At 44.1% G+C, this 57,671-nt stretch carries 58 protein-coding genes, 1 riboswitch and 1 other annotated feature (1 of these 60 running past the window's edge); of the genes, 14 read left to right on the forward strand and 44 right to left on the reverse strand.

What is annotated here, in order from left to right; genetic code table 11:
- Positions 1–116: 116 nt before the first annotated feature.
- From ytxJ to KP77_RS11765, 10 genes are all read right to left on the reverse strand, one after another.
- The gene (gene ytxJ, locus KP77_RS11720) at positions 117–440 is read right to left on the reverse strand and encodes a bacillithiol system redox-active protein YtxJ (protein WP_041122935.1); all 324 of its coding nucleotides are present in this window, start codon (positions 438–440) and stop codon (positions 117–119) included.
- 24 nt (positions 441–464) lie between these two features.
- On the reverse strand, positions 465–878 hold the full coding sequence (locus tag KP77_RS11725; RefSeq protein ID WP_052474132.1) for a YtxH domain-containing protein: 414 nt from the start codon (positions 876–878) through the stop codon (positions 465–467).
- A gap of 21 nt (positions 879–899) precedes the next feature.
- Complete coding sequence (locus KP77_RS11730; protein ID WP_041122936.1) at positions 900–1,388, reverse strand: DUF948 domain-containing protein; 489 nt, start codon at positions 1,386–1,388, stop codon at positions 900–902.
- Between the two features lie 150 nt (positions 1,389–1,538).
- Positions 1,539–2,846: a UDP-N-acetylmuramate--L-alanine ligase gene (murC, locus tag KP77_RS11735; RefSeq protein WP_041122937.1), complete on the reverse strand. Its 1,308-nt coding sequence runs from the start codon at positions 2,844–2,846 to the stop codon at positions 1,539–1,541.
- 116 nt (positions 2,847–2,962) lie between these two features.
- Complete coding sequence (locus KP77_RS11740; RefSeq protein WP_041122938.1) at positions 2,963–5,299, reverse strand: DNA translocase FtsK; 2,337 nt, start codon at positions 5,297–5,299, stop codon at positions 2,963–2,965.
- A 138-nt stretch (positions 5,300–5,437) separates the two neighbouring features.
- The gene (ytpR, locus tag KP77_RS11745; protein WP_041122939.1) at positions 5,438–6,037 is read right to left on the reverse strand and encodes a YtpR family tRNA-binding protein; all 600 of its coding nucleotides are present in this window, start codon (positions 6,035–6,037) and stop codon (positions 5,438–5,440) included.
- Positions 6,034–6,861, reverse strand: a complete 828-nt coding sequence (locus KP77_RS11750; RefSeq protein WP_407637928.1) for a DUF1444 domain-containing protein — start codon at positions 6,859–6,861, stop codon at positions 6,034–6,036. Before KP77_RS11750 ends, ytpR begins: the two co-directional genes overlap by 4 nt.
- Before the next feature lie 179 nt (positions 6,862–7,040).
- On the reverse strand, positions 7,041–7,361 hold the full coding sequence (locus KP77_RS11755) for a thioredoxin family protein (RefSeq protein WP_041122940.1): 321 nt from the start codon (positions 7,359–7,361) through the stop codon (positions 7,041–7,043).
- Complete coding sequence (locus KP77_RS11760; RefSeq protein ID WP_041122941.1) at positions 7,348–8,376, reverse strand: PTS transporter subunit IIC; 1,029 nt, start codon at positions 8,374–8,376, stop codon at positions 7,348–7,350. Before KP77_RS11760 ends, KP77_RS11755 begins: the two co-directional genes overlap by 14 nt.
- A 315-nt stretch (positions 8,377–8,691) precedes the next feature.
- Complete coding sequence (locus KP77_RS11765) at positions 8,692–9,216, reverse strand: hypothetical protein (RefSeq protein ID WP_041122942.1); 525 nt, start codon at positions 9,214–9,216, stop codon at positions 8,692–8,694.
- A 144-nt stretch (positions 9,217–9,360) separates the two neighbouring features.
- Between KP77_RS11765 and KP77_RS11770 the strand changes: the two genes are divergently transcribed.
- On the forward strand, positions 9,361–9,807 hold the full coding sequence (locus tag KP77_RS11770) for a YtoQ family protein (RefSeq protein WP_041122943.1): 447 nt from the start codon (positions 9,361–9,363) through the stop codon (positions 9,805–9,807).
- A gap of 32 nt (positions 9,808–9,839) precedes the next feature.
- Here KP77_RS11770 and KP77_RS11775 read toward each other — a convergent pair whose 3' ends face one another.
- A complete protein-coding gene (locus KP77_RS11775; RefSeq protein ID WP_041122944.1) occupies positions 9,840–10,349 on the reverse strand; it encodes a DUF84 family protein in 510 nt (169 codons plus the stop codon).
- A gap of 1 nt (position 10,350) precedes the next feature.
- Complete coding sequence (locus tag KP77_RS11780) at positions 10,351–11,424, reverse strand: M42 family metallopeptidase (RefSeq protein WP_041122945.1); 1,074 nt, start codon at positions 11,422–11,424, stop codon at positions 10,351–10,353.
- A gap of 167 nt (positions 11,425–11,591) precedes the next feature.
- Between KP77_RS11780 and KP77_RS11785 the strand changes: the two genes are divergently transcribed.
- Positions 11,592–11,909 (forward strand): PepSY domain-containing protein, encoded by a 318-nt coding sequence (locus KP77_RS11785; RefSeq protein ID WP_041122946.1) that lies wholly within the window; start codon positions 11,592–11,594, stop codon positions 11,907–11,909.
- 40 nt (positions 11,910–11,949) lie between these two features.
- On the opposite strand, the gene KP77_RS11790 is transcribed toward KP77_RS11785, so the two are convergent.
- The 6 genes from KP77_RS11790 to thpR form a co-directional block, all read right to left on the reverse strand.
- Positions 11,950–12,804: a YtnP family quorum-quenching lactonase gene (locus KP77_RS11790; RefSeq protein WP_041122947.1), complete on the reverse strand. Its 855-nt coding sequence runs from the start codon at positions 12,802–12,804 to the stop codon at positions 11,950–11,952.
- Positions 12,805–13,066: 262 nt separating this feature from the next.
- Positions 13,067–13,705, reverse strand: a complete 639-nt coding sequence (trmB, locus tag KP77_RS11795) for a tRNA (guanosine(46)-N7)-methyltransferase TrmB (protein WP_041122948.1) — start codon at positions 13,703–13,705, stop codon at positions 13,067–13,069.
- Positions 13,706–13,898: 193 nt separating this feature from the next.
- Complete coding sequence (locus tag KP77_RS11800) at positions 13,899–14,693, reverse strand: phosphotransferase family protein (RefSeq protein WP_041122949.1); 795 nt, start codon at positions 14,691–14,693, stop codon at positions 13,899–13,901.
- Positions 14,694–14,797: 104 nt separating this feature from the next.
- The gene (locus KP77_RS11805) at positions 14,798–15,733 is read right to left on the reverse strand and encodes a diacylglycerol/lipid kinase family protein (RefSeq protein WP_052474134.1); all 936 of its coding nucleotides are present in this window, start codon (positions 15,731–15,733) and stop codon (positions 14,798–14,800) included.
- Positions 15,730–16,701: an NERD domain-containing protein gene (locus KP77_RS11810; RefSeq protein ID WP_160289520.1), complete on the reverse strand. Its 972-nt coding sequence runs from the start codon at positions 16,699–16,701 to the stop codon at positions 15,730–15,732. Before KP77_RS11810 ends, KP77_RS11805 begins: the two co-directional genes overlap by 4 nt.
- A complete protein-coding gene (gene thpR / locus KP77_RS17590) occupies positions 16,682–17,248 on the reverse strand; it encodes an RNA 2',3'-cyclic phosphodiesterase (protein ID WP_052474136.1) in 567 nt (188 codons plus the stop codon). The genes KP77_RS11810 and thpR overlap by 20 nt, the downstream gene beginning before the upstream one ends.
- Positions 17,249–17,376: 128 nt before the next feature.
- Here thpR and cysK point away from each other — a divergent pair, with 128 nt between their 5' ends.
- Entirely contained in the window at positions 17,377–18,309 is a 933-nt protein-coding gene (gene cysK / locus KP77_RS11820) for a cysteine synthase A (protein WP_041122951.1), read from the forward strand.
- A gap of 256 nt (positions 18,310–18,565) precedes the next feature.
- Here cysK and dat read toward each other — a convergent pair whose 3' ends face one another.
- The 4 genes from dat to KP77_RS11845 all read right to left on the reverse strand — a co-directional run bounded on the left by dat (position 18,566) and on the right by KP77_RS11845 (position 22,761).
- Positions 18,566–19,435, reverse strand: a complete 870-nt coding sequence (gene dat / locus KP77_RS11830) for a D-amino-acid transaminase (protein WP_152614730.1) — start codon at positions 19,433–19,435, stop codon at positions 18,566–18,568.
- Positions 19,436–19,452: 17 nt separating this feature from the next.
- Positions 19,453–20,871 (reverse strand): dipeptidase PepV, encoded by a 1,419-nt coding sequence (gene pepV / locus KP77_RS11835; RefSeq protein ID WP_041122954.1) that lies wholly within the window; start codon positions 20,869–20,871, stop codon positions 19,453–19,455.
- Positions 20,872–20,944: 73 nt separating this feature from the next.
- Positions 20,945–22,075: an ABC transporter permease gene (locus KP77_RS11840; RefSeq protein ID WP_041122955.1), complete on the reverse strand. Its 1,131-nt coding sequence runs from the start codon at positions 22,073–22,075 to the stop codon at positions 20,945–20,947.
- Positions 22,076–22,077: 2 nt separating this feature from the next.
- Positions 22,078–22,761, reverse strand: a complete 684-nt coding sequence (locus tag KP77_RS11845) for an ABC transporter ATP-binding protein (RefSeq protein WP_041122956.1) — start codon at positions 22,759–22,761, stop codon at positions 22,078–22,080.
- 279 nt (positions 22,762–23,040) lie between these two features.
- On the opposite strand from KP77_RS11845, the gene KP77_RS11850 reads away from it, so the two are divergent.
- Positions 23,041–23,259 (forward strand): DeoR family transcriptional regulator, encoded by a 219-nt coding sequence (locus KP77_RS11850; protein ID WP_041122957.1) that lies wholly within the window; start codon positions 23,041–23,043, stop codon positions 23,257–23,259.
- A gap of 174 nt (positions 23,260–23,433) precedes the next feature.
- On the opposite strand, the gene KP77_RS11855 is transcribed toward KP77_RS11850, so the two are convergent.
- Positions 23,434–24,144, reverse strand: a complete 711-nt coding sequence (locus tag KP77_RS11855) for a pseudouridine synthase (RefSeq protein WP_041122958.1) — start codon at positions 24,142–24,144, stop codon at positions 23,434–23,436.
- Between the two features lie 15 nt (positions 24,145–24,159).
- Positions 24,160–25,776, reverse strand: coding sequence for a putative polysaccharide biosynthesis protein (locus tag KP77_RS11860; RefSeq protein ID WP_041122959.1), 1,617 nt, complete (start codon positions 25,774–25,776; stop codon positions 24,160–24,162).
- Positions 25,777–25,929: 153 nt separating this feature from the next.
- On the opposite strand from KP77_RS11860, the gene KP77_RS11865 reads away from it, so the two are divergent.
- Positions 25,930–27,183 carry a BaiN/RdsA family NAD(P)/FAD-dependent oxidoreductase gene (locus tag KP77_RS11865; protein ID WP_041122960.1) on the forward strand — a complete coding sequence of 418 codons (1,254 nt, stop codon included), beginning with the start codon at positions 25,930–25,932 and terminating at the stop codon, positions 27,181–27,183.
- A gap of 104 nt (positions 27,184–27,287) precedes the next feature.
- Here the strand turns inward: KP77_RS11865 and KP77_RS11870 are convergent, their stop codons facing one another.
- The 3 genes from KP77_RS11870 to KP77_RS11880 form a co-directional block, all read right to left on the reverse strand.
- Entirely contained in the window at positions 27,288–27,602 is a 315-nt protein-coding gene (locus KP77_RS11870; protein WP_041122961.1) for a rhodanese-like domain-containing protein, read from the reverse strand.
- Positions 27,603–27,653: 51 nt separating this feature from the next.
- Positions 27,654–30,065 (reverse strand): leucine--tRNA ligase, encoded by a 2,412-nt coding sequence (gene leuS, locus KP77_RS11875; protein ID WP_041122962.1) that lies wholly within the window; start codon positions 30,063–30,065, stop codon positions 27,654–27,656.
- A 58-nt stretch (positions 30,066–30,123) separates the two neighbouring features.
- Positions 30,124–30,334: a binding site (T-box leader), on the reverse strand.
- Positions 30,335–30,387: 53 nt separating this feature from the next.
- Entirely contained in the window at positions 30,388–31,566 is a 1,179-nt protein-coding gene (locus tag KP77_RS11880) for an MDR family MFS transporter (RefSeq protein ID WP_041122963.1), read from the reverse strand.
- A gap of 418 nt (positions 31,567–31,984) precedes the next feature.
- On the opposite strand from KP77_RS11880, the gene KP77_RS11885 reads away from it, so the two are divergent.
- Both KP77_RS11885 and KP77_RS11890 read left to right on the forward strand, forming a co-directional pair.
- Positions 31,985–32,944 (forward strand): TIGR01212 family radical SAM protein, encoded by a 960-nt coding sequence (locus KP77_RS11885; RefSeq protein WP_041122964.1) that lies wholly within the window; start codon positions 31,985–31,987, stop codon positions 32,942–32,944.
- Complete coding sequence (locus KP77_RS11890) at positions 32,941–33,513, forward strand: class I SAM-dependent methyltransferase (RefSeq protein ID WP_041122965.1); 573 nt, start codon at positions 32,941–32,943, stop codon at positions 33,511–33,513. The genes KP77_RS11885 and KP77_RS11890 overlap by 4 nt, the downstream gene beginning before the upstream one ends.
- A 241-nt stretch (positions 33,514–33,754) precedes the next feature.
- Here the strand turns inward: KP77_RS11890 and KP77_RS11895 are convergent, their stop codons facing one another.
- The 3 genes from KP77_RS11895 to KP77_RS11905 all read right to left on the reverse strand — a co-directional run bounded on the left by KP77_RS11895 (position 33,755) and on the right by KP77_RS11905 (position 36,751).
- Entirely contained in the window at positions 33,755–34,756 is a 1,002-nt protein-coding gene (locus tag KP77_RS11895; protein WP_041122966.1) for an LLM class flavin-dependent oxidoreductase, read from the reverse strand.
- Positions 34,757–34,837: 81 nt separating this feature from the next.
- Complete coding sequence (locus KP77_RS11900) at positions 34,838–35,932, reverse strand: tetraprenyl-beta-curcumene synthase family protein (RefSeq protein ID WP_041122967.1); 1,095 nt, start codon at positions 35,930–35,932, stop codon at positions 34,838–34,840.
- A 15-nt stretch (positions 35,933–35,947) separates the two neighbouring features.
- Entirely contained in the window at positions 35,948–36,751 is an 804-nt protein-coding gene (locus KP77_RS11905) for an alpha/beta fold hydrolase (RefSeq protein ID WP_041122968.1), read from the reverse strand.
- A gap of 111 nt (positions 36,752–36,862) precedes the next feature.
- On the opposite strand from KP77_RS11905, the gene KP77_RS11910 reads away from it, so the two are divergent.
- Together KP77_RS11910 and KP77_RS11915 are read left to right on the forward strand one after the other, a co-directional pair.
- The gene (locus KP77_RS11910; RefSeq protein WP_041122969.1) at positions 36,863–37,396 is read left to right on the forward strand and encodes a gamma carbonic anhydrase; all 534 of its coding nucleotides are present in this window, start codon (positions 36,863–36,865) and stop codon (positions 37,394–37,396) included.
- A gap of 12 nt (positions 37,397–37,408) precedes the next feature.
- On the forward strand, positions 37,409–38,920 hold the full coding sequence (locus KP77_RS11915) for a potassium/proton antiporter (protein ID WP_200889071.1): 1,512 nt from the start codon (positions 37,409–37,411) through the stop codon (positions 38,918–38,920).
- Positions 38,921–38,950: 30 nt separating this feature from the next.
- Here the strand turns inward: KP77_RS11915 and KP77_RS11920 are convergent, their stop codons facing one another.
- Both KP77_RS11920 and metK read right to left on the reverse strand, forming a co-directional pair.
- On the reverse strand, positions 38,951–41,059 hold the full coding sequence (locus KP77_RS11920; RefSeq protein ID WP_041122970.1) for a type IA DNA topoisomerase: 2,109 nt from the start codon (positions 41,057–41,059) through the stop codon (positions 38,951–38,953).
- Between the two features lie 236 nt (positions 41,060–41,295).
- Entirely contained in the window at positions 41,296–42,495 is a 1,200-nt protein-coding gene (gene metK / locus KP77_RS11925; protein WP_041122971.1) for a methionine adenosyltransferase, read from the reverse strand.
- Positions 42,496–42,653: 158 nt separating this feature from the next.
- Positions 42,654–42,793: riboswitch (SAM riboswitch) on the reverse strand.
- Positions 42,794–43,372: 579 nt separating this feature from the next.
- Here metK and pckA point away from each other — a divergent pair.
- Positions 43,373–44,965, forward strand: coding sequence for a phosphoenolpyruvate carboxykinase (ATP) (pckA, locus tag KP77_RS11930; RefSeq protein ID WP_041122972.1), 1,593 nt, complete (start codon positions 43,373–43,375; stop codon positions 44,963–44,965).
- Positions 44,966–45,003: 38 nt separating this feature from the next.
- Here the strand turns inward: pckA and KP77_RS11935 are convergent, their stop codons facing one another.
- The 3 genes from KP77_RS11935 to ytkD are packed head-to-tail and all read right to left on the reverse strand — an operon-like array spanning position 45,004 to position 46,517.
- Positions 45,004–45,246: a DUF2584 family protein gene (locus tag KP77_RS11935; RefSeq protein ID WP_041122973.1), complete on the reverse strand. Its 243-nt coding sequence runs from the start codon at positions 45,244–45,246 to the stop codon at positions 45,004–45,006.
- Between the two features lie 4 nt (positions 45,247–45,250).
- Positions 45,251–45,976 (reverse strand): alpha/beta hydrolase family protein, encoded by a 726-nt coding sequence (locus tag KP77_RS11940; protein WP_052474151.1) that lies wholly within the window; start codon positions 45,974–45,976, stop codon positions 45,251–45,253.
- Positions 45,977–46,031: 55 nt separating this feature from the next.
- The gene (gene ytkD, locus KP77_RS11945; protein ID WP_041122975.1) at positions 46,032–46,517 is read right to left on the reverse strand and encodes an RNA deprotection pyrophosphohydrolase; all 486 of its coding nucleotides are present in this window, start codon (positions 46,515–46,517) and stop codon (positions 46,032–46,034) included.
- Between the two features lie 89 nt (positions 46,518–46,606).
- Here ytkD and KP77_RS11950 point away from each other — a divergent pair, with 89 nt between their 5' ends.
- The gene (locus KP77_RS11950) at positions 46,607–47,461 is read left to right on the forward strand and encodes a DUF6612 family protein (protein ID WP_041122976.1); all 855 of its coding nucleotides are present in this window, start codon (positions 46,607–46,609) and stop codon (positions 47,459–47,461) included.
- A gap of 36 nt (positions 47,462–47,497) precedes the next feature.
- Here the strand turns inward: KP77_RS11950 and KP77_RS11955 are convergent, their stop codons facing one another.
- On the reverse strand, positions 47,498–47,845 hold the full coding sequence (locus KP77_RS11955) for a hypothetical protein (protein ID WP_052474143.1): 348 nt from the start codon (positions 47,843–47,845) through the stop codon (positions 47,498–47,500).
- Positions 47,846–47,976: 131 nt separating this feature from the next.
- Between KP77_RS11955 and KP77_RS11960 the strand changes: the two genes are divergently transcribed.
- Complete coding sequence (locus tag KP77_RS11960) at positions 47,977–48,210, forward strand: DUF6154 family protein (protein ID WP_041122977.1); 234 nt, start codon at positions 47,977–47,979, stop codon at positions 48,208–48,210.
- A gap of 70 nt (positions 48,211–48,280) precedes the next feature.
- Here the strand turns inward: KP77_RS11960 and KP77_RS11965 are convergent, their stop codons facing one another.
- Together KP77_RS11965 and KP77_RS11970 are read right to left on the reverse strand one after the other, a co-directional pair.
- On the reverse strand, positions 48,281–48,469 hold the full coding sequence (locus tag KP77_RS11965; protein ID WP_041122978.1) for a putative motility protein: 189 nt from the start codon (positions 48,467–48,469) through the stop codon (positions 48,281–48,283).
- 75 nt (positions 48,470–48,544) lie between these two features.
- A complete protein-coding gene (locus tag KP77_RS11970) occupies positions 48,545–48,991 on the reverse strand; it encodes a Dps family protein (RefSeq protein WP_041122979.1) in 447 nt (148 codons plus the stop codon).
- 139 nt (positions 48,992–49,130) lie between these two features.
- Between KP77_RS11970 and yidD the strand changes: the two genes are divergently transcribed.
- Positions 49,131–49,370 carry a membrane protein insertion efficiency factor YidD gene (gene yidD / locus KP77_RS11975; protein ID WP_041122980.1) on the forward strand — a complete coding sequence of 80 codons (240 nt, stop codon included), beginning with the start codon at positions 49,131–49,133 and terminating at the stop codon, positions 49,368–49,370.
- A gap of 92 nt (positions 49,371–49,462) precedes the next feature.
- The gene (locus tag KP77_RS11980) at positions 49,463–50,470 is read left to right on the forward strand and encodes a metal ABC transporter solute-binding protein, Zn/Mn family (protein WP_041122981.1); all 1,008 of its coding nucleotides are present in this window, start codon (positions 49,463–49,465) and stop codon (positions 50,468–50,470) included.
- Between the two features lie 40 nt (positions 50,471–50,510).
- Here KP77_RS11980 and menC read toward each other — a convergent pair whose 3' ends face one another.
- The 6 genes from menC to KP77_RS12010 all read right to left on the reverse strand — a co-directional run.
- On the reverse strand, positions 50,511–51,617 hold the full coding sequence (gene menC / locus KP77_RS11985; RefSeq protein WP_327063121.1) for an o-succinylbenzoate synthase: 1,107 nt from the start codon (positions 51,615–51,617) through the stop codon (positions 50,511–50,513).
- On the reverse strand, positions 51,601–53,025 hold the full coding sequence (locus tag KP77_RS11990; protein ID WP_327063122.1) for an o-succinylbenzoate--CoA ligase: 1,425 nt from the start codon (positions 53,023–53,025) through the stop codon (positions 51,601–51,603). Before KP77_RS11990 ends, menC begins: the two co-directional genes overlap by 17 nt.
- 62 nt (positions 53,026–53,087) lie before the next feature.
- Positions 53,088–53,906, reverse strand: coding sequence for a 1,4-dihydroxy-2-naphthoyl-CoA synthase (menB, locus tag KP77_RS11995; RefSeq protein WP_039810599.1), 819 nt, complete (start codon positions 53,904–53,906; stop codon positions 53,088–53,090).
- Positions 53,907–53,922: 16 nt separating this feature from the next.
- Complete coding sequence (gene menH / locus KP77_RS12000) at positions 53,923–54,750, reverse strand: 2-succinyl-6-hydroxy-2,4-cyclohexadiene-1-carboxylate synthase (protein ID WP_235420713.1); 828 nt, start codon at positions 54,748–54,750, stop codon at positions 53,923–53,925.
- Entirely contained in the window at positions 54,743–56,452 is a 1,710-nt protein-coding gene (gene menD, locus KP77_RS12005) for a 2-succinyl-5-enolpyruvyl-6-hydroxy-3-cyclohexene-1-carboxylic-acid synthase (RefSeq protein WP_041122984.1), read from the reverse strand. Before menD ends, menH begins: the two co-directional genes overlap by 8 nt.
- On the reverse strand, positions 56,449–57,671 hold the 3' portion of the coding sequence (locus KP77_RS12010) for an isochorismate synthase (protein ID WP_052474147.1). Its footprint extends 172 nt past the window's final position; the window shows 1,223 of its 1,395 coding nt (coding positions 173–1,395); its start codon lies beyond the right edge, outside the window; it ends in the stop codon at positions 56,449–56,451. The genes menD and KP77_RS12010 overlap by 4 nt, the downstream gene beginning before the upstream one ends.

A 57,671-nucleotide genomic window follows, 5' to 3' on the forward strand; every position in this document is an offset into this window, starting at 1 on the left:
TATTGTATAATCAGTCGTTCTTTTAGACACAAAAATGCCCCCTTCATAGTAGTAGAGAAGTTTTATTATTTCTCTGTCTACTTTGAAGGGAGCATATCAGGTAGGGGCCAGCTTTTTTACTTTGTATTCGCTTCTTTCAGTGCACGTTCTGTAATACGCGAATGTGAAGTGTTCCAGACAGGTTCACCGTTTTTAACATGAAATACCTGAGGTGATTCATGCCGCGTATTGAATGCTTCAGCAATATGGTTTGACGTTTCCCTTGTTTCCTGGATCGGTACATACACCATTTTGACATGTTCATTTTCAAAAAATGACTGACAGGCTGAATATGCCGCTGAAGAAATCGGGCAAGTCAGACTGTGTTTTAAAATAAAAAAGTCTTTTTCGTTTTGCAGTATCTGATTAAACTGCTCTATGCTTGAGATCTTTTCCATCATAATCAACTCCTGTTCCTGAAAAACCTACCTGTTTGTTCTAAGCGGCTCTTCAGATGTTGGCGGTGTCAATGGGTCGACAGGATGCACAGTTGGCAGTGATGGATCCTTTGCTGTTACCAGCTGAGGCGCCTGTTCATTCTGTTTTTCTTTTGAACGGAATGACTTTACTTTATCCATCACACCGCTTGACTGATCCTGAACATTTTTAGAAATAACAGCAGACTTCTCTTTTGCAAGTGCTGCCATTTCAGAGCTTTTTGTAACAGCCTGATCTTTCCATTCATACGAACGGTCCTTCAGTCTGCCGGCCTGTGTATTCAGATCCTGCCGGAATTCCCCGCCGGATTTCGGTGCCAGAAACAGTGCCGTTACAGCTCCAGCGATACTGCCGATTAGTGCGCCAAGTACAAAATCTCTCGTGTTATTATTTTTTTCCATAACTGATCCTCCTGCATTGGTTTATTTTTGATTGTCATCAACTGGTGGCAATGCACGTTGAGGTTCAGGGTATCTTTCAGTCGATGTAGAAGCGTATTCCTTCTTACGCGTTTTCCATTTATTACGGATCTCCATTGCCACATTACTCCACTGCACAACCTGTGCAATCTTTTCTTCGTTCTGCTCAGCTGATTGAGTCACTGAGTGAGTAATTTTTCCGATCGAATTGTTAAGCTGCTGAACGTTAGTGCCAACACCTTTTACAGCATCTACTACAGAATTCAGCTTAGCTGATTTGCCCTGGATGTCTTCTGCCAGGCCATTCGTTTTATGTAATAGTTCGGTTGTTTCCGTCGTAATTCCGTCAAGCTGCTTCTGTAGCGCTGCAACGGTGTCTGCAAGGCTGTTCAGTGTCTTCTTAACAGCAGTTAATGTAACCGCCAGACTAATACATAAAATTAAAAATCCTCCCGCTGCAAGCAGCGCACTGATATAAAGTAACATTTCCATAATTGCTTTCAGCTCCCTTCTGTTTATAATTTGGTATTACCCTTACCCCGTCTTACCTAAACGCTCCCTTCTCCTATTCTACAAGGATTTCCGAATTTCCTTCATAGAGAATAAAAAAAGAAGCCGGGTATTCTCCCGGCTTCTATCATATCACTCATGTTCACTGATCCACGATTCAAATGACTCCTGGAATTTCTGTACGTCACCTGCACCCATGAAAAGGAACACACCGTTATCGTGTTTTCCAAGGGAAGAAGGATCGTCAGCTGATAAAATTTCAGCGCCGTCAATTTTATTCTGCAGATCTGTAATAGAAAGCTTGCCGTGATTTTCACGGGCTGAACCAAATATCTCACACAGATATACATGATCTGCTTTTTTCAGGCAGTCTGCAAACTCTTCAAGAAACGTCTGTGTTCTTGTAAAAGTGTGCGGCTGGAAGATCGCGATAATGTCTCTGTCAGGATATTTCTTTGAAGCAGAATCAAGTGTTGCTTTAATCTCAGTCGGATGATGCGCATAATCATCAATCAGCGTTCTGCTTCCGATATGCTTCTCTGTGAAGCGGCGCTTAACGCCACCGAATGTTTTCAGCTGTACCTGCACGACTTCTGTCTGTATGCCTTCATAATGGCAGATTGCGATGACTGATAAAGCATTCAGAATTGTATGGTCTCCATACATCGGAATCTCAAATGAAGCATAATATTCATTTCTTACAAACACATCAAATGACGTTCCTGCTGCAGACGTCTCCACGTTGCGCGCCTGGAAGTCATTCTCTTCGTTGAATCCATAAAATAATACCGGTACATTGGCAACCAGGCTCTGAAGGTGATCATCATCGCCACAGGCAATGATTCCTTTGTTGACCTGTTTTGCCATCTCCTGAAACGCTGAAAATACATCTTCAATATCAGCAAAGTAATCAGGGTGATCAAAATCTATATTCGTCATGATCATATAGTCAGGTGAATATGAGAGGAAGTGTCTGCGGTATTCGCAGGCTTCAAAAACAAAATACTTACTGTCTTCAAACCCTTTTCCTGATCCGTCTCCGATCAGATAAGATGTCTGATCAGCTCCCTGCATTACATGTGCAAGCAGTCCGGTTGTGGATGTTTTTCCGTGGGCACCTGATACTCCGACAGAAATATAATTATTCATAAAATCCCCGAGGAATTTATGATATCTGATACATTCTACTCCCTGATCGTGTGCAGCCTGAATTTCCTCATGGTCATCAGGAAATGCGTTACCTGCAATCACAGTCATACCGGGATTAATATTTTCTTTATTAAAAGGAAGAATCTCAATGCCTCTGTCTTCTAAAGGCTTTTGAGTGAAAAAGCGTTTTTCAATATCTGAGCCTTGTACCTCATGATTCATATCGTGAAGAATTTGAGCAAGGGGACTCATGCCCGATCCTTTAATTCCTACAAAGTGAAAACTTGTCATGGTTGAACCTCCAACAGTCTTATGCGCTGTCCGCATTCGACAGTATATAATGATCTTTCATTCTGGCACATATTTTGTTATTATAACACGTTTTAAATTGTGCACAAATAAACAGTTTATTTTCCTGCTTTCGCTGTTTCAGTCAGTTCTGTAAGGTCTTCGTGAGCCATCAGAACATCTCTTGGCTTACTGCCTTTTGACTCTGAAATCCAGCCATTTTTCTCCATCATATCGATCAGTCTTGCAGCACGGTTATAGCCGATTCTGAACTGTCTCTGAAGCAGTGAAGTTGATGCTCCACCCTGCTCAATCACAAATTCACATGCTTCTGTCAGCAGCTCATCTTCCTCATCCTGAAATTCCACTTTTGCCAGCAGCTCTTCCTGTTCAAACAAGTACGATGCTCTACGTTCATTTTTGACATGTGCTGCCACATCGTCAATTTCGTCATCAGACACAAATGTACCCTGCAGTCTTACAGGTTTTGAAGCTCCGTTTTCAAGAAACAGCATATCGCCTCTTCCTAGGAGTCTCTCAGCACCTGAACTGTCGATAATTGTACGCGAGTCCACCTGTGAGCTAACTGAGAATGCGATCCTCGTCGGTACATTCGCTTTAATTAAACCTGTAATAACATCGACAGAAGGACGCTGCGTTGCAATTAACAGATGAATCCCGCACGCTCTTGCTTTTTGTGCAATCCTGCAGATCGCTTCCTCAACATCTGCTGGTGCCATCATCATCAGATCTGCTAACTCATCAATGACAACAACAAGGTATGGCAGCTTCTGTGAATAATTGCCTTCATTTTTTACTTTATGATTGTACCGTTTAATATCTCTTACTCCGGCATGAGCAAACAGCTGATAGCGTCTTTCCATTTCCTCAACAGCCCACTTCAGTGCTGCAGTGGCAGCTTTTACATCGGTAATCACCGGGCTGACCAGGTGCGGAATATGGTTGTAAGGTGCCAATTCAACAACTTTCGGATCAATCAGCAACATTTTCACATCGTCAGGGGATGAGTGATACATCAGACTGATCAGAATGGAGTTGATACATACACTCTTACCTGAACCTGTTGCGCCTGCTATTAATCCGTGCGGCATTTTGCTGATATCTGTAATGACAGGTTTCCCTTCAATATCAAGACCGAGTGCAACCGGAAGTTCAGCATCTGAATGCTGAAAATCTTTATGAGCAAGAATTTCTTTAATGGCCACAGGACGGCTGTTGGGATTTGGAATCTCAATGCCTACTGCCATCTTCCCTGGAATCGGTGCTTCCATTCTGATATCCCTTGCTGCCAGCCCGAGCTTAATGTCATCTGTCAGACTTGTAATTTTACTTACTTTAACCCCTTTATCAGGAAATAATTCAAACCTGGTGACAGAAGGACCCTGCGTCACATTTTTCACTGTCGCATTCACATTAAAGTGGAACAGTGTTTCATTTAACAGTTCTGCCTGATAATCCAGCCAATCCTGATCCGGCTCTGCAAATACAGGCGGAGCCAGTAAATCAAGAGATGGTTTCATAAAATGCGGAAGTGCTTCCTCAGGTTCTTCCAAAGGTTCATTATGAACGGGCTTTTCTTCTTTTCCAGCATTTGCTTTATTATATGGTTCTTCTGCCCTTTTGCGCTTATCCTGCTTCAGCATCATCACGTTGAATGGTACGCGGTTACGAGGCTTAGGTTCGTCTGACTTTTGCACAGGTTCAGGTGTTTCCTTACTGTCAGCCTCCTGAACCTGAGCGGCCGGTTCTTCAGCGATGCTTTCAGGTTCAGAATCCTGTGTGCTGTCTGGATCAACTGGTTCCGGTTGCTCGGGCTCAGGTGTCTGACTGATTGGATCTGCCAAGACTTCTTCCCGGGAAGGTTCCCCTGCTTTATAGGCAGGTTCCTCCGGACTTGTCTGATCCGCCTGCAGAGACATCTCAGGTTCTGGGATTACTGAAGCTGTATCGCTTTCTTTCTCTTCAGGCACTTCCTGTGGTTCGTCTGGTTGAAGCGAAGACACTTCAGCCAACTTTTTCTCTGACTTTTGTTCTTCTTTTTCACGGGCAATTTTTCTTTTTAACTCAGTGAATGAAGAAATTTCATATTCAACAGGATTACTGTTATGTACTGGTTTAGCTTTTGGCCTTTCCCTGAATCCGTAGATTGGAGACGGGACATCTGTCGGTTTAAATGGACCGGCATGCGGACTTTTCTCAATGATTCTTGATTTTTCCGGTTCCTTTGCTTTTACCTTTTTATCCTCCCGCTCTTTTTTAGCAGCTGATTCATCAGGGATCAGCGGAAATCTGAATTCACCCTTGGGATACTGATAGGACACTCTGGTCTGCAGATCTTTTCTATTTTCACCTGATTTTATTTTCGGTGCATCTTCTTCTATATATTCTTCATCCTGCCTTTGAACGAAAGACAAGAGTTTTTGAATCCAACTCATCTACATCACTCTTTCTATTATGTTCTCATTCATTCTAGCAGGTTTTAACCTTTTTTCATGCCGTTTAAACAAAATTGGTCAAATGGATAGACAATGTGGAAAAAATCCGCTCTGTCATAAAAACAGAGCGGATTTCTCTTACAGACTGAACGGCTCCCCTGCCTGTCCATCTTCAAGTACTAAAATTCCTTTTTTCTCAGGTGCATTTGGCAGTCCAAGTTCTTTAGCCGAGCAGATCATTCCGCTTGATGGGACACCTCTGAGATCAGCATCTTTAATCACCATTCCACTAGGCATCACAGCACCAACCTTTGCTACTACTACCTTTTGACCTACATCAACATTCGGTGCTCCGCAGACGATCTGAAGACGTCTTTCTCCTACATTCACTTGGCAGACGTTCAGCTTGTCAGCATTCGGATGTTTTTCCATTTCTTCAACGTGACCAATCACAAACTTTGGTGTAAAGTCAGCTTCGATCTGATGATCAAATCCGCTTTCCTGAATCAATTGATTCACTTTCGCAAGCTTTTCATCATCCATTTCTACCGGGCCGGCTGATCTGAATTCCTCAGAAGGCTGACCGAAGATATTATAGCCGGTTATTTCACCAGTTTCAGTATTTTTAATCTGAACAACCTGGCCTTTCTCTTCAAAAGCTTTGTCGTGCCGCGGTGTGTCCTTCAACTTAACAATCAGTACTTCCCCAACGCCTTTTTCATTGTAGAATACATTCATTTCTTTGAATCTCCTTCATCTTTACTTTTATTTTTACCAAGAATGAATACCGGCTCAAGTTCAGCTTCTTCATACAGGAATGAGAGGGCAGTGATTGGAACATGGCCCGCTGCAAAGAATGACATTGCCATCTGTGCAAGGACGTCATAGCCCGTTTCATTTCTCATATCCCCAATAATTAAGACATCCTGATGCGGTACAGCAACCGTCATTTCACCTTCCATTTTTGAAGACATTTCCTTCAAAAAGGCTTCATTTAAAATTCTGCTCGCATCATAGCCGTCATTTGAGTTAAGGAAGTAGAATACATTACCCGCCACTTCATCTCTTTTCATCTCAGTATCAAGCGAGCGGACGTTGAACATCGCAATTTCTTTCACCTGTTCTCTCGTCCAGGATTGCTTCTCTAAAAATTGCTGGTCAATCATGCGGTACGTCTTGCCGAGATCGACTGCATAATACACCCTTGTCTCCGCTGTATGCTCGTCGAAAACAAATGGAATACCTTCAGATGACTCCTCCGGAAAAGATGTTGAACGGATTACAGGAAAAATCTGCTTCTCCGCTTCTTCAACTACTGTCTCAGTACCCATTACTGCAAGGGCTTCGTTTATATAATACACAGTTTCTTCAATTGCTTCATCCTTCTTTTCATTCCACTTTCCGACAACGCTTGGAAGGGAAACTTCAATACCCTTTTTTGTATCTCCATTTTCTACGCGAAGCTGATCTTTTTCACGGTTATACCGGATATTCCGCCCCGGCTTTTCAAGCTTCTCTGTCAAAATCTTTTTCATTTTTATTGAGTCCATTTTTTCAGCCATGGTACCCCTCCTTGTCAGGTTTCATTGTTTCTGCTGATATATGCGCCGTACAGAAACTTACATTGCTTTATATTGTGATGAATAAAATTCTGATGATGTTTTTTTCTCCGCATTTCATTGTACACGAAAACAACCCGGTCCTAAAGCATTTCATTTTAGGAGCCGGGTTGTTCTATTGATTATGATGCTTTTAATCCGTCGATGAATTGTTCGATTTCTTCCTGGGTTTTGCGGTCTTTGCTGACAAACCTGCCAGTTTCAGTTCCATTTTCAAATGCCACGAAGCTTGGAATGCCAAATACACTGAGGTCAGCGCAAATATCAATAAACTCATCACGGTCTACGTAAATAAACTGATAATCAGGATACTTACTTTCCACATCCGGCAAGATCGGTTCGATTACACGGCAATCCGGGCACCAGTCTGCAGAAAACATGAAGATATGCTTTCCGTTATTTTTCATTTCGTTAAACTGTTCAATCGATTCAAGCTTTTTCATATTTAACTCCTCCTGTATCAATTCTCATTTGACCGGGCTTAATCATTCCCGCTTTTAACATATAATGAGATAGTAACAGGCTGATGACTGCCGGTCCAATGAAATGCAACATTCCGACCTTCATGAGTACATCAAGTGTAAAACCCATCGTATCAAATGTCATAATCTGGCCGACAAATCCACTCGTACCCATACCCGCTCCTGAAGCATTGTTCTCCATTTGCAGCCACACCGTTCCAAGCGGCGCAAGCAGAACGCCCGCTACTGTCGGCGGAATCAGAATCAGTGGATTTCTTACAATATTCGGAACCTGCAGCATGGATGTGCCGATTGCCTGGGCCAGTGAACCGCCAAGCTTATTATCCCGGTAACTCGCAACTGCAAAACCGATCATCTGCGCACTGCACCCGATCGCTGCAGCACCCGCCGCTAGCCCGTCAAGCTCAAGCATCAGCGCAATGGCTGCACTTGAGATCGGGGCAGTCAATGCAAGCCCCATTAATCCTGCTACCAGCATCCCCATTACAAATGGCCTCTGCTCAGTCGCCCATCCGATTGTATCTCCTGTTGCCTGCATAAAAGATTGAATCTCAGGACCTACAAGTGCTGATATACCATAACCTGCAGCAATCGTTACAAAAGGCGTGACAATAATATCAATTTTCGTGGACTGACTGACCAGCTTCCCGATTTCTGTTGAGAACACAGCCGCTACATAAGCACCTGCAGGCCCTCCGAGTGCGTACCCTGCAGCTCCTGTAATGACCCCGGCAAATAATACTAGCGGCGGTGCTTTCAATCCAAATGCAATAGCAGCACCGATTGCAGGACCTGCCAGCCCCATCGCGAGAACGCCCATCTCAGTCAGGAATGTGATCCCGAGTTCATTACCTGCAGTCTGCATAATCAGTCCGATGATTAATGAACTGAATAGTCCAAGTGCCATAAAGCTTAAACCATCAATTAAATAAGTCTTAAAAGATATATGTATGCCTTTTTTCTTAAGAAAGCTCATGTTTTTATCTCTCCTCCCCTGAATAGTGTAAAGACACTTGTAAAGGTTGTAAAGATATTTTTACTTTTGTCTATGTTAAACCCTGATGTTGTTTTAGCACAGCTGGTGATTGCAGCGGAAGGGGGAACGACTCCAGCAGGAGAAGTCTGACAGGTGAGACCCCGCAGCGCGAAGCGCGAGGAGGGTCGATTGAACCGGAGCCAAAAACCGGCTCATGCGGAAAGCGTTTCCCCCTGGAGCGGAAATCAACAGCCAACTTTAACAGAGCTTTATTTTTAGGTCACCTCACTTAACGGTATAAAAAAGCCCGGAAGATTATTCTTCCGGGTTGTCATCAGTCCAGTCAGCTGATCTGACCGTATCCATCATCCATTTCGCATTGCTGCTGATATCTTCTAACGAGGTTACTGTCGTCAGCTTCGTATAGTCCATACCTGTTGTCAGTTCATAGTTCTCTTCATCGATCTGACGAAGCAGCACATAACCGAATCTGTCTTTCTCTTCAAATGTTTCATTTACCAGCCACTCTGCTTCAGCAGCTTCTGTCATTGTGTAGATGACATCATTACCTGCTTCTTCATTTAAATGGTGAAACAGCACGTAAGTTTCATTACTTTTTTCAATGACAGCATTGTGATCGGATGTTTCGGCCACCTCTGCCGTATATGGAAGGTGGACTTCAAGGTCATCTAATTCAGTATTTGGACGCTCAGCCTCATCAAGAAATATATCCTCAACTTCTGTCAGCGTTTTTTCTCTTTCCTGCTCTATTGTTGTATTACAAGCTGCAAGTACAGCGGATGTGAAAATAACAAATAAAATAAACAGATGTTTCTTCAATTGTTTTCCTCCTTATGAACACGTTCGCTATACATCATACTAATCCGGCGTTCATTTGACAACCCTTTCCCCCGTCAAATCATTTCCAGTCGAAAATTCAGCGTGTTATACTGAAATTATTACATATCGAGAAGGGGAGATTTGATGGAACTGACGATTTATCTTGCAGGAGAAATACACAGTGACTGGCGCGCAAAGCTGAAGGACCAGGCGTCTTCACTCCCTTACACGTTACACTTTACAGGCCCGATGGAAAACCACAGCCGCTCTGATGATATCGGTGAAGAAATTCTCGGTAAACAGCCGAATGCGATCTTTAAAGACGATGCAGCTTCTGCCTTTAACAACCTGAGAACACAGGTGCTGATGCAGAAATCTGACCTTGTCATTGCATTATTCGGGGAACAGTATAAGCAGTGGAATACTGCAATGGATGCTTCTGCTGCCCTTACAATGAATAAGCCGCTGATTTTGATCAGACCTGAAAAACTGCACCATGCATTAAAAGAACTGTCACGAAAAGCGACAGTTACAGTAGAAACACCTGAACAGGCTTTAAAAGCTGTATCTTATATTTTTGAAACTGAATAAGTAAAAAGGGATCTCGCGTACGATCCCTTTTTTTATTTGCCTCTTGTGTATTCCCACTGACCAATCAGCAGCTCAACAATATGCTCAAACATTTGTGACCTTGAGATCCTTCCATTCGTAAAAAATCCTACAGCCCCTTCGTTTTGTCTGATATTTTTCTGCTTACTGTATTGCTCCATCAGCGGCCCCAGCTCTTCTCCATTACGGAGCGGAGCAGCAATTTCATCAGGGAGTCTGATGCTTGCCCCTGAAGCGGTAAATGGTTCTTTAATGCCTGGGACATAAAGCGCTCCCCAGTTACAGATATAAAGACCATCATGATGTTCTGCTACGCCACCTTCAAGCCCTATGCCGGCAGCACCGTCAAAACATTTTGCTGCATTAATAGCACGGTTGATTGCACCCTGTCTGGTCTCATCATGACCAAAGGGCTGATCCTTTACTCCGGATTGAGTTTTGAACCCTTTAACTTCACCAAAGAGCCAGCAGCTTTTCACTGCTGACACTTTCGCTTGATTGACTGTACCGACTGCGAGATTCATGTTATGAACCCTGTTTGATAGACTCAACAGTTGATTTGTCACATGACTTCACAAGCTTCACAAGCAGTTCTTTTGCAGCAGCATAATCATCGATGTGGATCATTGAAGCTGAGGTATGAATATATCTTGAACAGATGCCGACTACCGCACTCGATACCCCTTCATTTGAGATGTGAACGCGGCCTGCATCTGTACCGCCTGCCGATACAAAATACTGATAAGGAATATTGTTTGTTTCAGCTGTATCCAGAACGAACTCTCTCATGCCGCGATGAGTCACCATGCTGCGGTCAAGAATACGGAGCAGTGTTCCCTTGCCAAGCTGACCAAATTCATTTTTATCTCCTGTCATATCATTTGCAGGACTTGCATCCATCGCAAAGAAAATATCAGGTTTGATCAGGTTAGCAGCAGTCTGTGCCCCTCTGAGTCCTACTTCTTCCTGCACAGTGGCACCGCTGTATAATGTGTTAGGCAGTGATTCATTCTGCAGCTCTTTTAACAGTTCAATTGAAATACCGCAGCCGTAACGGTTATCCCAGGCTTTTGCCAGAATCTTTTTCTTGTTTTCCATCGGTGTGAATTCACATACAGGCACAATCTGCTGTCCTGGTAAAATACCCATTGATTCAGCATCCGCCTTATCATCTGCGCCTACATCAATCAGCATATTTTTAATATCCATCGGCTTTGCCCGCTTCTCTTCACTTAAAAGATGCGGTGGAATTGAACCAATCACACCGGTAATTTTTTTATCGCCTGCAATCACTTCAACGCGTTGTGCCAGTAAGACCTGGCTCCACCAGCCGCCTAAAGTCTGAAAGCGGATCATGCCGTTTTCTGTAATCCCGGTCACCATGAACCCTACTTCATCCATGTGTCCTGCAGCCATAACAACCGGGCTGTCTTCAGGTCCTTTTTTCAAACCGAAAATACTGCCAAGTCCGTCCTGTACAATTTCATCTGAGTACTTTGACAACTCTTCTTTCATCAGTTTTCTGATCGCGTGCTCATTACCCGGCGCACCAGGGAGCTCTGTTAGTTGTTTGAATAACGCTAATGTATCCTGATTCATTATGTATACTTCCTTTCATAAATGCATTCTATCCTATTTTACAGAACTTTCTTTCACCTTTCCACTTTCCATGATTAAGATTGGAAGAAATTGCTCTTAAATGAGGTGCATCAGAATGGTGAATCCGCTATACTTAAAATTGAATTGAATATCCGGAGGTGAATCATATGAATTGGAAAGATGCAGCCCTTGGCGCAGCAGTAGGCTTAACAGCCGGTGTTGTGATTAGCCAGAGTGCAAATGCCGTACAGTCAAATCAGGTTTCTGCTGAAAAGGTTCTTCAGAATGTGAAAGATCAATTTAAGCAGGATGGACCGATTGATGGCTCCTGGATTCAGATGAACCCAGAAGATCATCAGGTACTTGCGGTGAAAAACAAAGTATATCGTGGAGGCATATCACGTCACGACGGCAGTGAACTTGAACAATTTGAATTCATTGCTGATGCGAAAACAGGCACAGTGATGGATGTGTATAAAATATAATCATTAAAGGGGTGTCCAGATTTCCGGACACCCCTTTTAATTAATCAGTAAATGGCGTTCGCTTCAGTTCACCAGTGACTTCTTTACCTGTTTCATTCCATTTGATCATCCGGACATGTGCATCATGGTAAAAACTGAACCACCATCCGTTGTTCAGTCCGTCCTTTACCCATTTCTCTTTTGCATAGACAGATGTCATCGGATAGTCATCATAAGCAAGAACCCACAGCGGATTCTGGTGCGCATGAGTCGGCATCAGGTCAGCCATATGCAGAATCACTTCACCTTTTTGCTCCATTTTCACAATACAGTGACCATCACTGTGACCACCGGTGTGAATCATTGTCATACCGGGACGCACTTCAAATTCATCTGTAAAAGTCTTCACCTGATTCTGAACTGCTGTCCAGTTTTCTTTCCAATATGTATTTCTTGATCTGATATTCGGTTCTCTGATTTCGTTCCATTCTGTTTCACTTGCATAAATTACTGCCTGCGGAAAAACAGATCTCATCTCATCTCCGTCTGGAGTCGTTAATCCTCCAATATGATCAAAATGCATGTGCGTCATCACAACTGTATCAATGTCATCAACAGTCAGATTCAGTTGTGCGAGCGAGCGTTCAATCGATGCTTCACGTGTAATCCCGTAGTTGCGCTTCTTCTTTTCATCATATTTCCCATATCCAACACCCGCATCAATCAGAATATTTTTGTCACCTGTCCGCACTAATAAGGGTTCTGTGACAAGCTCAATCTGATTTTTATCGTTTACAGGATATTTCTTAGACCAAAGGGGTTTTGGCACAACACCAAACATTGCTCCGCCATCCATATTGGTGATGCCGCCGTCCAGCCAGTAAATGTCCCAGTCACCAAACTTAAAAGTATCCACTCGAATCGCCTCCTATTGTATACGCTTTCATATTAACATAGAAAAAAACCCTGATACAAAAAAGTAACAGGGTTTAAAATCGTTCCGCTGCGCTTCAGGCGGATGCTTTCCGCGGGAACGGCGGTGAGCCTCCTCAGGCTTCGCCTTGCGGGGTCTCACCTGTCCGTTTTATCCCGCTGGAGTCACCGCCTTCCGCTCCGCTGCACTAATACTTATTTTAGGTACCATCTTGCAACATTTTATAACAGCCTATACTACTTTATTAATAACGCACTTCACAGCGGTAGATGGGCTGGCCCATTGATGAAAATTTCTCTTCATATTCAGTCATAACATTGCCTTCAAAATCACTGTTATGAAGATCAAGGCTCACGTAAGTTAAGAGCAGACCGTAGGCTGAGAAGCTTTGTAAGGAGTACTCAAACAGGCCTCTGTTATCCGTTTTGAAATGAATTTCTCCATGTTCAGGCAGCACTGTTTTATAAAGGTCCAGAAACTTTTTGAATGTTAAGCGGCGCTTTTCATGCCTGGTTTTTGGCCATGGATCAGAGAAGTTCAGATAGACGCGGTCTACTTCTCCTCTTTCAAATACATCACCAAGAATTTCTGCATTGATCGTCAGCAGTCTGACATTAGGAATGCCTGCTTCAATCATCCGGTCAAGTGCAGTGATCGCAATGCTTTCAGACAGTTCAATTGCAATATAGTTTACTTCCGGATGCATTTTAGCCATTTCAGTTATAAATCTGCCTTTACCTGAACCAACTTCAATATGAAGGTCGTTGTCATTTCCAAATACCGCTGCCTTCCAGCTGCCTTTAAAAGTTTCAGGTTCAGCCGGCACGTATTCAGGGTGCTTTTGCAAATAGTCTTCAGCCCACGGTTTATTCCTTGCTCTCATTGTGTGATCTCCTTTATATATGATTCGATAAGTTATATTTAAAACTTTGACTCTGTAAAAGGTGGCTGTTGATTTCCGCTCCAGGGGAACGTTTTCTACTTCAGCCCCAGCTGTGCAAAACTATATTAAACTTCAACATAAATTAAATCAAAAATAGCCTGTGCTCTTCTGATGTTGCCAGAAAAGAATCAGGCTACTTAAGGTTTTCTTTCTTTTGGGTGCGCTGCAGAAAGTTCATCCATTTGGTTACATCGTGCAGGCGGCCTTTGTCCTTTTGCCACTGAAGCATGACAAGTGCCTGGCTGACGACATACCATTTCATTCTCAGGCGGAAGTCATCGGTCAGCTCCTCGCCGTAATGAGCCATCCAGCTGCTCCATTCTGCTTCCGGTACGTACCAGTGCAAAAGCATACCTACATCAACAGCAGGATCAGCAAGCATCGCGCCATCCCAATCTATTAAAAATAATTCATCAACATCTGATAAAAGCCAGTTATTATGATTCACATCTCCATGACAGACAACGTAGCTTTCTGCCGAGATCCGGTCCAGGTTATGACGCAAAAACGTCAGTGCTTCCCTGACAGGAGGCAGATACTTTAGTTCTGTATCTAGTGTATCAGCCACTTCCGCATACATAAGAGAGGGGTCGTATGGCTCTTTACCCAGTCTTTGCAGCATAGAAGTTAATGGCCTGGAGCTATGAATTTTTTTCAGCATTTTAGCGATTCGGGGACCGTTCATTTCATCTGCATGAAGCTCACGTCCATTCAGCCAGTGCTGTGCTGTAATCACATCACCGTTCTCAAGGCGCTTTGTCCACTTTAGTCTTGGCACAATCCCTTCAGCTGATAATACAGCTAAAAAAGGTGATGAGTTGCGCTTCAGAAAAAGTTTCTGTTCATGATATCTGGCGAAAAAAGCTTCTCCTGAAGCCCCGCCTGCAGATATGATCTCCCAGTCCTGATCATCAAATAAATGTTCCAATTCATTCACCTTCTATAGCGGAGTGGTTTAAGATCTTCATAGAATAGAAAAAGATAGCAGCTACACAAAGCGCTATCCATTTAAAATATTATCGTTTTTCACTGTCATTCGTCAAGAGCCAACTGACCTGCCACCCGGATTTTATCAGCAGCGATTTGTGCCAAGAGCGCCTTACCGGCAGGAAGCAGGCCGTTATCCTCCCCGTCAGCATGTACTCTGACGTCTCTGTCTGCTATGCAGTGCACAAGGTCAGAACGGACTTGAAATACTTCTTTAAATGAAATGTGGGATCCTTTAAAAACACTTAAGAATACCAGTAAAAACTTTATTCTCGAGAGCCCGTGTACGACTGTTACATCGAGCAGTCCATCTTTTGTATCGGCATGAGGGGCAATTTTCATCCCGCCCCCATAATAAGGCTGATTAGATATTGTCGTAAACCAGACGCGTTCAAACTGCTTTTCACGTCCATCTGAGGTTAATGTAAGTGTATAAGGCTTAAAGACCAGCAGCTGCTGAATCAGGAAGACGACATACACTAATTTACCTGCTGACAATTTATTCAGGACCTTTTTAATGCGGGAACGGTTTGCAGAATATGCGACCTCCGCATCAAAACCTGCCCCCATATTACTGACGGCAACCCGCTCTTTCTTTATGCTGTATGTAATCAGATCCTGATCTTCACTTTGCAGGCGGGACAAACGCTCAGGCAGATTCACGTCCAGCTTAAGCCCGCCAAAATGTCTCGCAAAATCATTGCCGGAACCTGCCGGGATGGAGGCGAACACTGCATGTTTGTGACCTGCTGCTCCGTTTACTGCTTCATGCATCGTTCCATCCCCGCCAGAGACGATAAAGCATACCTTTTCAAATGGATACTCATCACACCACTCTCTGATTCTGTTTTCAATGTCATGCTTCGCCCTTGAGATCCACACTTCAATACCTGCCTGTTTGAATACAGGAATCAATAAAGCCAATGTTTTTTGATTCAATCCTTTTCCGGCATTAGGATTAAAGATCGCAATTTTCTTCATTCTTCGGTATCACCCAGCAGATCTTCATCCGCTTCACTCCATTGCATACGTTTGACAGATGTTGTCTGAGCGTATTCAATGACTGCGCGGGCTGCTTTCATCTGCATATGTTTAAACGGAGAAGACATCGTACGCTGATGATCATGCCATTTCTGAATAGACCTTTTATCGATGACTTTATAGCCATACGGAATATCCGGAAAGTCCACATACCCTGTTCTTGATAAAACGGCCTTATGAATTGTAAAGTCCACATCGTTTTTATCGAATATCTGTTGAAGAATAGATGCAGTCCGGTCCAGTGAGATTAATGGATTCAGCTGGGTATGCTCACTTTCCCCTTTTTTCACCTTCCAGAAACGCTCGGTGGACCCTACAAAAACAGTATCTTCACCCTGATCAAGCAGGGATATACACCATAGCGCTGTTGGCGTGAACAATAGCACCTCCAATTCTACCGGCGCTTTCTTCAATAACAGAATCGGTTCATACATTAATAGAAACGTATCGGGAAAACGCTGGAGGAAAAACTTCAGATGATCATCCCGGTGATATTTCGAATCCACGTAAGACTTTTCAGTTAGTGTTGAGCTTGCCCATTTCAGCTGAAAATGAAGCAGCTGATCGAGGTAAAGGTGCTTCAGATCATCCAGTGTCTCCGGTTTATAATAGACGGAAGGTTCAAATGAAAGGTCGTCACTTTCATCCGGCTCCTCTTCAACTTCGGGTTCTTCTTCATGACGCACAAGAATTTTCTTGAATCTCTTTAAAATCCCTTCCTTGCCCTCCACTTCCTCTTTAAAGCGCTGAATCTCCTCTTCATTGAGGTAGACACCGCCATCTTCCCACTGCTGTTTAATTTTTGTCCACTGCTGTTTTTTCAGCCTGACATATTGTGAAGGATAGCGAATCATATCCTTTTCGTATCTTGAAACGTAATCCTGCAGCTTAATTAACTGTGCCATCATTTTCACCGCTTTCTGATAACTGATAGGAGGCATATATCTCATACATCGGTCTTTTTTGAGGATGAATCTCATAGATGACAACTTCATCTATAAGCCCTGTTACAGGTTCAACAGGTCCTCTATATACGTCAGCCGGTTCGCCTTTCCACTTTTTCGCCAGCGTGGCATGGGGACGAAACGGTCTATGTTCATCTTTATGGATCAGTCCTGCAATGTCCTGTACAGTCCGGTATAGTTCATTCAGAGGTGCAGAAGGTGTTGGTCTTGCCCACCATACCCTTGGTGCCAACTCATGGCCAAACGTATCGATTCGATCAAACGTTACACGAATTTTTTCATGGCTTTTTATCTTATTATCGAGCTCCGCGCAGACAATCTTAAGCTCTTGCTCTGAAACCGCACCAAAAAATGACAATGTAATATGAAGGTCATCGCGCTCAGTGTATTTTTTAAAGCAGTCCTGTTGAAGATGAGTCTGCTGCAGCTCATACAATTTGCTTTTCACTTTATCCGGTAATTTGCACGCAATGAAATAATGTTTTTCCATTGTCATCCTCCATTATGCTGTACTTGCTTTATTATAACGTTTTTTGGAAGTCTGGACAGTCTAAATTGAATCCCCGCGCGGTTAAAGGTAGAATGAAATCACGTAACTGTCTTGAAAGGATGATCATGATGAAAGTAGTTAATAATATTGCAGAACTGATCGGGGATACACCCTTTGTAAAACTAAACAGACTGCAGCCTGAAAAAGGAGCAACAGTTTATGCAAAACTTGAATACTACAATCCGAGTAAAAGTGTAAAAGACCGTGCTGCCTTCAATATGATGCTTGAAGCTGAAAAATCGGGATTATTAAAAGAAGGCTCTACAATCATTGAGCCGACAAGCGGTAACACAGGCATTGGCATCGCGATGAATGCAGCAGCCCGCGGATACCGTTCTATCCTAGTGATGCCGGATACGATGACAGCTGAACGGATTAATCTGTTAAAAGCATACGGCGCCGAAGTCGTGCTCACACCAGGTGATGAAAAAATGCCTGGCGCAATTAAAAAAGCAAACGAGCTGGCAAAGGAAATCGAAGGCAGCTTTGTACCAATGCAATTTGAGAATTTCGCTAATCCGGATGCACACAGAAAATCCACGGCACTTGAAATTATCGAAGCCGCTGACCAGCTGGGCAAACCGCTCAGTGCATTTGTTGCAACAGCAGGTACAGGCGGCACGATCACTGGAACCGGTGAAGTGCTGAAGGAAAAATATAACGGGCTTCAGGTGCACGTCGTTGAGCCGGCAGGGTCTCCTGTATTATCCGGTGGAAAGCCTGGAAAGCATAAGCTTGTTGGTACAAGCCCCGGTTTTATCCCTGATATCCTGAATCAGGACGTATATGATAAGATTCATAAAATTGAAGACGAACAGGCATATGATATTACACGCCGCCTTGCGCGGGAGGAAGGTATCCTAGTCGGTCCTTCATCAGGGGCAGCATGTTATGCGGCATTAGAAGTAGCGAAGACACTGCCTGAGGATTCATTTGTGGTGTTTATTGCGTGTGATACGGGTGAGAGATACCTGTCGAGCGACGTGTTCAGATATGAATAAAATGATATAACACTATAAAACAACAATAATAAAGCAGCGGCTGAAACGTTTATGTTTCAACCGCTGCTTTTTATTTACTTATTAAAGTTGATTTATTTTATTGCACGGCTGATGATTGGAGCGGAAGGCGGTGACTCCTGCGGCAGGAAGGGACAGGTGAGACAATCACGGCGCAGCCTGATGGCTCACCGCCCGGCCGCGGAAAGCTTCCGCCTGAAGCGGAAATCAGCAGCCAACTTTTACAGAGCGAAATTTATTAAAGCGTAATGGTCTCTGTCAATGCCCCGCATTGTTTTTCAACTGCTTCTTCGAATGCTTCCTGCAGTTTACGTGTCCAGTTACCTGGTGTGCCGTTTGCGATTTGTGCGTCATTTACCTGTGTTAACGGCATGACTTCTGCTGTGGTACTTGCCATAAAGACTTCTTCTGCATTCATCAGTTCATCAAGTGTGAATGCTTTTTCAGCAACCTGAAGACCAATTGCTGCGCAGTGCTTTAAAATTTCACGGCGTGTGATCCCGTTTAAAATAAGGTTTGTTGCCGGATGTGTATACATCGTGTTATCTGAAATAATAAAGATATTGGAAGATGAGCCTTCAGTGACAGTTTCGTCTCTGTGCAGGATCGCTTCAAAGCCGCCTTTAGATACTGCTTCCTGTTTTGCGAGCAGGTTACCGAGTAAGTTCAGACTCTTAATATCACATCTCAGCCATCTGACATCCGGTGTTGTAATTGCCTTAACGCCAGCGCTCATATCCGCAACGGGACGAGCTACTTCCTTTGTATAGGCAGTGAGCACTGCACTTGGCTGGTCAGGAAAATGGTGCTGTCTTGATGATGCACCGCGTGTGACCTGAAGATAGATGATCCCTGTATCGAGCTGGTTGTCTGCCATCAGCTTTTCAAGTCTTGCTGTTAGCTCTTCAAGTGTAAAAGGAAGCGTCAGAAAAATCTTTTCAGCAGATTCAAATAACCTTGTCAGGTGCTCTTTCGCTGTAAACATTTTACCACCGTATACTCTGACAACTTCATATACACCGTCACCAAATTGATAGCCGCGGTCTTCAATGTCCACTGTTCCATTTACACGGTCTAAAAACTGATCATTTACAAGAATTGTTCCCAAACTGATCTCCCCCTCTATCATTCCTTTTCGCAGGCAAGCTCATAGATGGCTTCTGCATATATAGCCGTGGCTTTTAATAAGTCTTCTACATCAATATATTCATCTTTCTGGTGTGCTACATCTTCTTTTCCGGGGAACAGTGCGCCAAATGCGACTCCTTTTTCAAGTGAGCGTGCATAAGTGCCTCCCCCAATGGCGAGAAGTTCACCTTTTTCACCAGTCTGATTCTCATACACTTTCAGTAATGTCTGGATAAAAGGATCATCACCATTTACATGATGCGGCTTAGAGTCATCTTTTACATCAACACGGATATGGTGATTCTTCATTTCATCCGTCAGCCAATCACGCTTCTGATCCATATCATATGTAACCGGATAGCGTATATTAAGTCCGAAATAAGCCTGATCTTCTGTATAACGGATCAGCCCGGTGTTCAATGTCAGATCACCGCTTATGTCATCCTGACCTGCGATGCCAAGCGCAACACCTCTCGAACCGTTATATAAGTATTTATTGGCAAAGCCGGCAAATGCCTTTGATCTGGCATCGAGTCCAAACCTGCATAAAAATCTTAACAGCATAATGCCTGCATTGATTCCATCGTCAGGCTCCATCGCATGAGCAGATTGTCCATTCAGCTCCATCGTCAGCAGTCCGCTCTTCACATAAAAGTCTCCGCTTAATTCATGCTCCTTCAGAAATTCTTCATATTCCTGCAGCAGATAAGTCTGTTCAGCATGAACGGTCAGTTCTGCCTTAGCATAATCCGGCACCATATTGTAGCGTTCGCCGGAATGAAACGTATGCATTTCGATCTTAGGTGCATGCACGTCAGGTTCATAATCTGTCAGATGGAAATCGGCGTCCATGATTCCTTTTTCAGCATGGATCACCGGAAAATCGGCATCAGGCGCAAAGCCGATTGAAGGCATCTCTTCTTCCTGAAAATAACGGTCTACACAGCGCCAGTCACTTTCTTCGTCCGTTCCAATGATCATCCTGACCCTTTTATTCATTTTCAGATTCAGCTCTTTAATGATTTTCATCGCGAAATAAGCAGCGATTGTCGGTCCTTTATCATCAATTGCTCCCCGGCCAAACAGTTTTCCATCCTCTACAACGCCCTCAAACGGAGGATGGGACCACCCTTTACCGGCGGGCACAACATCTACGTGACAGAGAATGCCGAGCAGCTCATCCCCCTGACCCATCTCAAGGTGCCCCGCAATATTGCCAACGTTTTTGCTGATGAATCCGGCTGATTCACCGGCGTTTAATAAGTAATCCAGTGCTTCTTTCACTTCTTTGCCAAAAGGGGCATGCTCATCAGCAGCTGATTCATCCAGTACACTCGGAATCGCGATTAGCTGCCTGAGTTCCCTGATGATTCCGTCTTTTCTTTTTTCTGCTTCATCTGTCCAGCTGATCGTCACCGCGTTCACTCCGTTCTTTGATAATGGTCCTATTATAGAACATTTCACTCCTGGAATCACCATGAAATTTGATTCATACAAAATAGACAACAGCAAAAACCAGGTATGGAACCATCACAATCACATTAAATATTCGTCTGACTTTAAAATACGCATCCTTCGTTTTATACTTACCGCCAATTGCATGCTGATCAATCAGTTGAGCCCACATCTGCCCAAGCACCATCACGGTTCCAAATGCCAGAAATGATACAATAATTAAGTATCCCCAGCCTGATGGGACAAAGAAGCCTGATGCACCGGCAGCACCGAAGAACCGCATAATGTGATAGGTGAATTCCCTGTCTCTTGCATAATGCTTGATAAAAAGCTCTGCCAGCGCCTGCTGTGGTCCGGCGTTCTTGAATATCTTCTGAGAGTAGCCGAACAGCCAGGGCTTGGAACGTGTTTTTGCTCTTGGCGGTGTATCCACTTCATATGACATTGAGAACATTTTTTTAATGAGCCGCGTCTTATATTCACGTTCCTTTAACCCGTGATCGAGAATTCTTCCCGCAGATAGCAGGCTGTTTTTAAGTAATACAGGAAGGATTGCCATTAATATGATCAGCGGCAGCATAGCAGCGAGAGGCACATACAGACTGAGCCAGACGACAGGAAATGCAGCAATGATCAGCCCGATTGCTATCGCGATCACACCAGCCTGAAGCTCCCAGCCTTTAAATTTGAGCCAGGTAAAATAGAATGCCGCTTTCCCACTTACCCTTAAGGATGCAGCCGCTACCCACAGTGCGACCACTGACAGCCAGCTGACTGACAGAAAATTAATGACAAAAGGCAGCAATAAAACGATGATGATACCGGTTTCCAGAAACGAAAATACCAAGTTATAGATAAAGCTCTTTTTTAAAATCAATTCAACCTGATCTCTTCTTTTAATTAAGAAAACACTGTCAGCTTCATACAGGAACGTCCGCCACCTTGAAGACAGCACTGAAAGAGCAATGATAAGAGCAGCCAGACGCCAGTCGAACCAGTCAAACCACACAGGAGGCTCTATCCAGAGCGATCTGTAGAATAGCCCAGTGAAAAAAAGTAGCGGAATAATAAAATACACGATCACTGTCCAGTCAATCGCTGTCTTTATAATACCGTACTGGTAATTGTAGTCTTTCCGGATCCTCGTAAGTAACAGGCCCCTCATATTTACTCAGCCTCCGGAATACAGCCATATAAATCTGCAGCCCCATGCTGAGACAGTACTTCCTCAAGCGTTCCGTGAGCAGACACAGTTCCTTCCGCAATAATGACGAATCTGTCACCGATCTTCTCAGCCGTATCAAGCACATGGGTGCACATCAGTATGCCTGCCCCCCTCTTACGCTCCTCTTCAATCAGCTTCATAAAAAGCTTCACCGCTGAAGGATCCAGCCCCATAAAAGGCTCATCAATAATCCACAGTGACGGTTTTGTTAAAAGTGCAAGCAGTAGCATCGCTTTTTGCTGCATGCCTTTAGAAAAGGTTCCCGGCAGTTCATGAATCACCTTCATCAGCTGAAATTTCTCAAGCCACATTTTTGCCCTCGGCTTCCATTCCGCTTCAGGGAGCTCTTCGATATCAGCAATAAACTGCAGATGCTCCTGCAAAGTTAATTCGTCATAAAATACAGGCCTCTCGGGTATAAATGAGTATCTTATATTTTTTTGAAATACTACTTCACCTTCTAAAAATGGAAGCTGACCCATGATCGCTTTCAGTGTTGTACTCTTCCCTGCACCGTTAGACCCGATCATTACAAGCAGCTCGCCCGGGTGAAGCTGAAAATGAATATGTTGAATGGTTGATTGATTCGGTATGTAACTGCCTGACTGTATCTGTACTTTCAGCATAAACCCACTCCCTTTTTTATCTATACGATTCACCTGTTTAAAAAGTTTCTGTTTCTCTTAATAACGAACGATTCACTTGAAAAAATGTTAATAGTTTGTAAATAGGTACAAAAGGGTGGAATTTTATATCAGAGGGGTGTACAATGAAATTGTCAGACAATCATAATTGTCGAAAAAGAATGAGAAGGGGCTGTCGTCAGGCATCCAATTTTACTTCTGAGCATGAATAACCTGTTAACCGTCGTCATTGCCATGGAAAAAAGATGAGGGAGTGGTTTTTTGAAACCAACTACGAACAGAATGCTGACTCGGATCAAATCTGTCTATATGTTCATCAAAGACAATGGAACAGTGACTACTAATGATTTGGTAGATGAATTCGGCATTACACCTCGCACCATTCAAAGGGATTTGAATGTGTTAGCCTATAACGATTTAGTGACAAGTCCTAGTCGGGGCAAATGGACAACGACAGAGAAAAAAGTAAAAATTTCATAAACTGAAAGTATAAAAGAGCAGCGCCGCAGCGCTGCTCTTGTTTTGTTATTGTGAGGATTCAAAAAGCTGACCCTTTACTGCGGGAAACTAAGCTTTCCGGCCCCCGGGCGGCAAGACTCCGTTTCCCACTCCAAGGGTCAGCTGGACGTCAGTCAAACCTGATGGCTCAGTTATTTATCTATTTTGTAATAATAATAATTCTTCCTCACTCAGTTCCCGGTATTCACCAGGTTCAAGGTCAGGATCAAGTTCGAGCGGTCCCATGGAAAGCCTTTTTAAGAATACAACTTCTTTTCCAACCGACTGGAACATCCGCTTGACCTGATGGAATTTACCTTCAGTAATTGTCAGTTCGATCTCTGAGGTATCCCCGCTGTGTAAGATCACGAGTTCTCCGGGCTTTGTTTCATAGCCATCATCGAGTGTGACACCATTTTTAAAAGCTTCTATATCATCTTGTGTCACAGCACCCGCTACTTTTGCATAATACGTCTTCGCCACGTGCTTTTTAGGCGACAGCAGATCATGTGCCAGCGCACCATCATTCGTCAGCAGCATGAACCCTTCTGTATCTTTATCGAGCCTGCCAACAGGAAACGGCTCGAACAGGTGGTAGTCCGGATCAATTAAGTCAATGACCGTTTCATGTAACCCGTCTTCCGTCGCTGAAATCACACCCTGCGGTTTATTCATCATCAGGTAGATGAACTCTCTGTAATGAACTTCTTCCCCGTTTACGGTAACAGTCTGATGTTCAGTGTTCACCTGCTGCTTACCGTCTTTAACAGGCTTGCCATCGACTGTGACAGCACCTGACTTTAACCATTTCTTCATTTCTTTTCTGCTGCCATACCCCATATTCGATAGCAGTTTGTCGAGTCTCATGAGAAACATCCTTTTTTAAGAAAATTTATTGCGTAAACGTGTAATCCGGTCACCGAATAGTCTGTCTGCCAGGCGTGACTTCATGCTGAGGACAGCATAGACAAATGCACCGGCAAGTCCACAGACAGCAAGAATTATCACTGCGTGCAGTCTGTTTTCCGGATCGAAAACAAGATCCAGTCCAAAATAAAGTGTGAGCACCGGAACAGCCATAATGACGTTAAAGATCAGCATCAGCATCGTTCTTCTGACAACCATTCTGTATTTGTAAGCTGCATAATATTTAATCACAAACAGGTTAATGACGATTGCTGCCACATAGCCGATGCTTGTCGCAAGCACTGCACCCTGGACTTCCATCATCTGAACGAGCGGAATGTTAAGTGACAGCTTTACTAACAAGCCAACAAGTAAGCTGAGCACACTCCATCTTTGTTCATTAATCCCCTGCATCATCGCGGCGGTCACAGTATAGATCGCAAATAAAATCGCAACAGGCGCATACGTTCTCAGCACAGCCGTTCCAAGCTCATCCGCTCCGTAAAAGACCGTATAAGCCGGCTCAGCAAGCAGCGCAAGACCGATTGCTGCAGGCATCGTCAGAAACAGCAGAATCTGAAAAGTCTGGTCGATCTGTCTGTTCAGGTTATGCCAGTTCCCTTTTGAAAAGCTTGTGGTAATTACGGGAATCAGCGTCATGGCAAACGCAGTTGCAAGTGACACAGGTATAATAACAAGCTTGTGTGTTTTAAAGTTTAAAATCTCCAGCTGAAGATCCGTGACAGCTGCAAGACCGATTGATACCATCGCTTTATTAAATGTCAGTGTATCAATGACCTGAAACAACGGATTAGCCACGCCGACAAGTACAAACGGAATGGAGTATAAAACAATTTCTTTATACATGTCTTTAATCGAGACATTCATTTCATTTTTACCGGTTGCACTTAACTTATCTAAATGAGGCTTGCGTTTCAGGTAATAATATACAAGTAGTGCAAGACTTGCTATACCTCCGACAAACGCTGCGAATGTCGCAACACCGATTGCCTCTGTCATCGAGCCTTCCATTACAAACAGAACAACATATACTCCGCCAAGCAGAAAGACAATCCGTACGATCTGTTCAATAACATTGGAAACGGCAGTCGGCCCCATTGATTCATATCCCTGGAAGAAGCCCCTGATCAGACTCATGACAGGAATAATGATTAACGCAAAACTGACCGCTCTGATGACTGTAATGATCTGTTCCACGCTCACCTGCTGCTCATTTGAGGCAATCACCATTTCAGCAAAAACAGGCGCGAATAAATACATGATCAGAAATGACAGAATCCCTGTCAGCGACATCAGGATCAAACCTGACCTGAACAGCTTCCGTCCCACTTCATATTCACCGAGCGTATTATATTTGGATATAAATTTGGACACTGCGAGCGGTACCCCTGCAGTGGCCACTGAAAGGAAAATCGTATAAGGAATGTATCCATATCCGTACAGCGCGAGCGCACCGGGCTCATCGCGTACGAGTTCATTAAATGGAATCACATAAAATAGTCCGAGAAACTTTGAGATAAACGTACCGAGCGTCAGAATAAACGTACCTCTGACAAGTGTTGATGTAGACATCTATTAATATTCACTTCCTAATCATCTGACAAGAATTTTCACACTATATAAGAGTGTACTACCGCTCAGTGTGATTGACAATGATAAGCACATTGAATTGTCGTGTTTTGCACGGTAGAATAGATGCATATTGCAGAAAAGAGTTGAAACAACATGAAATATGATGTAATCATCGTCGGCGGTGGACCTTCAGGACTGATGGCAGCCATTGCAGCCGGCGAAAAGAAAGAGCGCGTGCTCCTGATTGATAAAGGAACAAAGCTTGGCAGAAAGCTTGCAATCTCAGGCGGCGGACGCTGTAACGTCACAAACAGACTGCCGATCGACGAAATTATCAAGCACATTCCCGGTAATGGACGATTTTTATATAGTGCATTTTCAGTTTTTAATAATGAAGATATCATTGAATTTTTTGAGGGTCTTGGTGTGGCGCTAAAAGAAGAAGACCACGGCAGAATGTTCCCTGTGTCAAATAAAGCACAATCTGTGGTTGATGCACTGCTTTACAGACTTGGTGAGTTAAATGTTGAGATCAGAACCAATGCACCTGTAAAAGATCTTTTGATAGAGAACGGCCAGGTGACCGGAATTGAAACGAGAAATGAGGAGAAGATCCAGGCTGACGCAGTCGTATTAGCCGTCGGCGGCAAGTCTGTGCCTCAGACAGGGTCTGAAGGTGATGGTTACCCCTGGGTTGAAAAAGCAGGCCACACAGTAACAGACCTGTTTCCGACAGAGGTTCCGCTGTTATCAGACGAACCATTTATAAAAAACAAATCTCTTCAGGGACTCGCGCTGCGCGATGCTGCAGTCAGCGTACTGAAGAAAAATGGCAAACCGATTGTCACGCATCAGATGGATATGCTGTTTACCCATTTTGGATTATCAGGCCCTGCGATCCTGCGCTGCAGTCAATATGCAGTAAAAGAAATGAAAAAGCAAAAAGGTGCCCCGGTCACAGTCCGGATTAATGTCATGCCCGGTGAAAATGCCGAAAGCGTCTTTCAGCAGCTGAACCAGATGGCAAAAGATGATGCGAAAAAAGCCGTTAAGAATGTATGGAAAGGACTCGCGCCTGAGCGCTACATCCATTTCCTGATGGAGCATCAGGATATTGACCCTGACCAGCAGGCGGGTACTATTTCATCCGAAAAAATCCGTGGTATGGCTGCATTACTGACTGCTTTTGATATGAAAGTAAATGGTACTCAGTCCATTGAAAAAGCATTTGTGACAGGCGGAGGCGTTTCTATTAAGGAGATTGAGCCTAAAACGATGAAATCAAAGAAGTGCGAAGGATTGTTCCTGTGCGGTGAGCTGCTTGATATCCACGGGTACACCGGTGGATATAATATTACTTCTGCGCTTGTGACCGGAAGACTTGCCGGGAGTAATGCGGCTGAGTGAGGGATTGGGGGCTTCTGTTGAGAGCCTCACTAATTACTTCAAATCAATTTAAAACATAAAAATACCCGGTGCCACACCAAAACTCATGTGGCACCGGGTTTTTATTATGATTTTGGTTTTGTCTCACCCTGATACTCAAGCATTCCGCCTGTCATGTTTGTTACTTTATAACCGTGGTCATGCAGGAACCAGCCTACATTTTCACTTCTGCGGCCGGAGCGGCAGATCACGATGTATTCTTTATCCTGATCAAGCTCATCAAGGTGCATTGAAATGTCACCCATTGGAATGTGAGTGGCTTCAGGAATCATCCCTTCAGCTACTTCATCATTTTCACGGACATCAATCAGATTCAGGTTTTCTCCTGCTTCAAGCTTCTTTTGTACTTCACTTGCAGTAATTGTGTTTAATTCAGACATGTTCTTCACCCTTTCCTTTTAAGCATAATTAGATTATAACAATCAAAACCATCAGTTTGCTACGATATTGACGAGTTTACCTGGAACTGCAATGACTTTGCGGATCGTTTTGCCTTCTGTCGCAGACTTCACTTCATCCTGCTCCATTGCGAGTGCTTCCATTTCTTCACGCGTTGCTTCTAGCGGTACCATCAGTTTTTTCTTTAGCTTGCCGTTAATTTGTACAACAATTTCAACTTCGTCATCAGTCAGCTTGGACTCATCAAATGTTGGCCACTCTGCATAGCTCAGTTCACCTTCACCAATCTTTTCCCACAGTTCTTCAGCTAAGTGCGGCGCAATTGGTGACAGCATTTTAATAAAGCCTTTTATATAGTCTGATGGAATGACGTCAACTTTGTATGCCTCATTCACAAATACCATCAGCTGTGAGATCGCAGTATTGAAACGGATGCCTTCAATATCTTCAGTCACTTTCTTCACAGTCTGATGATACACTTTTTCTAGTGCATCACTGTGCTGGTCAGCAACTTTATCAGTCATCTTCCCTTCGTCTGTTACAAGCAGTCTCCAGATACGCTCAAGGAATCTTCTAGCACCGTCAAGACCATTTTCAGACCATGCAACAGATGCTTCAAGCGGCCCCATAAACATTTCGTATACGCGCAGTGTATCAGCACCGTGTGTACGGATGATCTCATCAGGGTTTACGACGTTACCTTTTGATTTACTCATTTTTTCGTTGTTTTCACCAAGAATCATTCCCTGGTTAAACAGCTTCTGGAACGGCTCTTTTGTTGGTACTACACCAATATCATAAAGTACTTTATGCCAGAAACGTGCATACAGCAGGTGCAATACAGCGTGCTCAGCTCCACCTACATAGATATCGACCGGCAGCCAGTGTTTAATTTTTTCAGGGTCAGCCAGCGCTTCGCTGTTCGTTGGATCAATATAGCGCAGGTAATACCAGCAGCTACCCGCCCACTGAGGCATTGTGTTCGTCTCACGGCGGCCTTTCATCCCTGTTTCAGGATGAGTGACATTCACCCAGTCTTCAATATTGGCAAGCGGTGACTCACCTGTTCCTGAAGGCTTAATATTTTCTGTTTTTGGCAGCTCAAGCGGCAGTTCAGACTCAGGAACGCCTGACATTGTCCCGTCTTCCCAGTGAATGATTGGAATCGGCTCACCCCAGTAACGCTGGCGGCTGAACAGCCAGTCACGCAGGCGGTAAGTAATCTTTTTAGTGCCAAGACCTTTGTCTTCAAGCCACTCAATTGATTTTGTAATGGCTGCTTCTTTCCCGAGCCCGTCAAGGAAACCTGAATTCACATGCTTACCTTCTCCTGTATAAGCCTCTTTAGAAATGTCTCCGCCTTCAACGACTTCACGGATCGGCAGGTTGAATTCTGTCGCAAACTCATAGTCTCTTTCATCATGGGCAGGTACAGCCATAATCGCACCGCTTCCATAACTCATGAGCACGTAATCTGCAATCCAGATTGGCATTTTCTCATCGTTTACCGGATTGATCGCATAAGCGCCTGTGAATACACCAGTCTTCTCTTTGGCAAGATCTGTACGCTCCAGGTCACTTTTCGATTTGATTTTTTCAATATATGCATCAACTGCATGTTTCTGCTCAGCTGTTGTAATTTGATCAACAAGCGGATGCTCAGGTGCAAGTACTGCATACGTTGCGCCAAAAAGTGTATCTGGACGCGTTGTGAACACATCGAACTTCTCGCTTGTGTTATCAATGTTAAATGTAATTTCAGCACCTTCAGAACGGCCGACCCAGTTGCGTTGCATATCTTTAATGCTTTCAGGCCAGTCCAGTTCTTCAAGGTCATCAATCAGACGGTCCGCGTAAGCCGTGATTTTCAGCACCCACTGCTTCATCGGACGGCGCTCTACCGGGTGTCCTCCGCGCTCACTTTTACCGTCAATAACTTCTTCATTTGCAAGTACTGTTCCAAGTGCCGGGCACCAGTTCACAGCCACTTCATCTACATAAGCAAGTCCTTTTTCATACAGCTTAAGGAAGATCCACTGCGTCCATTTATAATATTCAGGATCCGTCGTGCTTACTTCACGATCCCAGTCATAAGAGAAGCCAAGCTCCTGGATCTGTCTGCGGAATGTATCGATATTTTTCTTAGTGAATTCAGCAGGTGAATTACCTGTATCAAGTGCATATTGTTCAGCAGGAAGACCGAATGCATCCCATCCCATCGGATGAAGCACATTATAGCCCTGCATACGCTTATAGCGCGCTAAGATATCAGTTGCTGTATAACCTTCCGGGTGTCCTACGTGCAGACCCGCGCCGGATGGATAAGGAAACATATCAAGTGCGTAGAATTTCTTCTTTGTGAAATCCTCATCTGTTTTAAATGTTTTTTCTTCAAGCCAGTGCTTTTGCCATTTCTTTTCGATCACTTTATGATCAAAGCTCATACCAGTTCCTCCTAAATGTAAAAAATTACCTTTAATAAACAAAAAACTCCCGCCCCAATTATGGGACGGGAGGTGCTTATACACTCCCGCGGTACCACCCAATTTCGTGTACACGCGCTCAAATCCTTATCGCGGAAAACGGATTATGCTACTTCTTTTCACATAATCGACTCAAAGGTGAGTTCACAGTGCTGCCGGTCTGCTTTCACCACATACAGACTCTCTTTTTGCGGCCGCTTGCTGTTACTATTCCTTTTCAACGTCTTATTTATAAATGACTATTTTCTATTGTATGCAATTGACTGAGAGCTTGCAAGTCTTTTTAAGCGGCGGCTTCCTGTTCTTTTTTCAAAGGCAGATCGTAAATGAATATTATGAAAATGGAGACGAAGATTAATCCGATTAACAGGAAAAACAGCGGCGTCATGCCATACAGATCCACCATGATCCCCCCAAGCAGCGGTCCGATCATTCTTCCACCGGTTGCTGTACTGTTAACAACGCCCTGATAAAAGCCTTCTCTTCCCTTTGGTGCAAGTCTGCTTGCAATGGTTGGCACAGCTGGCCAGATCAGCATCTCACCAATCGTCAGAATGAGCATCGCAGCAAGAAAGCCCTGGAAACTCCCGGCGTAAGCTGTCACACCGAATGACACCATAAAAATAACTGCGCCAATCGCCATCTGGATCTTCAGATTATGCTCAAACCTTTTTACAATCGGACGAATCAGCGGCTGACCCGCTACGATTAAGACACCGTTCACTGTCCATAAAAAGCTGTATTGCTCAAGCGGAATATTGATCTGCTGCGTGTAGTCGGCAATCGTGGACTGCCACTGAACGTATCCAACCCAGCATAACAGATAGCCTGCACATAAAATCAGTAATGATGTAAATGCTGCCTTACTCTTAATACTGCCCCGCTCCTGCAGAACACTCGTCTGGATGTTCGGCTGAATTTCAATCTTTTTATAGGTTAAAAGTGCGATTAAAAAGAAAACTACATACATCGCAAAATTCGCGATAAAGATATAATCAAATGAAAGTGATGCAACTAAGCCTCCCACAGCGGCTCCTGCAGCAACCCCGATATTGGTTGCAAGGTAGATCGCATTAAACGCTTTTCTGCCGCCTTCAGGCCAGACTGATCCTGCCATTGCATACATCGAAGGAAACACGATCCCTGAACCAAATCCGATCAAAATCATAAAGAATACATAATGCGGCCAGCCGTGCCAGATCATCAGCCCGCCGACAGATGTCAGCGTAATCACAATCCCTGACATAATTGACCGGTAACCGCCGATTTTGTCAAACAGCACCCCGCCAAGCAGATTGCCAAGCACACTCGCACCGGCATTTGCCATTAGCACAAGCCCTGCAGTCGTAAGCGATTTGCCAAGCTCCCCGCTTATATAAATTGTATTTAACGGCCATAAAAAAGAAGCCCCCGTCACATTGATTGCCATCCCAATCACTAAAAACCACAAAGAACGCGGCACTGAAGTCCCTCTTTTCATATCTATTTCGTGTACCAAATTATTTTAACTGTATTGGTTGGTGAAAACAAGATGATGATAGAAAATTTGAGTGAACGGGTTATCAGGTTCCGGACAAACAGCACTGAGATAGCCGGATACGACCTTTGTGGCAGCTGATACGACCACAATACCGGGTTATACGACCATTACGGCTGCCGACACGACCATAAACCCGGGTGTATCCAACCATTACCGGGGCTAATACGACATTTAACCGAAAACAGACGACATTCGCACAGACTTTTATGACTTTCAGGCAGCATCACAAGCGCGTGACATGGCACTTTTTGATCAATACACTCCCATTCAGTAGTCCCCTTACAAGAATCATGGTAGAATGCCTAGAGTACGTTACTAGCAATGAAGGAGGTTCAAACCTTTGGCAACAGAAAATCCTTTTCAATATGCGGCTGACAATAAGCGCTATCATACATGGAACTATCATTTAAGAAATCAGTTTGGACATAAAGTATTTAAAGTGGCGCTTGATGGCGGCTTTGACTGCCCGAATCGTGACGGCACCGTCGCACACGGCGGCTGCACATTCTGCAGTGCTGCAGGATCCGGTGACTTCGCAGGAAACCGGGTCGATCCGCTTGAAGTTCAGTTCAATGAAGTGAAAACACGCATGCACCGTAAATGGAAGGAAGGTAAGTATATGGCTTACTTCCAGGCATTTACGAATACGCATGCACCCGTTGAAGTACTGCGTGAAAAATATGAGAAAGTACTCGGGTTTGAGGATGTGGTCGGCTTATCGATTGCAACAAGACCTGACTGCCTGCCGGATGATGTAGTGGATTATCTGGCTGAGCTGAATGAACGCACGTATCTTTGGGTGGAATTAGGGCTGCAGACGGTACATGAGTCTACCGCAGATATGATCAACCGCGCACACGATTTTGAATGCTACAAAGAAGGCGTCAAAAAACTGCGTGACCGCGGCATCAGAGTATGTTCACATATCATTAACGGGCTGCCTGGTGAGGACCGCGACATGATGATGGAAACGGCAAAAGCTGTCGCAGATCTTGATGTTCAGGGGATTAAAATCCACCTGCTGCATCTGTTAAAAGGCACACCGATGGTTAAGCAATATGAAAAAGGCCAGCTGGAATTTATGTCACAAGAGGATTACGTTGAACTTGTGTGTGATCAGCTGGAGATTCTTCCGCCTGAAATGATTATTCACCGCATCACAGGTGACGGACCGATCGATCTGATGGTCGGACCGATGTGGAGCGTGAATAAATGGGAAGTACTGACGGGTATAGACCGTGCACTCATTGAGCGGGGGTCCTGTCAGGGAAGTCAATATGTAAGCGGGGTGCGTTCATGAATCTCGACCGTATCCTCCCGTATACCAGAACGCTGTTGGAAAGAGCGGTTAAGCCCGGAGAAGTTGTAATCGATGCAACAGTCGGAAACGGCAATGATACGCTCTTTCTCGCCCGGCTTGTCGGTGATCATGGCAGAGTATACGGATTTGATGTGCAGGATGATGCAATTGATGAAACTGCCTCAAAGCTTGAAGAACACGAACTGAAAAACCGCGTCCTGTTATTCAAACAAGGCCATGAAACGATTGAAGACACACTGCCACCGGTTCATCACGGCGCTGTTGCAGGAGCCATCTTTAACCTCGGTTACCTGCCAGGCGGAGACGAAACCATCGTGACAAGACCGCGCACAACGATCGCAGCTGTTGAACAGTGCCTGCGTGTCATGCGCTCAGGCGGCATGATGATTCTTGTAATCTATCACGGACACCCTGAAGGCGCCGTAGAACGCGATTACCTGCTTCGCTACTGCGAAAAAATCGACGGCCTCGATGCCCAGGTACTGCGCTACCAGTTCATCAACACCCAAACACCCTCGCCATTTATTCTGGCGATTGAAAAGAAATGAAAAACAGCCATGTGATTAGATTAATGATCACATGGCTGTTTTCATATCATTATGATAAAGTTCTTTCTCAACATTTCAAAAGATTGATTATACCATCAAGCTGCCCCTTGGAATGGAGAGCGGAGACTCCCGCCCCAGGAAGGGACAGGTGAGACCCCGCAGGCGAAGCCGAGGAGGCTCACCGCCCGGGGGCAGGAAAGCGCAGCTCTCCATGGAAAGGGGCAGCGGCTGGCTGTGAAGCCTATAGCATTCTCTCCGCAATCCGCTTATACGAATTCATCTTATCCTCAAAATCATAAGCAATCGTAGTCAGCATAATCTCATCAGTCTCATACTCTTCAGCAAGCCTGTGAAGCTCTTTTTCAACATGATCCACATCACCAATGACCATACGCTTCCTGTTTTCAAGCACGCGCATTCTCTCAAAGTGACTATATGGATACGCCATCGCTTTCTCAGGACTCGGCGTCCCTTTAGACGGCATACCTTGCTCAAGCATCACCATTGAAAGATCAAGACTTGATGCAATCCGCTCTGCATCCTCCATCGTCTCACCGCATATGGTAAATACTGCGACTGTATGCTTAGGCTTGTCATAGTATTTTGACGGCTTAAATCTTTTCAGGTACTGCTGCGTGTAGGATGGACCGCCCTGACCGTTAATAAATAAGGCAAACGTATAAGGTACGCCCAGTTCAGCAGCTAAAGCAGCAGATGATGGACTTGAACCAAGCATCCACAGATCAGGTACTGTCTGAGTGACAGGCGTTGCTTTGATATTGCCGTACGGGTGATCTTCGGGAATATCATCATGCAGATACTGCAGTAATTCAACAGCCTGGTCAGGATAACGGTTCACATCGCGCGGCTTCCCGTCCGATAATGCATAGGAAGCTCTCGGCATACCGCCTGGTGCCCTGCCGATACCGACATCAATACGCCCTGGCGTCAATCCTTCAAGCACTTTAAAGTTTTCTGCTACTTTATATGCACTATAATGCGGCAGCATGACGCCCCCGGAACCGACTTTAATCCGTTCCGTCTTAGCTGCAAGATGTGCAATTAACACTTCAGGCGAAGATCCTGCAAGTGTGGGTGTATCATGGTGTTCAGACACCCAGAACCGCTTAAAGCCTAGCCTGTCAGCAAGCTGTGCAAGCTCAACTGTCTGGCTGAGCCCCTGTTCTGCTGTTCCTCCTTCTGAAATAGAAGATTGATCTAATATACTCAATGTCAGTGACATAATCCCACTCCTCTCACCACACATTATGTTTAATTCTAATTAAAAAGTCGAATATTCCGCTTAGCGAAATATTCGACTGAATTATACCCGCTCCTGCTTCAGATAAATATTAACAGGCAGCATTTTCATAATGTTTCTGTAGGCACGTCCATTCATATAGAAGAAAAAGCTGACTGAGCCGCTTGAACGGATCATTTTTCTCGCAAGCTTTCTCACTTTCTTCTGCTTGTTCACTTTATCATCAGACAGATAGACACCGAGAAGGCCGCGGTTAATTAATTTATGGAAGCGGCTGTGTGGCAGTTTTTTGGTGTGGTGGTCAGCCTGATTGATAAAATGCTGCATTCTCTCAAAAAGAATCTCATGATTTCTGTAGTAAAAGCAGAAATTGAGATCTCCCTCTTCTCTGTCCTCTTCCTGGTCTATCAGGTAATCAAGCAGGATATGCAGGCCCTGTATGTAAGGAAAATAGCTTTCCCGAATTGCAGCTGCATATTCCGGCTTGAAATCCGATCTGAGGGAATAGGAAACCAGACAGAAGATACCAAGCGTTGATCCGGTGCAGGCAGAAAACTCAAACCATTCCATTTCCGGAAAATCACTGCGGTGCGCTTCAAACCATGTCTGAAGCCTTTCCTCTCTCTCATCCTCCGCCACATGCTTATGTATCTGCAGTTCGCAATAGATGCGTGATAAATACAGCAGCTCATCCTTAATAAGCGGATAATGCGGAATCCTTGAGAGCACTTCCTGGCAGCGAAGCACAAGACCTGATAAATATTGATCTTCCCGGTCTTCACGCAGACGGTAATAATCCCCCGGCACTGCCCCGACAGTCAGCGCATCCTCCATTGCCTGATGGAGCGCAGCAAAATCTTCAGGGTCAAGCGAGGTACTGCGGTCACATAGATTATCAAGATAATCACTGATCGTCTGATAAGCAACGATGAACTCGATCGCGTCCCGCTTGCCTTTTAATGCAAGCAGAGACATGATCCCTCCACCTTCACAGTGAAAAGCTTTATCTGTCACACTGTCAACAGCCTGTTTTTTTAGTTCTTCATTTTCAATCTGCAATGCTTTTTGTTTCCAGGCGTAAAGCTCCCTGTGAACGATTGGAAATACTTTTCTGTATACCTGATTCATCAACAATAACGGTTCATTTGGAACTGACATGTTAACCCACCTTTTTTACAGATCATAACCAATTGATCTCAATCGATTTTTAACAAACGATTCTGCATAGTGAAAAACTTCATCCCGCTCAGGTTCATTAAATAATTCGTGATAGCACTGCTCCCACTCTTTAAATTGAAACTCGTGAAGCTTACGTGACAGGAGCCATTTCTTCGCCGGTGCAATATCAACCAGCCTGTTCTGTCCACCCTGCATCAGAAGCACCGGGACATCCGGAAAATCACTGTCTTCAGCCAGTGTCTGCTTCATGGCATAGAGCACTTCGCGGTACCACCTTACTGAGACGCGTGAGACATAAATCGGATCTTCAAGGTCCAGTTCAATAATATCTGCATTCCGCGTTGCATCCTGAACGGTAAAGCCGAATGTAAACCGGTGTTCAGGCGAAAGCTTATTCAGACTGCCCGACAGCAGATGATTAAACTTTGACGGGGTATGTGCATAAGCAAAGCTCGGATTTGATAAAATCAATCCGGCAATTTCATACTTTTTCATATACATCATTCGCACTGCAATTAAACCGCCAAGCCCCTGTCCAAGGAGAAAGATCGGCAGGTTAAAAAGCATAGCTGCTTCAATCCATTGTCCGACTGCTGTTTCATATTCTTTAAAAGAGTCAATATGTCCTCTTTCTGTTCTCTTCACCATGCCCTGACCCGGCAGGTCACCCATGACGACGTGATATCCTCTCTCACGCCACATTTCAATTAACCAGCCATATCTTGCATGATGCTCAAGTTCGCCATGTACGATTACAATGACCCCATGTGCGATACCATCTGTTTCCCATTTCCACATCACAAGAACACCTGCCTTTCAAATTCATAGAAGCCTGTATTGTGAAGTATTCAGCATGCCTGTGGTAAAATAAACTATACCATATTTTTTATAGCACAAAGGAGCGATTTGATGATACTTCCCTTTAAAGACCATCATCCTGATATTGATCAGAGTGCATACATATCAAAAACTGCAACTGTCACAGGTGACGTTAAGATCGGAGCTGACTCAAGTGTCTGGCCCGGCTCAGTGATCCGCGGTGACGTATCACCAACGATCATCGGACGCAAAGTGAATATACAGGATTTATCTGTGCTGCATCAGAGTCCAAATCTGCCACTTGTTATTGAAGATGAAGTCACAGTGGGACATCAGGTAACCCTGCACAGCTGTACGATTAGAAAAAATGCGTTGATAGGTATGGGCTCAATTATTCTTGACGGAGCAGAGATCGGGGAAGGTGCTTTTATCGGTGCCGGCAGTCTCGTGCCACCCGGCAAGAAAATTCCGGCTGGGATGATGGCTTTTGGCCGTCCTGCAAAAGTCGTCCGGGAAGTAAATGAAGCGGACCGTACTGATATGCAGAGAATTGTCAGGGAATATGCTGAAAAAGCACAATATTATAAGCAAAAAGAAAAGAAACTAAGCGGAGATGATGCTTAATGAGTGACCCGCATGCTGATTGAGTCTTTTGGTATTGATTCATTTATTCTTTTAACCGGCCTATTACTCGTTACTGGTGTATTAGTAGCAAAATTCTCTAATAAATGGGGACTGCCTGCGCTTGTTCTGTTTATTGTCATAGGTATGCTTGTAGGCAGTGACGGTCTTGGAATTGTCTATTTTGATGATGCGCGCGCAGCTCAGCTGATCGGAATCTTCGCGCTCGTTATCATCCTGTTTGAAGGCGGTATGCAGACAAAATGGCAGACAGTCCGTGCAGTTGCATTGCCATCTCTCTCCCTGGCGACATTAGGTGTCATCCTGACGTCAGGGATCGTAGGCTATGCAGCTTATCTGATTTTTGATGTCACACTGCTTGAAGGTCTGCTGTTTGGTGCGATTGTTGGTTCAACAGATGCCGCAGCTGTTTTCTCTGTCTTAAAAGAACGGAATATTAAAGCCAAAATGGGGGCGACACTTGAAGCTGAATCAGGTACAAATGACCCCATGGCCGTTTTCCTTACATTATCTTTTATAGAACTCATTTCAGATCAGAATGCTTCACTATGGGGGTTAATTCCTTCATTTCTTCTTCAGATGGGAGCAGGACTTGCTGCAGGATTAATTCTTGGCAGGATCGCATCTTTCTCACTTAATAGAATTAAGCTTGATTCAAGTGGTTTATATCCTATTTTTTCTGTTGCATTTGCTCTTTTAACTTATAGTATTACTGCCATCATTGGAGGAAGCGGATTCCTTGCAGTATACGTGGCTGCATTGATTATCGGAAATAGCGAGCTCACATACCGTTACTCTATTTTTCAATTTAATGAGGGATTTGCATGGATGTCACAAATATTGATGTTCATTATACTCGGACTTCTCGTATTTCCCGGTGAATTATTCTCAGCTGAGATTGTGATTAGCGGCCTGATCTTATCAGTTGTACTCATCTTTATTGCACGTCCGATTGCAGTCTTTTTATCAGTCGCGGGCATGAAGTACAAAATGAAAGAAAGGCTCTTTATCTCATGGGCAGGATTGAGAGGGGCTGTACCAATTATCCTGGCAACATTCCCAGTTGTGGCAGGTCTTGAAAACGGGCAGCTATTTTTCAATGTCGTATTTTTTATTGTGTTGACTTCTACATTACTACAGGGATCTACGGTCTCTTACGTTGCTAAAAAGCTGAATCTTGTCGGACCAAAAAAAGATACTCCTCACCATTCGCTTGAACTGATCTCGATCGGAAAAGCCAACGCTGAAATGATTCAGTTTCATACAAACCGTGATGTTGCAATTGTCGGAAAGAAATTAAAAGATTTACAATTCCCACACCAGGCAACGATCAGTGCAATTGTACGAAACGATCAATTAATCAGTCCTTATGGTGAAACGCAGATCAAAGCAGGAGACTTCCTCTATATACTCGTTAACACAAAGCATAAAGCGGAAGTCAAAAGACTTCTTGAAGAAAAGAAAAAACCAGAGCCGACACAACAGGAAGCACCAGCCGGCAAATAAATTAAACCGCAGCAGAGGCTGCGGTTTAATTTATTTAAAAGCCATTTCAATTTTTCCATCCTTCAGTATTAATCTTGCACTGAATGTTTTTCCTGCCTTACTTTTAAAACCTTTTATCATGCCTGTCTGCCCTTTTTCACAAAGTGCTTTAATCTGTGCATCTGAAATTTTCTTTTTCAGAAGCATTTTCGGCAGCGTCTGTCTGCAGCCCTGTTTGTATTCACTACAGCCAAAAAAGCCTCCTTTATCGACCATTACACCTTTTTTGCACGCCGGACATTCAGGCATGATGGAAGACTTTTTCTGACCTGATGATGCGGATGCTTTTACATCTCCCATCTGCTTCGGTGCCTCAGCAATCATGTGCTGAATAAACTTCGCAATGTTATTCAAAAAAGCTTCCTGACTGCCTTCTTTTCGGCTGATCTTTTTCAGATATGTCTCCCACCTTGCTGTCATTTCAGGACTGCTGAGCAATGTCCCGCCGATTACCTGACAGAGCGTTACTCCTTTATCAGTAACAGAGACTGTATTTTTAGTTACAGTGATATACTGCTGCTTTTTTAATGTATCGATAATAGAAGCCCGGGTGGCTTCCGTACCGATTCCCTCCACTTCCTTCAGCATGGCCTGATCCTGCTCATCTTCAAGCATCTTACCGGCTGTTTTCATCATTGTAATGAGCTGACCTTCTGTATAAGGCTTTGGCGGTTTTGTAACATCTTCTTTTATATTTACGACTGAACCAATCTCATCACCTGTTTTTAAAGAAGGCAGGATGGTATCCTTTTTATTATTTTCATTAAACAGCTCTTTCCAGCCGCGTTTTTTTTCAATAGTTCCCTTCGTGCTGAAAAGAATCCCTTTAACGTCCACGTCAATCTGCGTTTCTTCATAGTGGTAGTCCTCATGAAACATTGCAAGCGTGCTGTTTAGAATTTCATGATAAATATTCTTCTCCATCGGCTTCAGCTTTTCGATTCTCTCCTGCGTTAACACCTTTTTAGTCGGAATGATTGCATAGTGCTCCTGAACTTTCTGATCCTGTACATATTTCGGACGTGGCTTAGGGTGAGCAGTCTCAAAAGATGTACCGGCTGCCTGCTTCATTTGATCGAGCTGGCCTGACAAATATCTGAACTCACTCATTGTAATGAACTGACAGTCCGTTCTAGGGTAAGATACAAGCTTTTTTTCATAAAGATTCTGAACAGTTTTTAACACATTCGACGGACTGTATTTATAGCGTCTGTTCATTTTCGCCTGAAGCGATGACAGACTGTGCAGACTTGGTGCGAGCATCTTTTTGAGCTTTTTCTCAGCTTTTACAACACGCCCCTGTGAGTCTTCTCCTGTTAGAACGCCATGCTTTTGCAGCATCCCGTCAGCTTCTTCCCGGGTTTTAAAAGTTGTTTTATGCTTTGTCTGAAATTTAATACCGCTTTCTTTATGATCAGCAATCAGCTGGAAGAATGGTTCAGGTTTAAAATTTTCAATCTCATGCTGACGCTGCCAGATCATATACAGTGTCGGCGTCTGAACTCTTCCAAGGCTGAATGGTCCGTCCACGCCTTTTTCCTGCAGAAGCAGCGTATAAAGCCTTGAGATATTCATCCCGACAAGCCAGTCACTGACCTGCCTCGTCTGTGCTTCATCGTATAACGGCAGATAATCCTCGCCGTTTCTTAATTCCTGAAATCCTTTTCTGATCACATCTTTTTCAAGTGAGTTGATCCATAGCCGCTTTGTCGGCTTATGCATATAACCCGCCTGTTCAATGATGGACCGTGCGATATTTTCCCCTTCACGGTCACTGTCTGTGGCCACCACGATTTGATCTGCTTTTCTGAGCAGGCCTTTTACAATATTGAATTGCGCACGTTTTGCATAAGGCACTGTGAACTTGAACTCTTCCGGAATCATTGGCAGCGTATCGAGCTTCCAGCGCTTCCACTCCGGCTTATATTTCTGCGGTTCCTCAAGCGATACCAAATGTCCGAATCCCCACGTAATCGCTGCTCCTCCCGGGAATAGCGGATCTTCTATGTGAAAATAACCATCTGTTTTTTTGGCTGTATGAAATGCATCTGCGTAGCTTTTTGCCTGTGAAGGTTTTTCTGCGAGAATGACTGTAAACAAAGGAATTCCTCCTAAAATTGTCCGAAGCATGAATCGGGGCTTTGTGTACTTATCATATCATGTGCAGGGAAGGTTAGCGAACACTTATTCTATTTCGATGGATAGTGGTTCGGAGAAAAGCTGATGCTTCTTAGAAAATAACGCATCTTCCTCAGAAAAGTGACATTTGACTTATGCCTTGGACATAAAAAAACCCGGTAAATATCTGAAAGGATATCTACCGGATGAGTCATCTGTTATACGTGTGCTTCTTTTTTTAGTACGTCAGCTTTATCTGTTCTTTCCCATGGAAGGTCAAGATCATTACGGCCGAAGTGACCGTAAGCAGCTGTCTGCTTATAGATCGGACGGCGCAGATCAAGCATTTTGATAATGCCTGCCGGACGAAGGTCAAAGTGATTACGGATTAAGTCAACCAGTGTATCTTCATCCACAGTACCTGTTCCGAATGTGTTAACTGAGATCGATACAGGCTGTGCTACGCCGATTGCGTATGCAAGCTGTACTTCACATTTATCAGCAAGGCCAGCTGCTACGATGTTCTTTGCAACGTAACGTGCTGCATAAGCACCTGAGCGGTCAACCTTTGTTGAATCCTTACCAGAGAATGCACCGCCGCCGTGACGTGCATATCCACCGTACGTATCTACGATGATTTTACGGCCAGTCAGACCTGCGTCTCCCTGAGGTCCGCCGATTACAAAGCGGCCTGTCGGATTAATAAAGTATTTTGTTTCTTCATCGATCAGCGTTGCAGGAACAACGTGATTGATCACATGTTCTTTCAGGTTGCGCTGGATCTGCTCAAGACTTACTTCCGGATGGTGCTGTGTAGAGATAACGATTGTGTCTACACGTACCGGCTTATCATTTTCATCATACTCAACTGTCACCTGTGTTTTACCATCAGGACGAAGGTATGGAAGGATGTCTTCCTTACGCACTTCAGTCAGACGGCGTGACAGTTTGTGAGCAAGTGAGATTGGAAGCGGCATCAGTTCAGCCGTTTCATTATTCGCATAACCGAACATCAGCCCCTGATCACCTGCACCTATTGATTCGATTTCAGCATCAGTCATCTGGCTTTCCCGATCTTCAAGCGCACGGTCCACACCTGCCGCGATGTCAGCTGACTGCTCATCAATAGAAGTCAGGACTGCACACGTATCAGCATCAAAGCCGTACTTTGCACGTGTATAACCGATTTCCTTGATCGTTTCACGTACGATCTTAGGGATATCTACATAAGTAGAAGTTGAGATTTCTCCAGCTACAAGCACAAGTCCTGTTGTAACAGAAGTTTCGCAGGCCACTCGGGCATTTGGATCCTCTTTCAGGATTGCATCAAGAATTGAATCAGAAATCTGATCACAGATTTTATCCGGATGTCCCTCAGTTACGGACTCGGATGTAAATAAACGACGTTTTACAGACATATAAGTCTCCTCCTTGTGAAGCAAATAGTCGACGGTACTCATTACCCTTAGAGATCGAACGTTAACCTACCAGATCATCCAAGTTTCGGCGTAAAATAAAAGAAACCTTTCCCCCTATGGATAGTCGAGGAAAGGTTCAATAGTCAGTCAGCCTTTCACTCTTATCGTTCAAGACGCGTGTCTTGCTCCAGGTTAGCACCTTCGCTCTAAATGTTGGACCGCAAAAGCATGAAGCTTTTTTGCAGAGCAGGTTGCTGGGTTTCATAGGGCCTGTCCCTCCACCAGCTCGGGATAAGAGTATCCGTTCAAAAAACTATCATACGGAAATGAAAGTCTAATGTCAATCATAAGATGTCATATACTTAAAAGTAAAGCGCTCTGTTAAAGATGGCTGGTGATTTCCGCTCCAGGGGAACGCTTTCCGCAGGAGTGCGGTGAGAGTCGTCCTCCTTCCACTCCAATCACCAGCTGTGCTAAAACATCATTGGTCTTTAACATAATCCTTAGTAATAAGTTCACAGTTCATTGTGTTGGATTTATATTGAATTACTCAATCAAAAAACATTCTATTTATTTAATGAAGTCAAAGGTGAACGCAGCGGAAGGCGGTGACTCCGGGACGATTAGCGGGACAGCTGAGACCCCACAGGCGAAGCCGAGGAGGCTCAGCGACCGCCGTCCGGAAAGCACCGCCTGGAGCGCAGTGAACCGGTTATCATAAATCTTTTACTTTTAAAAAAATCCAAATCAAATGTATCTATTCAGTCTCATTTAAGAATTTTTCACGAAATCACCAATTAGTATAGACTATTCATTTGAATGTGTTATACTAATTTCGAACAAAGGTGAATGACTTACTGAAAAGGTGGGAGATCATATGACAACAATCCGAAACACTTCAGAATTAAAAGAATTATTGATGAGTGAACGCGTGAATAAAAACCTATCTGTGCCCCAGCTCGTTGAGAAAGTTTTAATGAGAGAAGAAGGCACATTAACCTCTACTGGTGCTGTCAAAGCTGAAACTGGCACATATACAGGCCGCTCCCCTAAAGACAAATTCATTGTCGATGAGCCTTCAGTGCGTAACAAGATTGACTGGGGTAAAGTCAATCAGCCGATCTCTGAAGAATCATTTGACCGCCTTTATACAAAAGTCCTGAACCATTTAGGTGAAAAAGAAGAACTGTTTGTATTCGAAGGCTTTGCAGGAGCAGATGCAGCTTCAAGACTGCCAATCCGTGTGGTGAATGAACGTGCGTGGCACAACCTGTTTGCCCACCAGCTGTTTATCCGTCCTGAAAAGGGAGAACAGTGGAGCAGCCAGAATGAAGCGCCATTTACAATTTTATCAGCACCTTCATTAAAAGCTGATCCTGAAACTGATGGAACAAGATCCGAAACATTCATTATCGTCTCATTTGAACAACGTACGATCTTAATCGGGGGTACGGAATACGCAGGCGAGATGAAAAAGTCTATTTTCTCTGTCATGAACTATCTTCTCCCGCAAAATGATATCCTGCCAATGCATTGTTCCGCCAACGTTGGCGCTGAAGGTGATGTTGCATTATTCTTCGGGCTGTCAGGTACAGGAAAAACAACACTTTCAGCTGATGCAGACCGTAAGCTAATCGGGGATGACGAACACGGCTGGTCAGATAACGGTGTGTTCAACATCGAAGGCGGATGTTATGCAAAATGCATTAACCTTTCAGAGGAAAAAGAGCCGCAGATCTTTGATGCCATCCGGTTCGGTTCAGTCCTTGAAAATGTTGTGCTTGACCCTGAAACGCACGAAGCTGATTATGATGATTCACGTTTAACTGAAAATACGCGTGCTGCTTATCCGCTTCAGGCAATGAAAAATATTGTAGACCCAAGTAGAGCGGGTCATCCGAATACAATTGTATTTTTAACAGCTGATGCTTTTGGCGTACTGCCACCAATCTCTAAGCTGACTAAAGAACAGGCAATGTATCACTTTTTAAGCGGCTACACATCTAAGCTTGCCGGAACTGAAAGAGGGATCACTGAACCAGAAGCGACCTTCTCAACATGCTTCGGATCACCCTTCCTTCCACTTGAGCCGACTGTATATGCCGAAATGCTAGGTAAAAAACTTGAAGAGCATGACGCAGAAGTTTTCCTTGTCAACACAGGCTGGACAGGCGGCGCTTACGGAACAGGCTCACGCATGAAGCTTGCATATACAAGAGCGATGGTCAGAGCAGCGCTTCACGGTGAACTTGCAAATGCTGAAACTGCTAAGAACGGACTGTTTGGACTTGAAACACCACTTCACGTGCCAGGTGTTCCTGATGATGTCCTTCAGCCGCGCTTTGCCTGGAAGAACGAAAGCGACTACGAGGCAAAAGCGATGGAGCTTGCGATGAAATTCAAAGAGAACTTCAAAAAATTCACAAGCGTGGATGAAAGTATCGCCCGCCTCGGCGGCCCGATCGTATAATCAAAATGCGTATCAGCTGATCAGCTGATACGCATTTTTTAATTTGTTGATTCCAATGCCTTCATCTCAAAATATATAACCGTTTTTTCTTCGCTCCATTCAAGCTTATAGATCTCCGCAACGCCGCGTACTTCCCCAGCAATTGTATTCTTTACTTCAAGCGGTACATGCATTGGATACAATCTGTATTCACTTTTTTCAAGCTTGAAAAAGTTATTTTCGATTCTTTCTTCACGGCCCTTTGTCACGATCATTGTATTTAATTCTAATGGCATTCCCATACACTCATCTCCTTTGCTGTTTCATCCACGCTGTCAGCTTCTTAACTGTTGCGATATTGTCTAACGGTGGATACATGTGATCATATGTCTGATGGTACCAGCTCTCAACCGGTTTGTCGTGCTCTTTCAGTTTTTCTTCCAGTTGATAAGCATGTTCAGGCGACACATTATCGTCCTGTTCCCCGTGAATGATTAAGACCGGGCACTTAATTTTGCTGACTTCATGCAGTGGAGTCCGCCAGGCATAAGCTTCCGGTGACTTTGAAGGTGAACCACCGATCACCCGTTTCATCATCCGGCGCATATCTTTTCGCTCCCTGTAAGTCAGGACCATATCGGACACCCCGTTCCAGGTCACGATAGAGGTCACAGACTGATCTTCAATGCCCGTCAAAAGTGCCATGACGCCTCCTCTTGAAAAACCGAAAACGTGCAGCGCACCTGAAAATGAAGGATGGTTTCTAATAATGATATTTCCATTTACCGCATCCATCCTGTCATTACCCGCGAAATCCTCATTCCCTTCTCCGCCTCTGTTGCCACGGTAGTAGGGGGCAAAGACAATAAATCCCTGCTGAGCGAACTGCGCAATTCGTGAAGGTCTGACCATACCAATTCCTTTAATTCCTCCACGTAAATACAAAAATCCATCATAGTCACCCATTTTTACCGGTTCAGCAAGAAGTCCTTTTACCCTCAGCCCTTCAGACCAGTAGAGGACTTCATGCATGACCACTTCAGGGTTAGGCGAAGGGTACAGCTGTTTTCTGATAACGCGACCATTCTCAGCCAAGCTCTCTTCCTCCCTCCTGAAGCTTTTGGATATACTCAAGCGAAATTTTAACTGTATCATCTTTCATAATAAAACTGAATGCATCTTGAAATCGTTCAGATAACAGATCTCCTGTTACCATAACCGGTCCATCTGTTTCATGGTAATCCGTTTTCGGTGTAAGAGAAGCAAGCTCTGTATAATAGACCGACTTGATAATTACAGGAGAAGTATCGACCTTGTACTGCCCCACAGGAATCAGTTCTCCTGTTTCTCCGCCAAGCTCTTCCATTACTTCTCTTTTAGCTGCAGCTTCAGTAGATTCACCCTGTTCAACCTTACCACCCGGGAACTCATAGCCTCTTTTTTTATGCTGAGTCAGCACCCACTGTCCGTTATAGCGTGTTAAAATGAGTACATGGGCAGGCGATTTGGAAAAATAATCAGATTGGTGAGAATATGTAACAGTAAAACCATTTTCATCTTTAAATTGATACATAGGATTCACCTGCTTTCAAAAAATTGAAACTTTTTGGATATGAAATCGTATTTAAGTGAAGGAATAAAATAAATTTTGGAGCTGATCAGATGAAAAAACCTCTATTGTTTACAACCGCTGTTTTAACTTTATCCCTTGCAGCCTGTACTGAAACCGCTGAACCGGCTGAAGGCAGTAAAGAGACGTCTTCACTTTCGCTTGAAGAAGTGTACAGTCAGGCAATTGAGAAGAACAATGAAATCGAAAGCGTCAAAAGTTCAGCTGTGCTGAATCAGACAGTTACAATGGGCAGTGAAGATCCTGTTCATACGATGTCAGAAATTGATATGACCATTTTTAATGATCCGCTGGTAGCCCATCAGATTAATACGACTGAAATGAGCGGGGCAGCCGCTGATGAAGCAGCTTCCCAAAGCTATACAGCAGAATCCTATATGACGGAAAATGACTTTTATATGAAAGATCCCACATCCGGCCAATGGCTCAAGCTTCCGGCAGAGATGACAGAGCAACTGATGGCGGTAAATGAGTCGCAGACTAATCCTGCGAGTGAACTTCAAACACTTGAAACTTATCTTGAAGATTTCTCATTTGAACAGGATGACGATAGCTTTATTTTAACGCTGAATGCCTCAGGAGAAAAGTTTAGTGACATGCTGACGGAGCAGGCAGGTCAATTTTTACCTGAACTTGAATTCGGGATCCCGGCAGAAACATTATTTCAGAACACGACTTTTGAAGATGTCGTATATGTCATTACGATTGATAAAGAAACATTTTATATTGAATCGCTCGATCTGGATATGACGATGAATATGGAATTTGCAGAACAATCATTAGCCATCGACCAGTCACTTCAATCAGAATACACGGACTATAATGCAATCGACGAACTCAAAGTCCCGCAGGAAGTCATCGATTCAGCTGAAGAGATTGATATGTAAAATACAAAGAGGCTGGGACAATCCCCAGCCTCTGTTTTACAATTCTTTATCAATATAAGGATGTTCTTCAGTCGGCGGCTTAAAACCCATTGTTTTAATATGATTACGTGCCTCTTCATCTCCAATTTTCCCGATCAGCCTGTAGATCTTAATTAACAGGTTATCCGACTCCTGATTAGGTCCGTCTACATGATAAGGTACAGATGGCATCTGACTGATCAGAAAACCCTCCATTTCACTCTCTTCATTCCGGTCAAACAACATCCTGAGTTTAGTAATTTCATCATCAGTCGCATTGACCACGAATTCATACGGTGAATCCGTACCGCTTCTTAGAATTTCACGCCTGCCTACAGAAACATAATACGTGTTTTTATTATCCATAAGTCCCCTCCTCACCATACAGTATGCCCATTACCCTTTATTTTCATGATTAGAATTGACTGACCTGGGTATAGTGGTAATGAGACCTGGGAACTATGGATATCCTGCACATTTGAAAGGAGGACAACAACATGAAACTTGTGGATGAAATCTTTGAAATGTATAAAGGTAAAATCCGTGGCAGTCAGGAAGATCTTGATATGATCGCTTTTACAATACTTGAACAGTTGGACCATCATGAACTGTTAGAAATGGTAAAAGAGCTGTCTGAAGACGAGCTTGCTTATTTTATACGTCTATACATAGTAGAATCACTTAAAGGAAGGCTCGAACGCCTTGAAGATACAAAACCGTTTTATCATTAACTGATGTGTTAATTGCTGGCAATTCATAAAAAATCCGGGACACTGCAACTAATGCAATGTCCCGGATTTTTTAACCCTTCAGATCAATCGCGTGACCTTTATGGGGGTGGGGAGCTGGTGTGCCTCCCTGGTTATTCATTGTCTCAAGCATAGCCACAGCACCTGCCGCCTGTTGTGAGAGTGCACTGTTCATAATACCAAGACTTGCTGTATGCTGCATCTGGGCAGCCTGTTTTGCCATCATTGAAGAGATTTCCATCCAATCACTCCTTTAGACTATCCTACCATATGGCACCTGAAAAAGCACCGCTTATCAAAAGCGGTGCCTGAGATCTTATTTACCCAAAAATGAACGTAACATCCATGCATGCTTTTCAAGACTCTGATGGATTGACAGCAGCATATCACTCGTCATTTCATCATCATCTTTCTGTGCAAGTTCCATACCGGATTTCAAATCGTTCATCAGTGTCTCAAAATCACTGTTCAGCGACTCTACCATTTGATCAGCCGATTCTCGGCCATTTGCCTCGTTTACAAGTGACATGTCTAGAGACTCTTTCAGCGTAGCTACCGGTTCTCCTTTCAAGGCAAGCAGCCGTTCAGCCAGCTCGTCAATATGGATTGCGGCTTCATTGTACAGTTCTTCAAATTTTTCATGGAGCGTAAAGAACTGATGTCCTTTTACATACCAGTGATAGTTATGTAACTTGGTATACAGCACTGTCCAGCTGGCAATTTGTTTATTCACACTTTTTACTAATTCAGGATTTGCACTCATGTCAATCATCCTTTCAATTTATTTATCTTCTCTCTTAATTTTTACCACTATCAGCTGAATTTAAACGTATGAGCATGTTAGCGTGCTTCTGAATGATGACGTGCTAAACTATTATTAATGGAATATTTGAGGTGATCCGATGAAAAAAATAATGCTTGCGATGATCCGTTTTTATCAAAAAGGGATTTCCCCCTTAACGCCGCCGAGCTGTCGATTTTATCCCACGTGTTCTCAGTATGGGATGGAGGCTATTCAAAAACATGGTGCATTCAAAGGCGGGCTGATGACAGCAATCAGAATTTCTAAATGTCATCCGCTTCACCCGGGCGGTGTTGACCAGGTACCTGAAAAATGGCCGTCAGGAAGAAAAAATTCCTGACGGTTTTCTCTTGCAATTAATTTGATTTCATAGTAAAGTTACGTTTGTTGATTTACAAATCGTAATTATTACTATTTATCATGAGGTGCGAAATGAAAAAGAAATCATTACTTATGCTGGCTGCTGTTACGTCGTGGATACTTGCAGGTTGTAACACCGGGGGCAATGAAACTGATAATAATAAAAATACACTTGAAATTTATACGACCGTTTATCCTTTACAATATTTCGCTGAAGAAATCGGCGGAGAATACGTATCAGTCGAAACCATCTATCCTCCCGGAGCCGACGAGCACACATTTGAACCGTCACAAAGAGATATGATTGATCTTGCAGAGGGCGATATTTTCTTCTATATCGGACTTGGACTTGAAGGCTTTGTTGATAGTGCAACTGACGTTCTAGAGAGTGAAGACCTCACAATGGTCGCCGCTGCAGATGCTATAACCGATGAAGAGCTTGAAGCCGGAGCACATGATCATGATGAGGAAGAGGAAGAGCATGCTGAAGGTGAGGAGCATGCAGATGAGGAAGAGCATGCAGATGAAGGACACGAAGGGCACAACCATGGTGACACAGACCCTCACGTATGGCTTGATCCTGTCCTCTCACAATCTCTTGCTGAATCTGTAAAAGATACACTGATTGAAAAAATGCCTGAACAGGAAGCTCTCTTTACTGAGAATTACGAGAATCTGGTTGAACGCCTTGATGAGCTTGACCATCAGTTTGAAGACCTGGCAAGTGATGCTGAATTGAATCAATTCTTTGTTTCACATGCAGCATACAGCTACTGGGAAAGCCGCTACGGAATTGAGCAGCAGGCAATTGCAGGGATCTCCACAACAGATGAACCGTCTCAGCGTGAATTGACTGAACTGATTGAATCAGCTTCTGCCCAGAACGTTGAATACCTGCTTGTGGAGCAAAACGTTTCATCAAATCTGACAGATGTCATTCAAAGCGAAATCGGAGCTGAAACACTGCCATTGCATAATCTATCAGTGCTCACAGACGATGATATCGCAAATGAAGAAACCTATTTCACACTGATGGAAAGAAATATTGAGTCTTTAAGAACAGCAATGAGAGCTGAATAGCAGTTGGTTAAAAAAATAGACATTGTTCATGCAACAATGTCTATTTTTTGTATTCAAATCTACTAATCGTTACTTCATCCAGCCTTTCTCTATCCAGCTCAACACCTATCCCATTCCCTTCAAAAGGCTTCACTGTTCCATGTTCCACAACAAGCTCAGGTACAGTGATATCTCTTGTCCAGTATCTGTCTGATGATGACAGATCTCCAGGGATCGTAAAGCCCGGCAGCAGTGATAGTACGACGTTATGTGCTCTTGACACTCCAAATTCAAGCATCCCTCCGCACCAGACCTGAATGTCATGTTCGAGACAGAGATCGTGTATCTTCTTCGCTGCTGTAATCCCGCCAACACGGCCGATTTTAACATTGATTACCCTGCAGCTTTTAAAAGTGATGGCATTCACTGCGGTTTCATAAGACGTGATACTTTCATCAAGACAGATCGGTGTCTTCATCACCCGCTGAATTTCAGCATGACGTGCCAGATCATCCGGCGAAAAAGGCTGCTCGATCATTTGAAGCCCCAAATCATCGAGTTTTAAAAGATCATCTTCAAAACCGCTGTAGGCTGAGTTAGCATCAGCAAGAATGGCGATATCCGGGAAGTTTTCTCTTAAAGTTCGAAGCGGCTTAAGATCATATCCCGGCCTGATTTTCACTTTGATTCGCTGATAACCCTGAGCGACAGCCTGCTCTGCCTGCTGCAGAAGATCATCTAAATCTTTAGAGCCGATTGCAACTCCTGCGAGCGCTTCACTTCTGCTTGCCCCGATCAGGTCAGTAAGCGGCTTATGATGCTGCTTCGCATACAAATCCCACACCGCCATATCAACGGCAGCCTTTGCCATCGGATTACCTCTGACAGAGTGGAAAACACCTTCAAGCTGCTCAGGGTATGTGATATCACTTTCGAATAATAAAGGCAATAAATGATTGCTGATGACAGAAAGACTCGACTCTACTGTTTCTTCTGTATACCAGGGTGAAGAAAAAGCAACGCCTTCTCCCAGCCCGCAATCCCCTTTATCATCGAATAACTCTACAATCAGTCCCTCCCGATCTGACACTGTACCAAGACTTGTGTGAAATGGTGTCTTTAACGACATGCTGATTTTACTGACAACTGCTTTAGACAGATTCATCATTGATCTCCTCTTTCAGCATTCTTCTGACAAGCTTACCTGACGCATTTCTTGGCAATGCATCTGTGAACCTGAAGACTTTTGGCACTTTATAAGCTGCAAGCCGCTCCTTCGCATAGTGGATCAATACCTCTTCATCAATCTGATCAGCGACTACGAGAAATGCTGCAGGGACCTCTCCCCACCTGTCATCTTTTTTCCCGACAACGCCTGCTTCAATCACAGCAGGGTGCCCCGCTAAAACAGATTCCACTTCAGCAGGATAGACATTTTCACCGCCTGAAATAATGAGATCAGATCGCCTGTCTGCGACAAAAAGAAAGCCTTCCTGATCAAGATATCCGACATCTCCTGTTTTCAACCAGCCATTTGAAAAGGGTGCAGACTGATCACGATTCAAATACCCTTTCGTTACGGAAGGTCCCTTTAGGAGAATCTCTCCAATCTCATCTGTCTCACACTGATTTCCGTCAGCATCTATGATCCGGATTTCTCCAGGAAATAATGGTTTCCCTGAAGAACCGACCTTTCTTGTTGCGTCTCCTGGTGAGAGGGTTGTGAACTGGGAAGATGTTTCTGTCATTCCATACGACTGAAAAACCGGGATATCTTCATTGTGGCAACGCTCGACCATATGAAGCGGCGCAGGCCCTCCCCCGAGTATCATGCATCTGAAAAGTGGATGGTAGGGCTCACCCTTTACATCGAGCAGCCTTTGAAGCATGGTTGTGACAACCGATATAATCGACCCTTTTCCATCTATAAGATCCTCATGAATAAGTTGTTCATCAAACTTTTCATACAGTCTGACGGCAATACCATAGATCACACTTCTCATTAAAATAGAGTAGCCGCTGATATGAAACAGTGGTACCGCACACATCCAGATATCATCCGGGTTGTGTCCAATGTTAAAAGCAGACCCCGCAGCACTTGCATAATGGTTATCATAAGACTGCATCACACCTTTGGGGTTTCCCGTTGTCCCTGAGGTGTACATAACTGAACAAATTTCTTCATCCTCAAATCTCTTGATCGGACCACCATTACTTTTAAGACACTCATCAATCGACTGGGCTGCTTCAGCTTCCACGCTGAATTGTTCCTCGTGCAGCACAAGCTGAGCCTGACTATCCTGTAATTGATAGCCCCACTCCTCAGGTGTAAGCCTGTTATTAAGCATCAGTACCGGCACACGAATCATTTGCAGGGCATGAATGAAAAAGACAGACTGTGGCTGATTTGTAATCAGCAGCGCGACCGGTTTCTGGTTTTTGATATAAGGTGAAATTTTTTCTGCCAGTTTTTGTGCCTCTATTGCCATTTCACTGAACGTCCAGACATCTTTACCTGCGTAAAGGCCCGGTTTATCTGGTGAAAGAGCTGCTCTTTTTTCCAACCAGGATGTCATCACACATCCTCCTTTCATGAAAAAATGCCCTGCAGGCCGGAGCATACAGGGCAGTCATCGATTTAAGGGAAACGCGGGAACTGACCAAAGTCAGGCTTACGCTTTTCTTTAAAGGCATCGCGGCCTTCTTTTGCTTCATCAGTTGTGTAGTAAAGAAGCGTTGCATCGCCTGCAAACTGCTGAAGTCCTGCTAGACCATCAGTATCTGCATTCATTGCCGCTTTTACAAAACGAAGTGCAGTCGGACTCTTTTCAAGCATTTCCTCACACCATTTTACCGTCTCGTCTTCAAGCTGGTCTAATGGAACAACTGTGTTGACAAGTCCCATATCAAGCGCTTCTTTTGCATCATATTGACGGCAAAGGAACCAGATTTCACGTGCTTTCTTATGTCCGATAATACGTGCAAGGTAACCAGAACCATAACCGGCATCAAATGAACCGACTTTTGGTCCAGTCTGGCCGAAGATGGCATTGTCAGCAGCGATTGTCAGGTCACAGACAACGTGCAGCACGTGTCCGCCGCCAATTGCGTAGCCTGATACCATTGCAATAACCGGCTTAGGGATTACACGGATCAGACGCTGAAGGTCAAGTACATTCAGACGTGGAATCTCATCTTCTCCAACATATCCGCCATGTCCGCGGACGCTCTGATCTCCACCTGAACAGAATGCTTTATCGCCGACACCTGCAAGGACGATCACGCCGACTTTTGAATCATCGCGTGCGTATGCAAAAGCATCGATCAGCTCCATTACTGTTTTCGGACGGAATGCATTGCGCACTTCCGGACGGTTGATTGAGATCTTTGCAATCCCGTTATACGTTTCGTATAAAATATCTTCATAGTTTCGTTCCTGTACCCATTCACGAGTCATGAAAGAAACCTCCTTGTTATGTAGTTGAGTTTTTAAATAAAAACTCCTTTACCATTGTATCAAATTTTTCCGGCTGTTCCACCTGAATTGCATGCCCTGAATGCAAAATATTCTCATGCACCACATTTGGCAGCAGCTTTTTCATCTCAGTAGCGATCTGAATGAACTTATGGTCCCACTCACCTGTCAGTAATAGAACTGGTATATTCAATCCAGTGAGAGCATCCCAATAAGACGGCTGACTGCCTGTCCCCATATAACGCAGGCTTGCAGCAAGACCTTCAGCACTGTTTTGCAGACGGCCTTCACGTATGTTTCGGCGCATCTTTTCACTGAGCCGTTTTTGCGATTCAAATAGCGGAATGCTTTCCCACCGGTCTGTAAACCGCTGAATACCTTCACTTTCAATAAATGAAGCGAGATCAGCATCACTTTGCTTTCTCTCTGTACGCGCAGTTACAGTTTTAAGACCAGGTGAAGCACTTTCTAAGATCAGACTTGTTACAGTCTCAGGGTAGAGGGTAGCGTATGCAAGCGCCGTTCTGCCACCCATGGAATAACCCAGAAACGCAGCCTGATCAATTTTCAGAGCGTTAAGAATTTCCCTGATCGCAATACAAACTTTTTCCATTGAAAAATACTGCTGATTCATCGGTGCCAGCGTCTGACCATGGCCAGGCAAATCAATCGCGATTACTTGAAAATCACTGCTCAACTCTTCTGCAAACCTGTCCCAGCTTTCTGCACTCCCTGTAAAGCCGTGAAGCACAACAAGAGCTGGTCCACTTCCACTCACCTTCACACGGTAAGCAGCAGCATCCACTTTCACATACACATTATTCACTATGCACTGCCTCTGCGACCTTTTTCCAAAGACCCCGGTGTGCATCCGTATTTTCAATTCTGTCAGTCATGACTTCAAAGATTCTTGCATGAGGTGATAAGTCTGTTAAAGCATGACTGAAATCACTTTTTGATCCACAACGCTTATAGTCAATCTCATACAATTTCGCGGCATGTTCGAAATCAAGTGAAGGTGGTGTACCAAAGAGCGTTTCAAAGTGCTCGGGTTCAGCAGCCTGTGGAAGAAATGAAAATATTCCTCCGCCATTGTTATTCATAATGACGATCTTCAGATTATTTGGATATTGTTTTGTGACAAGCAGCCCGTTTAAGTCATGGAACATGGATAAGTCGCCAATCAGCAGATATATAGGTCCTTCTTTTACAGAAGATAGTCCAAGCGCTGTAGAGACAACGCCATCAATCCCATTTGCTCCGCGATTTGCCCACAGGTGGAATTGATTCATCCCGCGTATCCAGCAGGTGTCAACGTCACGGATCGGCATACTGTTGCCGGCTACAATGTGAGCACCATCAGGAAGCGATTGAAGCAGCGTTCCGACAGCGGCACCTTCATCCTCTGCATCACTGATATAATGAAGGATCTCAGCTTCAACATTCCCGTTCAAGCTGATCCATTGCTTAAGCCATGCACGATCTGATTTTCTGCTGATAACAGCAGTCAGCTGAGATGCAAACACCGCTTCATCAGATTCAATATATGCCGTAGCTGACGAAGAAGGATCACGCCATTCAGCCCCTGCATCAATCAGCCACTGACTGCCTCCATTCCTTTTTAAAAACTGAGTAAGAGCCTTTGATACCGGCATCCCCCCAAAACGAATCACTAGATCAGCAGATAAAAGATCCTTCATTCTGTCATCTCTTAAAAATGCATCATAGCACTCAATCACCTGGTCATGGTCATTCATATATGTGCGAAGCCCGCTCAGCGGATCTGCAAGCACCGGATACCCTGTAGCCTCTGACAATGACAGAATAGCGTCTACAGCACGTCCGTCCTCAGCAGGCCCTGCAATGATCAGTCCTTTTTCTGTCTGTGATACTTTTTGTGCCAATACTGAAAGCTGGTCCTCATCCAGTTGTTTTTTCGCATGAAAAACAGAGGTGAAAGCAGCTTCTCTTTTATCCATTGTCAAATCAGGTGACAGCGGCTCCCTGAAAGGAAAATTCAAATGGACAGGACCCATTGGCGCTGCCAACGATTTTGCTGCTGCCTTTGCTGCAATTCTTCCTGTATACTGCAAGACGTTCATATCTGATTCAGGAAGCGGCATATCATAAAACCACTTTGCATGCTTGCCATAAAGGTTCAGCTGATCAATCGCCTGCGGGGCACCGTTATCACGCAGCTCATGCGGACGGTCTGCTGTTAACACAATTAATGGTACTCTTGCATAACGTGCTTCTACTACTGCCGGGAAATAATTGGCTGCTGCCGTACCTGACGTGCACACGATTGCAACCGGAGCTCCGGATGCTTTTGCCATCCCCAGCGCATAAAAAGCCGCAGATCGTTCATCAATATTTACATGCGTCTCAATCTGCGGATGTGCCTCAAGTAAATAAGCAAGCGGCGTAGAGCGTGATCCCGGACTGATCACTGCTCTTTTGACGCCGCTTTGATAAAGCTGTTCTATAAATGATGATACATATACAGTCAGATTCTCTCTATGACTCATGAAATTGTTCCTCCTACTGCTCTCACCATCGGACGCAGCTTAATCAACGTCTCCTGATACTCACTTTCAGCATCAGAATCCCTCACAACACCACAGCCTGCATACAGGTATGCCTTTTCACCTGATAAAAGCCCTGATCTGATCGCTACTGCAAACTCTCCGTCACCGGCCGCATTCAGCCAGCCAACTGGTGCTGCATAAAATCCGCGGTCCATCTCTTCCTCTTCACGGATCATTTCCATCGCTTTATGCGTTGGCGTCCCTCCGAGTGCAGGCGTCGGGTGCAGTTCCTTCACAAATTCAAGAATGGAAGCACGATCAGTCTCACCTTCTACAGGTGTATAAAGATGTTGTATATCTCTCATTTTCATGAGTACCGGCTGCTTTGGCACAGTTAACTGATGACACAGATCCTCAAGGCTCTTAGAAATCATACGGACGACAATCTCATGTTCCCCAAGATTCTTCTGATCATTCAGCAATTCATGTCCAAGCTGCTGGTCCTCTTCCATCGTATTCCCTCTCGCAATAGAACCCGCAAGGCAAGTTGAGAGTACTTTGTTGTGATTTTTCTTAATTAACCTCTCAGGCGTTGCCCCGATAAAACAGCTGTCGCCGGCTTCAAAAGAAAATATAAAGCTTTCACTCTGATCATCTCTCAATTTTTCAAGAACAGAATCAGAGCGCTTTTTATCATCGAACTGAACCTTCACTTTTCTCGCGAGCACAACCTTTTCGAGCTCTTTGTTGTCAATCCTTTGTACGACTGATGTAATAGAGGATCTCCACTCGTCTGGCTCGTATTCCTTAATAGATACAACATTGACATCCTGAAGTGTGCTGACAGATTTATTTAATAAAGCTTCTTTCTGCTGCTGCATCCGGTTCCAGACTGAAACCGCATTTTCTCCTTTATTACAGACAATATTCATCGTCAGAAATGCATGACCATACTGATTCACTGTCAGCATAAATGCAGGCAGCTGAAAATATCCCTGTTTAAAAGAAGACCATTCATGACTTTTATCTTTTTCAGGATCAAAAGAAAAGCCTCCTAAAATAACCGGTCCACCAACTGATGACTCATTATCAATGACTGCATCTTTCAGAAATGCATTCCATTGGTTACTGAGAGCATCAAAGCGGTTCTTATCTTCAATATAAAACGTCCTGGCAGCTCCGGCTCCGGCAAATACAGCTTCAGATTTCGGATCCTGCC

The organism is Jeotgalibacillus alimentarius, assembly GCF_000829445.1.
GTDB lineage: Bacteria > Bacillota > Bacilli > Bacillales > Jeotgalibacillaceae > Jeotgalibacillus > Jeotgalibacillus alimentarius.

Coding starts and splice junctions, on each gene's coding strand:
- ytxJ (WP_041122935.1), bottom strand. CDS start 440: ATGATGGAAAAGATCTCAAGCATAGAGCAGTTTAATCAGATACTGCAA.
- KP77_RS11725 (WP_052474132.1), bottom strand. CDS start 878: ATGGAAAAAAATAATAACACGAGAGATTTTGTACTTGGCGCACTAATC.
- KP77_RS11730 (WP_041122936.1), bottom strand. CDS start 1,388: ATGGAAATGTTACTTTATATCAGTGCGCTGCTTGCAGCGGGAGGATTT.
- murC (WP_041122937.1), bottom strand. CDS start 2,846: ATGACAAGTTTTCACTTTGTAGGAATTAAAGGATCGGGCATGAGTCCC.
- KP77_RS11740 (WP_041122938.1), bottom strand. CDS start 5,299: ATGAGTTGGATTCAAAAACTCTTGTCTTTCGTTCAAAGGCAGGATGAA.
- ytpR (WP_041122939.1), bottom strand. CDS start 6,037: ATGAATGTATTCTACAATGAAAAAGGCGTTGGGGAAGTACTGATTGTT.
- KP77_RS11750 (WP_407637928.1), bottom strand. CDS start 6,861: ATGGCTGAAAAAATGGACTCAATAAAAATGAAAAAGATTTTGACAGAG.
- KP77_RS11755 (WP_041122940.1), bottom strand. CDS start 7,361: ATGAAAAAGCTTGAATCGATTGAACAGTTTAACGAAATGAAAAATAAC.
- KP77_RS11760 (WP_041122941.1), bottom strand. CDS start 8,376: ATGAGCTTTCTTAAGAAAAAAGGCATACATATATCTTTTAAGACTTAT.
- KP77_RS11770 (WP_041122943.1), top strand. CDS start 9,361: ATGGAACTGACGATTTATCTTGCAGGAGAAATACACAGTGACTGGCGC.
- KP77_RS11775 (WP_041122944.1), bottom strand. CDS start 10,349: ATGAATCTCGCAGTCGGTACAGTCAATCAAGCGAAAGTGTCAGCAGTG.
- KP77_RS11780 (WP_041122945.1), bottom strand. CDS start 11,424: ATGAATCAGGATACATTAGCGTTATTCAAACAACTAACAGAGCTCCCT.
- KP77_RS11785 (WP_041122946.1), top strand. CDS start 11,592: ATGAATTGGAAAGATGCAGCCCTTGGCGCAGCAGTAGGCTTAACAGCC.
- trmB (WP_041122948.1), bottom strand. CDS start 13,705: ATGAGAGCAAGGAATAAACCGTGGGCTGAAGACTATTTGCAAAAGCAC.
- KP77_RS11805 (WP_052474134.1), bottom strand. CDS start 15,733: ATGAAGAAAATTGCGATCTTTAATCCTAATGCCGGAAAAGGATTGAAT.
- KP77_RS11810 (WP_160289520.1), bottom strand. CDS start 16,701: ATGATGGCACAGTTAATTAAGCTGCAGGATTACGTTTCAAGATACGAA.
- thpR (WP_052474136.1), bottom strand. CDS start 17,248: ATGGAAAAACATTATTTCATTGCGTGCAAATTACCGGATAAAGTGAAA.
- cysK (WP_041122951.1), top strand. CDS start 17,377: ATGAAAGTAGTTAATAATATTGCAGAACTGATCGGGGATACACCCTTT.
- KP77_RS11840 (WP_041122955.1), bottom strand. CDS start 22,075: ATGAGGGGCCTGTTACTTACGAGGATCCGGAAAGACTACAATTACCAG.
- KP77_RS11845 (WP_041122956.1), bottom strand. CDS start 22,761: ATGCTGAAAGTACAGATACAGTCAGGCAGTTACATACCGAATCAATCA.
- KP77_RS11855 (WP_041122958.1), bottom strand. CDS start 24,144: ATGAGACTCGACAAACTGCTATCGAATATGGGGTATGGCAGCAGAAAA.
- KP77_RS11860 (WP_041122959.1), bottom strand. CDS start 25,776: ATGTCTACATCAACACTTGTCAGAGGTACGTTTATTCTGACGCTCGGT.
- KP77_RS11865 (WP_041122960.1), top strand. CDS start 25,930: ATGAAATATGATGTAATCATCGTCGGCGGTGGACCTTCAGGACTGATG.
- KP77_RS11870 (WP_041122961.1), bottom strand. CDS start 27,602: ATGTCTGAATTAAACACAATTACTGCAAGTGAAGTACAAAAGAAGCTT.
- leuS (WP_041122962.1), bottom strand. CDS start 30,065: ATGAGCTTTGATCATAAAGTGATCGAAAAGAAATGGCAAAAGCACTGG.
- KP77_RS11890 (WP_041122965.1), top strand. CDS start 32,941: ATGAATCTCGACCGTATCCTCCCGTATACCAGAACGCTGTTGGAAAGA.
- KP77_RS11895 (WP_041122966.1), bottom strand. CDS start 34,756: ATGTCACTGACATTGAGTATATTAGATCAATCTTCTATTTCAGAAGGA.
- KP77_RS11900 (WP_041122967.1), bottom strand. CDS start 35,932: ATGTCAGTTCCAAATGAACCGTTATTGTTGATGAATCAGGTATACAGA.
- KP77_RS11905 (WP_041122968.1), bottom strand. CDS start 36,751: ATGTGGAAATGGGAAACAGATGGTATCGCACATGGGGTCATTGTAATC.
- KP77_RS11910 (WP_041122969.1), top strand. CDS start 36,863: ATGATACTTCCCTTTAAAGACCATCATCCTGATATTGATCAGAGTGCA.
- KP77_RS11915 (WP_200889071.1), top strand. CDS start 37,409: ATGCTGATTGAGTCTTTTGGTATTGATTCATTTATTCTTTTAACCGGC.
- metK (WP_041122971.1), bottom strand. CDS start 42,495: ATGTCTGTAAAACGTCGTTTATTTACATCCGAGTCCGTAACTGAGGGA.
- pckA (WP_041122972.1), top strand. CDS start 43,373: ATGACAACAATCCGAAACACTTCAGAATTAAAAGAATTATTGATGAGT.
- KP77_RS11935 (WP_041122973.1), bottom strand. CDS start 45,246: ATGGGAATGCCATTAGAATTAAATACAATGATCGTGACAAAGGGCCGT.
- KP77_RS11940 (WP_052474151.1), bottom strand. CDS start 45,976: ATGCATGAAGTCCTCTACTGGTCTGAAGGGCTGAGGGTAAAAGGACTT.
- ytkD (WP_041122975.1), bottom strand. CDS start 46,517: ATGTATCAATTTAAAGATGAAAATGGTTTTACTGTTACATATTCTCAC.
- KP77_RS11950 (WP_041122976.1), top strand. CDS start 46,607: ATGAAAAAACCTCTATTGTTTACAACCGCTGTTTTAACTTTATCCCTT.
- KP77_RS11955 (WP_052474143.1), bottom strand. CDS start 47,845: ATGGATAATAAAAACACGTATTATGTTTCTGTAGGCAGGCGTGAAATT.
- KP77_RS11960 (WP_041122977.1), top strand. CDS start 47,977: ATGAAACTTGTGGATGAAATCTTTGAAATGTATAAAGGTAAAATCCGT.
- KP77_RS11965 (WP_041122978.1), bottom strand. CDS start 48,469: ATGGAAATCTCTTCAATGATGGCAAAACAGGCTGCCCAGATGCAGCAT.
- KP77_RS11970 (WP_041122979.1), bottom strand. CDS start 48,991: ATGAGTGCAAATCCTGAATTAGTAAAAAGTGTGAATAAACAAATTGCC.
- yidD (WP_041122980.1), top strand. CDS start 49,131: ATGAAAAAAATAATGCTTGCGATGATCCGTTTTTATCAAAAAGGGATT.
- KP77_RS11980 (WP_041122981.1), top strand. CDS start 49,463: ATGAAAAAGAAATCATTACTTATGCTGGCTGCTGTTACGTCGTGGATA.
- menC (WP_327063121.1), bottom strand. CDS start 51,617: ATGATGAATCTGTCTAAAGCAGTTGTCAGTAAAATCAGCATGTCGTTA.
- KP77_RS11990 (WP_327063122.1), bottom strand. CDS start 53,025: ATGACATCCTGGTTGGAAAAAAGAGCAGCTCTTTCACCAGATAAACCG.
- menB (WP_039810599.1), bottom strand. CDS start 53,906: ATGACTCGTGAATGGGTACAGGAACGAAACTATGAAGATATTTTATAC.
- menD (WP_041122984.1), bottom strand. CDS start 56,452: ATGAGTCATAGAGAGAATCTGACTGTATATGTATCATCATTTATAGAA.